Genomic DNA, 55,710 nt, shown 5'->3' with positions numbered 1-55,710 from the left:
ATTTCCGGAATCTGGCGGATCACCCAGGCGACGAAGGTGTTGCTGTTGGGGCCGGGCCAGGCAGTGTATTCCGTCGGGTATGGGTAGCGGTCAATCACCTCATCCAGTTGATCAATAATCCGCTCCGCCTGCTCACCGCGGATATCCGCAATCAACGTCGGCGGCGCGCCATACCATGCGCGATCCGGGTCGTCTGGCCGGGACTGGACAACGTAGTGACGCCAACCGGTGACTTCATGAACATAGTAGCCATCGGCGCCCGCCTCTTTGGTGCTGATCCAAGTGTGCAATGAGAAATAACCCCGCCAGTTATAGGCGCGGGCCCCGTAGACCTGAACCACGGCCGCATGCTCCTGCTCCGGTCGTGGAGCAATGCCCGCGCTGGAGCGGTCTGCCGTTCGCCAGCTCCCTGAGTCCTGGAGGCCGGCGCAGGCGGCCAGGAACAGCGGGCCGGCGAGCAGAAGTGACAGTGTCAGGGTTATGCCGATAAAACAGCGTTTGAAGATCTTCATCTTACTCCGTGAACGTTCAATGACGATGAGTATACGACAGAGCGATTTCTGAGTTCATTTGAGCCTTAAAGTTCCCATAGTAAGCAAAAGGCCATGCCATTTGATGGTCACGGTTTACTGGTATACGCTGAAAAAAACAGGCATTCGAAGCACTTGCCTTACACTCACAGTCTTTGGAGCAGGAGGCGTCATGTCCGACCATCATGTTTACAAGAAGGTGGAAGTGGTTGGCTCTTCGAAGAAAAGTATCGAGGATGCCATTGAGAATGCAATTGCCGAATGCAGCAAGAACCTTCGTAACATTGAATGGTTCGAGGTGCAGGAGACGCGCGGCCATGTGGTCGACGGAAAAGTCGGACACTATCAGGTTGTGCTGAAAATCGGTTTCAAGATAGAAGGGAGTTGATGTCCGATGACGCTATCCGCGGCCTCTGTGCGTCGTCGTAGTGGTCTTAGCGAAGCATGCGTCGTCTGATGGCGCCAACCAGCTGGTTCAGCAATTCGCGGGACTGGCCCTCGTAAAGCGTGTGAAACTTTTCTTTCTGCACCTCTCGTTCATGGCTGGTGTTCGACGACAGGGAATCCTTGCGCAGATCCATGAAGTGGCAGGCGGCCAGATGGGCTTTTATATGGTTGTCAATCAGTTGCGTAATGAGCCCATCGACGTCGTCATGGCAAAAGGGGCGTACGCGATTGAGGGTACTGCGCGCGTCCAGTGCTGCCTTGCGGGCTTCCAGACGTAGTTCGCCGGCGGGTTCATCGGACTCCACAGAACGCAGAAACATACCCAGCTTGTCGTGCAGTAGCCAGACCAGGGGCCAGATGGCCTCGTAGGCGGCCTTTTCAGCGGAGAACTGCTCACTGGCAATCGGGTTTCTTCCGGCTTCCGTGGAGTCGGCGCCATTGAACTGGGACACGCGTATTTCGTCCATGTCGTGCCACAGGCTTTCGACGCGCTGCTTCACGGTGTCACTCTGTTCAGCTGCGGCCCGCCTGGCGGCGGAGGCCGAAAACAGGGCGACAATTGCCACAACGAGTGCGGCAATTGCGATGAAGAACGTCAACTGTGTTGTCGCGAGAAAGTCGAAAAGGTAGTCCATGTCCATGGCTGCCTGCTCCGGTAAGTGTCTGCACGACCCCTGGCTCGCTACTGATTCTGCTCGGTTTGTCTGAATGGCAGCGCCTGCAGGGCATCTTCAGTATAGGCCATGACATGCTCCGCTTCTTCGCTGGTAAACCTTTCGATGGCGTCGCGAAAACCAGGGTGCATAACGCCATGCCAGGAATGGGTGATCACCGGCTCAAACCCCCGAACCAGTTTGTGTTCCCCCTGCGCGCCAGCATCGAAGCGTGCCAGCCCCAGCCGTATGGCCAGTTCAATGCCTTGATAGTAGCAGGTTTCAAAATGCAGGTGGTCGAATTCCTCCAGGCAACCCCAGTAGCGCCCGTAGAGCGTATCCTCGCCCGTCAGGAATAGGGCGCCGGCGATCATCTCATCCTCTTTTACCGCCATGATAAGGTGTAGGTGCTCCGCTTGGCGGTCTTTCAGCAGGCGGAAAAAGGCCTTGTTCAGGTACGGCCGCTGGCCCCGTTTCAGGTAGGTGGCCTGGTAAAACACGTGGAAGGCCGCGAGCACATTGTCCGGAATATCGTCTCCCGAAAACTGTCGGAATGAAATGCCCTGATCCGCAACCTGTCTCCTTTCCTTACGTATCGATTTGCGCTTGCGCGACGTCAGCCGGGCGAGAAAGTCCTCGAAAGTGTTGTAGCCGTGGTTGTGCCAGTGGAACTGGCAGCCGATACGGTGAAGCTGATTGCTCCTGTCCAGCAATGCCTGGTCCTGGCGGTCCGGGAAAAGCAGGTGCCAGGAGTGGGCGCCCAGGCGGGTGGTGGTGGCATCCAGCGCATCGTGGAGTCGCTCGGGGGTCATCCACTGGCGAAGGCCTTCCGAGAGCAACATCCGTGGCCCCTGGCAGGGTGTGAACGGAATGGCAATCAACAGCTTGGGATAGTAATCCATGCCATAGCGCTGATAGGCATCGGCCCAGGCCCAGTCGAACACGTATTCTCCCATGGAATGAGTTTTCAGGTAGGCCGGAGCCACTCCGGCAAGCTGGTTGTCCAGGTAGAACGCCAGATGGGCCGGCTGCCAGCCTGTCGCAGTGGTTGTACAGCCAGACTCTTCCAGTGCAAGCAAGAATTCGTGTTGAAGAAAGGGGTTATAACGGCCGACAAACCCGTTCCAGTCTTGCGGATGGATGTCATCAATCGACTGGACGGGGCGGATGGTCAGTTCTGCGGTACCGGGTTCTGGCATGGTCAGGGCTTCTCCGTGGTTTACCCAGTACCATACGTCAGAACCCGGTGTGTGATCACTGCTCGGAAGTACGGTTTTCCATGCCCTCGCAGCGCTTTTCCATTTTCTCCTGCCATTTTTCCATCTTGGCGCTGTGTTTTTCTCGCCTTTCCTCGTGGATCTCGTCCCAGATTTCGCGTTGTTCGTCGGTCAGTTTCAGGCGATCCGCCATGTCGTTGCGGTGCTCTTCCCATTTTGCCTGGCGTTTTTCGTTGTTGAACCAGCCTTTGCCCTCGCGCATATTCTCACACATCTCGGTTTTGTCGTGTTTGCCGCGGTGGTGTTCGCCGTGATCCGAGGCCATCGCCATCGGGCTGGTCAAAAGGGTTGCAGCGATCAACGCGCTGGCAATGCGGCCGGAAGTGATGTGTTTCATCGGGTGTTCTCCTGTGTTGTAAGTGAGCCTGCACCAGCAGGCCCGGTCTGAACTACAGGAACTATGCTAGCGAAGTATGGTGTCAGGCGGCGTCAGCGAACTGTAAAGGTTATGCAAAGGAAAATGATGCAAATCAGTGGGCTTGCGGGAGCGTGTTAGACTGCACTCAGTCACAATGGAGGATTGCCATGCAGAACCGGGTGCTGTTGGTTGAAGACGACGAGGAGTTGCGGGAACTGCTGTCCCGCTATCTGGCCAATCAGGGCTTCACCGTAAGAGAAGCAGCAAACGGTCAGGATGGATTGTCACTGGCACTGGGGCAGCATTGTGACCTGGTGGTGCTGGATATCATGTTGCCGGATATCAGTGGCCTGGAAGTGCTGCGTCAGTTAAGGGCAAAAACCCATCTCCCCGTTGTACTGCTGACCGCCCGTGGCGATGAGACGGATCGAATCGTGGGCTTTGAGGTTGGCGCGGATGACTACATACCCAAACCCTGCAATCCCCGGGAACTCATCGCCAGGCTACAGGCATTGCTGCGCCGTGTTGCCTGGGATCAGGAAGTGGGGATGGATGATTCAAGGGCATACGGCGATTTGCGGGTCGAGCCGGTTCATCGTCGAATCTATCAGAACGATGTGGCGCTCGATCTGACCGCGACCGAATACGAGGTATTGCAGGTTCTGCTGGCCCATGCTGGCAGTGTGGTACGTAAGACGGATCTCATGCAGTGGGCTCTGGGCCGTCGACTGGAAGCCTATGATCGCACCCTGGATATGCACATCAGCAATCTTCGGAAAAAGCTGGGGAACGATGACCCGCCCAGAATCGAAACTGTACGCGGGCTGGGCTATAGCTATCGGGTGCCAGTATGACCCGGCGGCTCAGGTTTCCCCTGTTCTGGCGGATCTTCCTGTCGATCTGGCTGGCTATGGCGGTCACAGTACTGATGAGCAATGTGGCAACCCGTGCCTTGATGGAGCGGGAACGAATAGCCATCGAGCGACAGGTCGGCCTGCGGGAATTGGCGCTGGAGGCTCTGGTGGTCAGGGAAAATGAAGGCCGAGGCGCTGCCTGGCGCTTCCTGAAGGAGCAGGGTAAGAGCCTGGATCTTCACCTGTTGTTGATAGACGCGGATCGCAACGACGGCGACCTGCCTTCCTCCATCCGCGAGCGGATGAAATCGGGTGGTTGGCACCGGCAGAAACCGGCGGTTATAGAGGTTGGTGAGGACCACCGCCTGGTGGCCTGGCCCCGCCTGGATGGTGAAGGCTGGCTTGATCCCAAGCTGTTCCGTCTCCTGGAATTGGGCCTGGCGTTCGTCATCATCACGCTCGCCTGTTGGTGGATTGCCCGCCTGGTGTCCCGCCCGCTGAAGCACATGGAATCCACCGCTCGTGCCATCGCTGAAGGTGATAATGCACTTCGGGTCAGCGATCGCATCGCGAGTCGACGGGATGAGGTGGGTGCTTTAGCGACAGCCTTCAACGCCATGACCCAGCAACTGTGCAGTTTGCTCGAGCGCCAGACACACTTGTTGCGTGATATATCCCACGACCTCCGAACTCCTCTGACGCGGCAACGGATTGCGATTGAGCTGGCCAGCGACGGTAGCGTGGATGCGGATCTATTGGCGTCGATCCTGCGGCAGAATGAACGTCTGGAAGCGATGACCTCCCAGATCCTGACACTGTACCGGGTCTCGGAGCAGGGAGGCGACATCGAGCGGGAAGCCGTGCAGCCAGTCGTGGTGATCAATGACGTCCTGAGGGATGCGGCGGACTATGCCGAGCACCGTGGAGTGGATTGCCAGCTTATGGTGGATGAGGGCTGCCGCAACACGTCGCTGTTAGGGGATCGCGGGCTCATTCAGCGGGCACTGGACAATGTCCTTCAGAATGCCCTGGATCATACGCCGCCGGGCAAAAAGGTGCATGTTGCGTTGCGCTGTGATCAACGGCAATTGCTGGTGGACATACGGGATGAAGGTCCAGGTGTGCCCGGGGAGGTTCTGCCCCATCTCTTTGAGCCCTTCTACAGGGCCGATAAGTCTCGCGGCGGCAAGGGGTGGGGGCTTGGCCTGGCCATTGCGAGGGACATTGTTGCCATCCATGATGGCCGGATAGAGGCGTTCAATGCCGAGCCGCACGGTTTGGTGGTGGTGTTGAGGTTTCCGCTCTTCACCGCTGACTGAGGGGTGGAAAAGGCTTGGTGTCGGCCTCATGATGGCTGTGTGTCAGGAACTGGTTGTATGCCCAAGGATTACCCGATACCCGCTGGCTTTCTGGAGCGGGAGACAGAGATCAAAAAGAGTCGATTTATTGCCCGGGTTGCGCCGGTATTGTCCCGGGATGAGGTTAAGGCCTGGCTCGAACAGGCCCGGAACGACCACCCGGATGCCCGTCATATCTGTTGGGCCTATCAGATAGGCCGGCCCGGCGCGGCCGCCGAAGCCGCCATGAACGACGATGGCGAACCATCAGGCACGGCCGGAAAGCCCATTCTCAGTGTGATTCAGCACAAGGATCTGGGAGACGTTCTGGTGATGGTGATACGGTACTTTGGCGGTATCAAACTCGGGGCCGGCGGCCTCGTCAGGGCCTATGCCGGAGCGACTGAAGCTGTCCTTTCGGAGGTTGACAGAGTGATCCAGCAACCCATGTCTCGAGTAACGGTGACTATGACCTTCGCAGATGAACAGCCACTCAGGCATTGGTGTGATCAAAACGGAGCGGAGATTGACAACGTTGGGTACAGCGCCGGTGTAACCGCTGACGTGAGCCTGGTGGAAGAGCGGAATGATGAATTCAAGGCGTTTTGCGATGCCCGGGGTATGGGTTACCGTTTTGAAAGTTAAGGAACCATTTGCGAAACGCTTCGTGTCGACTGTGCGTATACTTTAATAAATGAAGTATGGAAAGAGGCAACCAAGATTATGAAAGTTATCCTTGTGTCCCTGTTTTTGATGGCCCTGGCGGGCTGTGCCAGCAACGTAGTCACCGATTACGATTCCAACGCGGTCTTCGGTAACTACAGTTCCTGGGCATTTGCACCGAAGGGCAAGGACCAGTCTTTCACTTCGCTTGATGGTGGTCGTATAGAGAGTGCGGTTGAGCGAGAGCTGAACCGAAAAGCCATGCGTAAAGTGGAACAGAGCGAGGCGGACCTGCTTGTCACCTGGCAGGTGGTTGAGGAGGAACGTCTCGAGCGCAGCGGTGTTGGGCTCGGCTTCGGCTTTGGCAGCGGTAACTTTGGTTGGGGGCTGTCGTCGGCTCCGCCAGTGCGTGAAATTCAGGAAGGCAAGCTGGTGGTGGAGCTGGTCGATACGGAGACTGATCGTGTCGTCTGGCGCGCAGCGAGCCGGCGCTACCTGAATGAGAACCAGGCAACCGAGTCGCGGCGGGAGCTGATCGACGAGATTGTCGCGGACATGTTTGAAAAATACCCTCCCGGGGCGTGAGTGCCTCAACAGGGCTCTTAAACAACATGAGGACGTTATGAAGAATCGTTCTGGGGGACTGGTGTTCTCCACGGAACAGGGACGAATGTGCCCAGACTGTCGTCACCCCGTTGATGAATGCGTCTGCGGGGCACCGGCTCGTCCCGCCGGCGATGGCGTCGTGCGCGTCAGCAGGGAAACCAAGGGGCGCAAGGGAAAGGGTGTGACCTTGATTACCGGTATCCCGATGGATGACAAGGAACTGAAAGCGTTCGCGAAGGTGTTGAAAGCCCGATGCGGAACCGGTGGCACGGTGAAGGAGGGCACTGTGGAGATCCAGGGTGACCAGCGAGACCTGCTGGTGCCCCTTTTGAAGGAAAAAGGTTGGACGGTGAAGCGATCCGGTGGCTGAGTTTTGTATACTCTTGTGTATACTGTGAGTCGTTCTGAACTTGTTCAACCGGAGAAAATGGATGCACGTACTGGTACTGGGTGCGGGTGTTGTTGGTGTTACTAGCGCATGGTTCCTAAAGCAGCAGGGATATGACGTTACGGTTGTAGACCGGCAAAATCAGGCGGGCACCGAAACCAGTTATGCCAACGGCGGCCAGATATCGGTATCCCACGCCGAGCCCTGGGCCAATCCTTCTGCCCCCTTAAAGCTACTTAAATGGCTGGTCCGGTCCGATGCACCGCTGCTTTTTCGTCCCCGCCTGGACCCGGCCCAGTGGCGCTGGGCGATGGCTTTCCTGAAGCAGTGCACGGCTTCCCGGGCGGCTTATAACCTTCGGCAGATCGTCAATCTGGGGATCTACAGCCGCGCTCATTTACAAGCGTTGCGCCAGGATATCGGCATTGAATACGACCACCTCGAGAGAGGCATCCTGCATTTCTACACCAATCCTGAGGAATTCGAATCGGCCCTGAGGCCGGCCCGCATGATGCGAGAACTGGGGTGTGATCGTCAGGTGATTGACGCCAACAGGGCCGTCGAACTGGAACCCGCCCTGGCTCCGGTTAAAGGCCGGATTGCCGGCGCCACCTACACCTCGGAAGATGAATCCGGTGATGCCCGTCAATTCACCCGGTCCCTGGCGAAAAAGGCCGAGGAAGCCGGTGTGGAGTTCCTCTACAACAGCGAAATCCTGGGGTTCGAGAACACTCAGGATCGGGTACTCGGAGTCAACGTTATCCGCGAAGGCCGCCACCAGATCCTTCGTGCCGACAACTACGTGCTGTGCCTGGGTAGCTACAGCGCTACTCTCGCTCGAAAACTGGGCCTGACTCTGAATGTTTACCCCGCCAAAGGCTATTCCATCACCGTGCCGGTGAAGAGTGAGTCCGCTGCCTTCAACGTCAGCCTTACCGACGATGAATACAAGCTGGTGTACTCAAGACTGGGCGACCGCATACGAGTCGCAGGCACCGCGGAACTGAGCGGCTATAACCGGGCACTGAACCTGACCCGCTGCCGCGCGATCGTCCGGCGCACCGCAGAGTTGATGCCCGATGCGGGGCTCTGGGAAAGGGCCGAGTTCTGGGCCGGATTGCGCCCGGCGACCCCCTCCAATGTGCCCTACATCGGAAAGAGCCACTTCGGCAACCTCTACCTGAACACCGGCCACGGCACGTTGGGGTGGACACATTCCTGCGGTTCCGCGGCAGCTTTGGCAGACATTGTGGCCGGTCGCACCCCCGATGTGGATTTTGCGTTTACCGGGCTTTAGTGCTCCTGCAACTGATCCCGGATCAGTTTCTTGTTGATCTTGCCGACGCTCGTTTTCGGTATGTCGTCGACGAAATCAATCTGGCTCGGTATGGCCCACTTATTGATCTCACCGGAATCCACGAACTGCTTCAGGTGATTCTGGATATCGTCCAGTGAAGCTTCCTCTCCGGGCTTGAGGGTAACCAGTGCGTGGGGGCGTTCGCCCCACTTCTCGTCGGGCACGCCCACAACCGCTGCCCCGGCGACGGCTGGATGCTGACTGATCAGGTTTTCCAGATCCAGGGAGGACAGCCATTCGCCGCCGGTTTTAATCACATCTTTAATGCGGTCCTTGATCAGCAGTGTGTTGTCTGTCCCCAGGCTGGCCACGTCCCCCGTGTGCAGCCAGCCACCTTGCCAGAGCTCCTCGCCTTTCTCCGGCTCCTTGAAGTAACTCTGGGTCAGCCACGGTGCCCGGGCAACCACTTCGCCCTTGGCCTCGCCGTCATGGGGTACCGGTTTGCCCTCAGGATTCACGATTTCCAGCTCCACCATGGGCACCGCAATACCGGTCTTGATGCGTTTGGAGGTCTGCTGCTCCAGAGGCAGTTTCAGATCCTCCGCCGTCAGATGAGTGGTGCTGAGAAGCGGGCAGGTTTCCGACATGCCATATCCCGTGTACATGGACACGCCCAGTCTGGCCCCGGCGTCACACAGGCCGCGCGTAAGGGCGCTGCCACCGATCAGTACGTGCCAGTTGCTGAGGTCGGCCGTCTTGATGGATTCGGTTGCCATCATCATCTGCATGACCGTCGGCACGCAGTGGGAGAAGGTCACCTTGTGCTCCTTGAGGAGGTCGACCAGCAGTTCCGGTTCATAGCGTCCGGGGTAGACCTGTTTTATGCCCAACATGGTCGCCGCGTAAGGCACGCCCCAGGCGTGTACGTGGAACATGGGGGTCACGGGCATGTAAACGGACGAAGACCTCAGTAGCGGCATCTCATCATACGCGGACAAAGAGCCGGTCATTGCCAGTGTATGGAGAACGAGTTGGCGGTGACTGAAGAAAACACCCTTCGGATTCCCGGTGGTACCGGTGGTGTAGAAGGTGGTGGCGATGCTGTTCTCGTCGAAGTCCGGGAAGTCGAACGTTTTACCGGCTTTGGCAAGCAGGTGTTCGTATTCGCCGAGCGATGGCAGTGATGTGGTTTTGGCTTGTGCCTCGTCACTCAGTTGGATGTAGTGTTTGACCGTGTTGATCTCGTCTTTCACGCCTTCCAGGATGGGCAGGAAGTCATCGTGGACCATCACCACGTCGTCTTCAGCGTGATTCATGGTGTAGACAATCTGCTCCGGCGACAGGCGCACGTTCACCGTATGCAGCACGGCGCCAATCATCGGGATGGCAAAGAAGCATTCCAGGTACCGGGGCGTATCCCAGTCCATCACCGCGACGGTGTCACCCGGTTTAACACCCGCGTCGGTGAGGGCGTTGGCCAGTCGGTTAATACGCTCAACCAGGTCGGTATAGGTGTACTTGCTGCGGTTGGCGTAAACGATTTCCTGGTCGGGAGAGTACCGGGGGCCGGAAAGAAGCAGTTGTTTGATCAGCAGTGGGTATTGGTGGGCGTTGTCTGCCGGCTTCAGGATGCGGGTCTGTGCCATGATTCGGTGCCTCTCTCAATTGTTTAATTTATAACGAGAAGAGGGGTAAATCTGACACAGTTTCTGGCTTACGGAAACCTTTAGGCGATAAAAAAGCGCAGATCCGGTGCGGCAGAATTCAATTGGCCCACCGGTCCCGGTCTGCGCCCTCAAGAGGTTATTTGCGAGAGGTTATTCGTAAGTGCAGAGGTAGGCCGTGTCGATGTCAGTCCGGGCTTTGAAGCTGGCCTGTCCCGCCACTTCAAAAAACTCGCCGGAACCATAGGTCATCCATTCTTCCATGCCAGGCAGGAGAACGGTCAATACGCCACTGATCACCGTCATGGTTTCTTTCTTGCTGGTGCCAAACTCATACTCGCCCGGGCTGATCACCCCCACGGTCGCCGGAAGGCTGGAGGTCTGGAAGGCGATGGATTTGGCCTTACCGTCGAAATACTCGTTAACTTTCAGCATGGGATACGCTCCTCAAAATTGTGGGAGCCTACTATACGGGAATTTTGTGCAACTCCAATGACAAATTTGCCGTTACTGGTCCCAGGTATTTCCACGGGTGCTGTCGGTTGTGGGCACGCCAATATGCATTGCCGCCTTTGCCAGTATGTTGGCGCTCACCGGTGCGGTCAGGAAGAGGAACACGGTGATGAGCACTTCGGCAACGCCTACACCTTGTCCCTTGCTGCTGAAGTAGATGACGGAGCTCAGCACGATGGCGCCTACGCCCACGGTGGTCGCCTTCGTTGGGCCGTGCAGACGGGTGTAGAAGTCAGGTAGCCGGGCCAGTCCGATGGCGCCGACCAGGGTGAAAAAACCACCGATGAGCAGTAACAGTGCAATGGCGTATTCTGCAATGGGATTCATAACGGGAAACCTCTGGTCGCTGGGTGCTTGCCTAGGGTGTTATTCAATCACGCTGCCGCGCTTCAGGTACTTGGCCATCGCCACGGTACCAACGAAGCCCATCACGGCGATCAGCAGTGCAGATTCAAGGTACAGGCGTGTGCCCAGCGTTATTCCGAGCAGGACAATCAGCGCGATGGCGTTGATGTACAGGGTGTCCAGCGCCAGTACCCGATCCGGCGCATCCGGCCCTTTGATCAGTCGATAGACATTCAGTACCGTCGCCAGGACAACCATAGCGATGGTGATGTACAGCGCGATGGTAATCATTGAAACATCTCCTTCAGACGTGCCTCGTAGCGGGTGCGAATCGCGTTGATCACCTCGTCGTCGCTCTCGGCGTCAAGGGCGTGGATCAGCAGCAATGTTCTGTCGTCACTGACATCGGCGCTGACGGTTCCCGGTGTCAGGGAAATGGTGCTGGCCAGCATGGAAATGGCCAGGGGATGCGTCAACTCCAGGGGATAGGACACCAGTATCGGTTTGGGTTCGCGGCCGCTGAGTATCAGGCGGGCGACGGAAACGCTGGACACCAGGATATCGTAGAGGACAAGGACCAGATACGGCGGCAGCTTCCAGGGACGTGCGAAGAAGGGAGGGTCCGGCCAAAAGCCACGGGTCAATTGTGGAATCATCCAGGCCAGGACCAGCCCCATGACAACACTGGCGCCAGAAACGCCGTCACTCAGGAACTGCCAGACGGCAAACAGGATGAGGCTGAGGTATGGCTGCGGAAAGCTCAGGCGGTCAAGCATTACTTTTCCTCCCCAACCATGGGTTTGCTCAGGATGTCGGTGTAGGCGCTAGTGTCATGGAGCTGTGCCGCCGTATCTTCGGCGTAGCGGCTGATTGGCCCCGCCAGGATGACCATTACGATACTCAGCGAAATCAATGCGCTTGCAGACACAGACAGGGACGGTGTCAGCTTTTGAGGTTCTTCAATATGACCTTCCACGTTGCGCCAGAACACGATACTGCCTGCGCGGCTGTAGGCGATCAGCGTGAAAAAGCTACCAATCAGCAGTACGCTCCAAAGCCAGGCCACATCCGACTCGGTCACTGCCGACTTGAGAATCAGCAACTTGGCAAAAAAACCACTGAGGGGCGGCAGGCCTACGGCAGCCACGGCCCCCATCAGGAACAGCACACTCAGGAAGGTACGGTTGGCGATTCGCGGCGCGGTGACTATTTTGTCCTGGGCGCTGCCACGTTGACCATCAACGAGATCGGCCACCAGGAACAGGCCGCCGACCACCCAGGTGGTGTTGAGCAGGTAGAACAGTGCTGCGGAGGTGCCGGCTACCGTGCCAAATGAGATCGCGGCAAGCAGTGTTCCTACCGAGATAATGACCTGCCAGGCTACCAGCTTCCTCAGGCTTGCGGCACCCAGAGCCCCGATGACGCCCATGGTCAGAGTGATCAGTGCCAATGGGAAAAGCCAGTCCATACCCAGGCCCGCCAGCTCACCCGCCTGGCTGCCAAAGATCAGGGTAAAGACGCGGATAATGGCGTAGATACCCACCTTGGTCATGACCGCAAACAAGGCTGCGACCGGCGCCGTGGCGTTGGAATAGGCGCCGGGTAGCCAGAAGCACAGCGGCAAAATGGCGGCTTTGAGGCCAAAAACCACCAGCAACATCATGCCACCCGCTTTCACCAGGGGAAGGTTCTCTTCGGCCACCTGCGGAATCTTGACCGCCAGGTCCGCCATGTTGAGCGTTCCCGTGACGCTGTAAATCATGCCAACGGCGATCAGGAATACGGCAGAGCCCGCGAGATTCAGTACCACATAATGCAGTCCAGGAACGGTTCGGCTGGTGCCTTCGCCATGCATCAGTAAGCCATAGGAGGCAATCAGCAGGACCTCGAACGCAACAAAGAGGTTGAACAGGTCCCCGGTCAGAAAGGCGATGTTCAGGCCAAGTAGCTGGAAAAGGAACAGTCCGTGAAACTGACGGCTGCTTTCGTCGGTGCCGCCGATGGCATATATGTGACAGAACAGCGCCAGCACGGCGGTCATGACAAGCATCAGAGCCGCGAGCCTGTCCAGCACCAGTACGATACCGAACGGCGGTTGCCAGTTGCCAAAGGCATAGAGGCGATAGCTACCGTCGTCTGCGAGAACAAGAAGGACGATCGCGGCAACCAGCATCAGCACCGTGGTGGCAATGGCGAGCGTCCGCCTCAGGGCGATGGGAGCGTACCCCATAAAAGCCTGCAATATGCCGCCGATCAGCGGAATCAGTATGGGAGCAGTCAGCCAGTGGTTCATGTATTGGCGCCCTCCTGCTCTTGCGGAATGCGGTCCTGTTCTGGAACGCGGCCGTTGACATGGTCGTCATTGTCGTTGTCGGCAAGGCTGCGCAAGGACAGCACAACAACGAAGGCGGTCATGGCAAAACCGATCACAATGGCGGTCAGCACCAGTGCCTGGGGCAGGGGATCGGAATAGGTTTCCGCGCTGCCGATGATGGGCTGTCCACCTGTCACCAGCCGTCCGGACGAGAACAGGAACAGGTTAACGCCATAAGACAGCATGGTCAGGCCCAACACAACGGGAAAGGTGCGGGCTCTGAGCATCAGGTAAACCCCGGAGGCTGTCAAAGCCCCGATGACCACCGCGAATGCAAGCTCCATTATGAGCCCTCCTTATAGTTGGTACTGTTGATGGCCGAATGGGGCGACAGGCGACCGACGCTGGTCAGCGCCAGCAGTGTGGCGCCGATAACGGTCAGATAAACGCCGAGATCGAAGACCAGCGCCGAGGCTACCTCGAACTTTCCAACCACCGGCCAGTAGACGTAGTCGAACGTGGATGTGAGGAACGGATAGCCGAATGCGAAACTGCCTGCCCCGGCGATCAGTGCAAATAGCAGCCCCAAGCCGATGACGTTGTGGTAGCGGATTGAAATACGGCCCTGGGTCCAGGACATACCGCTGGCAATGTACTGCAGGATCAGCGCCACCGCCGTGATCAACCCGGCGATGAAGCCGCCACCCGGCATGTTGTGGCCGCGCAGGAATATATAGGCGGAGATCATCAGGGCCAGTGGCAGCATCGGCCTGGCAATCTGCTGCAGCATCATTGGGTAAGCGTCCCGCGTCCAGGCATGGCCCTGGCCGTCGCCCGGAGGTGGGGGCAGGTCGACATTGCGCAGCATCGCGTAAATGCCCAGTGCCGCAATGCCCAGAACCGTGATCTCACCGAGGGTATCGAAGCCACGGAAGTCCACAAGAATGACGTTGACCACATTGGTACCACCGCCGCCGGGTTTGCTGTTCTCGAGGAAAAACTCCGAAATCGACGTAAACGGCTGTGTCAGCATGGCCAGGGTAATGAGTGTCATCCCGATACCGGCCGCGCCAGCGATCAGAATATCCCTGATGCGACGGCCTTTCGGCGTCTCGATGGGTGTCCAGGACGGCATGTAGTACAGCGCCAGCATCAGCAGGACAATCGTCACCACTTCAACCGACAACTGCGTCATCGCCAGGTCGGGAGCTGAGAAGCGCGCAAAGCCGAGGGCAACAAGAAGACCGACGACGCTGAGCAGAACCAGCGCAAAGAACCGGTCACGATGCATCGCCGCCGTGCCCAGGGACGCAACCACCAGGATGGCAATCCCGATAAGCGTGGGCCAGTCCACCGGGCTAAGCCCATTACTGCCAATGGCAATCCCCAGGTCCCAGAGCGGGAGCACCGAGACGGCAATCACGCTGACGATCAGCAGCATGGCGTAGCGTTGCAGTGAACCGTTCTCGATGTAGGCGGTAACGGTGTGAGCAGTGTCCGAAATTCGGCTAACGATGGCTTCGAAGACCGCTTTTTCATCAATTTCCTTGAAACGGGCATGGAAATCGAAAAACCGCTGGCGCTGTGTATACATCAGCAGACCACCGAAGAAGGCTACGAAACTCATCAGCAGCGGCAGGTTAAAGCCGTGAATAACCGTCAGGTGATATTCTGGAACGTCTCCGCCCAGAGTGGCCGACGCTGCGGCATAGAGCAGTGGGCCGACAGAAAACGCCGGGAACATGCCCACCATCAAGCAAGCGAAGACCAGGATCTCAACGGGTATCTTCATGTACCTCGGTGGCTCATGGGGAGGAAAGATCGGCAGGTTGACAGGCCGACCGTTGAAAAACACGTCGTGGATGAACCGTGCCGAATAGGCAACGGCAAATATGCCGGCCAGTGTTGCAACAAGCGGCGGCAGGTACGCCCACAGGCCTGGAAGATTCAGTTCCAGGGCTTCGGCGAAGAACATCTCCTTGCTCAGGAAGCCATTGAGCAGAGGTACGCCCGCCATTGACGATGCCGCCACCATGGCCAGCGTGGCGGTGTGTGGCATGTAGCGCCAAAGACCGTTAATCCTGCGCATGTCCCGGGTGCCGGTCTCATGGTCAATAATGCCGGCGGCCATAAACAGGGACGCCTTGAATATTGCGTGGTTGATGACGTGAAACACCGCGGCGACGGCAGCCAGTTGGGTACCCATACCAAATAGCAGAGTAATAAGGCCAAGATGACTGACGGTTGAATGGGCCAGAAGGCCTTTGAGGTCATGCTTGAACATGGCGACATAGGCGCCAATCAGCAGCGTGGCCATGCCGGTAAAGCTGACCATGTAGAACCACTGTTCGGTGCCGGCGAGGGCCGGGTACAGCCGGGCCATCAGGAAGATGCCTGCTTTCACCATGGTGGCTGAATGCAGGTAGGCTGAAACAGGTGTTGGCGCCTGCATGGCGTGGGGTAGCCAGAAGTGGAACGGGAACTGTGCGGACTTGGTGAACGCACCCAGTAGTACCAGGGTCAGTGCCACCGGGTACATGCTGTGGTTCTTGATAAGATCCCCGGCGGCGAGCACGTCCTCCAGTTCATAGCTGCCGACGATGTTACCAATCAGCAGAATTCCGGCCAGCAGTGCCAGGCCGCCACCACCGGTGATGGCCAACGACATCCTTGCGCCGCGGCGGGCGTCTTTTTTATGGGTCCAGAAGCTGATCAACAGAAACGAAGTCAGACTGGTCAACTCCCAGAAAATCACCATTAGCAGGAGATTGCTCGACAACACAATGCCAAGCATGGAGCCTTTGAAACATAAGAGTAGCGCGTAGAACTTACCGACGTTCTCGTGCGGCTTCAGGTAGTAGCGGGCGTACAGGATGATCAGCAGCCCGATAATCAGAATCAGCAGCGTAAAAAGCAGCGACAGGCCGTCCAGGCGAAAGCTGAGAGACAGTCCGAGGGCCGGTAGCCACTCAGTGGTGTGCTGCACAATGCCGCCGTCGGCGAGGACTGCCCAGTGGGGGTATAGTGCCGCTAACCCAATGATGGCTGGGACACAGGAAATGACAGCAATTGCCGTGCGTCCGCCCTGGGCGAACAGTGGGGCCGCGAGGGCTCCCAGAAACGGCAGTAAAACGACCAGCGGTAGCGACATCGCAACCTCTTATTGGCTTTCTTCTTTATGGATGGAGAAGCAGGTGTTGCCTGAGTTTAGCCCCCGGTGTCCGTGCTTGCACGGGCAACCATTTGAATGGTGGCCAGAATATCAGCAGTGATGGGGTGGATCCGGGAAGTAGGGCAAGCTGCCGCGATGCTTCTTTGCATCAGCAGCGACCGGTGAAAAGCCGGGATGTGTATTAGCCAGGGACCTTGCGGTCGTCATGGTTGCTCCGATAATCAGTTACCCCGGCTGATGATACGTGGACGTCTACGCAGGTCAAGTACGCTGACCATTTATCCGCGTTCAGAAGTCGCGACGGTCCTGGAAGGGTTTGTCGGGAGAACCGGAGTTCCGGGCAACAGCAATGCGCTGGTTCGCCCGCCCGAGCACCTTTTTCTGCAGCTTTGTTTCCCAGTCCAGTGCGGTTTTGTCGGTGGCGTTCCAGCTGCGATTGAACAACAGCTTGCTGGCGGCGACGGCGTCTGGTGAGCGCTCGGCCAGCTCCCGGGCGAAGTTCATTGCCTCTGCCATTGGGTCGTTGCTGATGCGGCTGACCAGTCCCATGGCTTTTGCTTCTGTGCCGTCAAATCGTCGCGCGGTCATGGTCAATTCCTTGGCCAGATCAATGGGCACCAGTTCCCGCAGGGTTACCGTCAGGCTCATATCCGGGATCAGTCCCCATTTGCTCTCCATAATAGAGAACTCGCAGTCGGCGGTGGAAAACCGAAAATCGGCACCCAGCGCAATCTGGAAACCACCACCGAAACAGTAGCCATGGGTAACGGCAATCACCGGTGCCGGTACATCCCGCCATAGATAGCCAACATCCTGGGCGAGGTTGCTGATCCTGCGGCCAGGTTTGACCAGTAGTTTGAGGAAATTCACCGGATTCTTCGACACAGTCTTCACATCCAGCCCGGAGCAGAAGGCGTCTCCGGCACCGTTCAGGATGATGGCGCGCACGCTGCGATCTTTCTTCAGGGTTTTGGTCGCCCTGGTGATCGCCTCGAACATGGGCATATCCAGGCCGTTGTATTTCTCCGGCCGGTTCAGGGTCACAATGGCGATACCGTCCTCGATCGTGATCAATACCCGTTCAGAATCTCGTGCGCTCATAGTGTGGGTTCCATGTCATACGTTAGTCGTAGGCCGCTATGCTACCATGTTGCCTCCTGATGAAAACGTCCGCATGAGACGAACGGACGACCAGACGACCAGATAAAGAGAAATAACATGACCGTAGCCTATCCGAACCTGCTGAAGCCCCTCGACCTGGGTTTCACCGAGTTGAAAAACCGCGTGCTTATGGGCTCCATGCATACCGGCCTGGAAGACCGGTTCTGGAATATCCACAAGCTTGCCCGTTATTTTGCCGAGCGTGCGGAAGGTGGTGTGGGGTTGATGGTCACTGGGGGCTTTTCACCCAACTTTGTCGGCCAGCTTTCGCCCCTGGCGTCCACCATGAATCATCGCGGCACCGCCATGCTTCACCGTCATGTCACCAGTGAAGTTCATGACGCCGGCGGCAAGATCTGCCTGCAACTGCTTCATGCCGGTCGCTACGGCTACCAGCCTTTCAGTGTATCCGCCTCGGCCACCAAGGCGCCCATTACGCCGTTCAAGGCCCGTGCGCTCTCGACCAAGGGGGTCGATAAGCAGATCGATGACTTTGTCAGCGCTGCAAAACTGGCGAAACTGGCCCGTTATGACGGCGTTGAGGTGATGGGCTCAGAAGGCTACTTCATCAACCAGTTCCTGTGCGAGCGCACCAATAAACGCACCGACAAATGGGGCGGCCCGTTCGAGAATCGCATGCAGTTGCCGGTGGAGATTGTTCGCCGGATGCGGGAGGCGGTGGGCCCCGAGTTCATTATCATTTACCGCCTGTCGATGCTGGACCTTGTAGAAGGTGGGCAGACCTGGGATCAGGTGGTGCAACTGGGCAAAGCCATCGAAAAAGCCGGTGCCACCATTATCAATACCGGCATCGGCTGGCACGAAGCCCGGGTGCCAACGATCGTGACGTCGGTGCCGCGGGGCGGCTTTGCAGACGTAACTGCCAAATTTTATGGCGAAGTGGACATTCCGGTGTGCACCACCAACCGAATCAACACCCCGGAAAAAGGCGAGGAAATCCTCGCGGCGGGGAAGGCGGATATGGTGTCCATGGCACGGCCGTTGCTGGCGGATTCGGAATTTGTGCGCAAGGCAGAGCAGAACCGCAGCGACGAGATCAACACCTGTATTGCCTGCAATCAGGCCTGTCTGGATCACGTGTTCCAGCTCAAGCGGGCGTCCTGCCTGGTGAATCCACGCGCCTGCCACGAAACCGAACTGGTACTGACGGTGGCTCCGGTCAGCCGTCGCGTGGCGGTAGTCGGAGCCGGCCCTGCCGGTTTGGCGGCAGCGACGACGGCCGCCAAACGGGGGCACAAGGTGACGTTGTTCGAAGCGGACGACAAAATTGGCGGCCAGTTCAACTACGCCAAGCGCATTCCCGGCAAGGAAGAGTTCTATGAAACGCTGCGTTACTACCAGCGCCAGATCGAGATCCTGGGTGTTGAACTGAAACTCAATACCCGCGTGGATGCAGATGCGTTGGGAGAATTGGGCTTTGACGACGTGATCATCGCCACGGGCGTGAAACCGCGAACGCCAAGAATTGATGGCATCGACCACCCGAAGGTACTCGGTTATCTCGATGTCCTGCGCCACAACAAGCCCGTGGGCCAGTCGGTCGCGGTGATAGGTGCCGGTGGTATCGGCTTCGATGTCAGCGAGTTCCTCACCCATGAATTTGGTCATCACCCTGAGGGAGAGCAGGTTAGCATGGCAGACTGGCAGGCTGAGTGGGGCGTCGATCCGCAATTCGATGGGCCCGGAGGCCTGGCTGAGCGCAAGCCAACATCGTCACCCCGCAAGATCTACCTGATGCAGCGGAAAACCAGCAAAGTTGGCGGTGGTCTGGGCAAGACCTCTGGTTGGGTGCACCGCAACAGCCTCAAGCACCGTGACGTTGAGATGCTGAGAGGGTGTAGTTACGAGAAAATTGATGATGACGGGCTGCATATCACGCTGTCCGACAAGGATGGCAAAGTCACCGAAAGTAAGGTTCTGGATGTCGACAACGTCATCATATGCGCAGGTCAGGAGCCTTTCCGGGCGTTGTTCGATGATTTGGTCAATCGGGGTATTCAGACCCACCTGATCGGTGGTGCGGACGTGGCCGAAGAGCTGGACGCCAAACGTGCTATTCGGCAGGGAACTGAAGTGGCTGCCCGGATTTGACCGGGTGGACAATTTTGGTCATAAAGTGATCATTTTGATCATTTGTGACCAGTCTCGGCGTCAGTCATCGTTACGGTGACTGGCCCGGGTTACCGAATGGCTTTCAGAGCCTCGCTGATGGCGTCCGCCTCAGCGGATAATACCCGATAGCGGAGGCTATCGGCCTGCTGGCTGGCCTGAAGTAGCTGTTTCTGCTTCATGTCGTAAAGGCGACTGAGCAGGGCGCATTGCTGGTTTTTTTGCGGTGCGTTCATGGTATTACCCTCCACAGGAAGTAGCCTGTGTCAGTTATTTTTACGTTTTGCCTCGGCTTTTGGCCTTGTAGTGAAAACGAAGCATAACCCGGGCCAAAAGTGCGCCTGCTCGGGTTACCTCCCAAATCTCGCCCGATAAATACCGGGTGCCAGGCCGGTATGCTTCCTGAACAGGCGGCTGAATGAACTGACATCCTCGTAGCCCACCAGCCGCGTGACTTCCTCAACCGCCACCCGCGAGTTCTCCAGGTGCTTCCTGGCCGCCTCGATTCTCAAGAGTTGCAGGTAACCGGTGGGGGTATCCCCGGTAGCCGCTTTAAATCGACGAATCAGCGATCGCTCCGTTAAACCGGCGAATGTGGCAAGGTCTTGCAGCGTCACCGGCCTGGTATGGTTCACATCCAGCCAGTCCTGCAGTTTCAGAATTGCGGCGTCGGAATGATAGCGCCGGGCCTGAAGGGCCCCATAAGGCGCCTGACTGGTCCGTCCCGCATCAATCACAAATGCCTTCGCCAACTCCCGCGCCACCTTTGCCCCGGCATAACGCTCCACCAGGTACACCCCGAGATCCCACCACGCCATACCACCGCCGGCACAGGCAATGTGCCCATCCACCGTAATCAGCTTGTCCGGATGTAGAGCCACCCCCGGGAAACGCTGCCGGAACTGGTGACTGAACCCCCAATGCGTCGTCGCCTGCCGCCCCTCCAGCAACCCCGCCTCCGCCAGCAGAAACGCCCCCGTGCAGTTACTGGCCACCCGAACCTGCCCGGAAGGCGCCTCTCGAAAGTCACTGAGCCAGTTAATCAACCCGGAATTGGCTTCCAGAACCTGCGCAATCGGCGCGCCAATCGTGGGTACAATGACCAGGTCTGCCTGCGAATTACCGGTGGGAATGTCACGCCAGTCCCCATCGGCCATCAATGTTATCCCATTGATACACCGACAGGGCCGACCACCCTCGGTCAGCAATTGAGTGGTGAACTGCTGCTCCGGAGGCGTATCGTTGATGCGTGCCCAGGTTACCCCCGCCAGTCGAAACAGGTCGATAACCCCTGTAATCGCACTGGCAAGCGCCCCATCAAACCCAATAACAGAAACCGTTCGCATACCACCTCCAATTCAGAGCGCGGCCCAGGAAGACCCTCCCGGGACTGTCGGCAGCAAGGATGCTGCCGTCAAGCGTACACGGACGTATTCACAGCGTGTCCCGGGAGGGTCTTCCCGGTTGGTGCCCGTCTGCCGAGCACCACAAGCCGCGCATTCACAAAAGGAGACCTGGAATAAAAGTGGCAATTTTAACCATGATTATGTCATTAACGCCGGTTTCAACAAAAACAACCGTATGAGAGGCTATACGCCATAAACAGGAGACCCGAAATGACCGACACCCTGATTGACCGCCGCGACCTGGCGTTCCAACTCTACGAAGTACTCGACACCGAAAGCCTCAGCGAACGCGAGCGCTTCAGCGAACACAGCCGCGACACCTTCGACGCCGTCATCGAAACCGCCGACAAAATCGCCCGTGACAAATTCGCCACCCACAACAGCGCCGCTGACAAAGACGAGCCAAAATTCGTCGACGGCCAGGTGGAAATGCTGCCCCAGGTAAAAGAAGCTTTTGACGCCTACGCAGACGCCGGCTTCATTGCCGGGCGCTACGACTATGAACTGGGTGGCATGCAACTCCCCGAATCCGTCATGGCAGCGTGTAACGGCTTCTTCACCGCCGCCAACCCGGGCACTGCAGGCTACCCGTTCCTCACCACCGCTGCCGCCAACCTGATCCGCGTGTTCGGCAACGACCAACAGAAAAGCACCTTTCTGCCACATATGCTCAGCGGCCGCTTTACCGGCACCATGGCCCTGACCGAGCCCCATGCCGGCTCGTCACTGGCTGATATTCGCACCTCCGCCACACCGACCGACGAGGGCCACTACCTGATAAAAGGCGCCAAAATCTACATCTCCGGCGGCGAGCAGTCCCTTACCGAGAACATCGTTCACATGGTATTGGCGAAGGTCAAAGGCGCCCCGGCGGGCGTCAAGGGTATCTCCCTGTTTATTGTGCCGAAATTCATTGTGGATGAAGACGGCAACGCAACTGAACGCAACGGCGTGAACCTGGCGGGCCTCATCCACAAGCTGGGCTACCGTGGTACCACATCAACGGCACTCAGCTTTGGCGACGACGCACCCTGCCATGGCTATCTGGTGGGCGAGCCCCACCAGGGTCTGAAATACATGTTCCAGATGATGAATGAAGCCCGTGTGGGCGTTGGCTTCGGCGCCGCCGTGATTGGGTATCGTGGCTACATGCACAGCCTGGAGTACGCCAAGGACCGCCTGCAGGGCCGCAAGCCGTCAGAGAAGAACCCAGAGGCACCCCAGGTTCCCATCATTGAGCATGCCGATGTGCGGCGCATGCTGCTGGCCCAGAAAGCCTACAGTGAAGGTGGCCTGGCGCTGTGCCTTTACGGCGCTCGCCTGATGGACGACCAGCACACTCATCCGGACGAACAGAAGCGGATGGAAGCCGGCAAGTTGCTGGATCTGCTGACGCCTGTCATCAAGGCCTGGCCATCCGAATTCGGCCCAAAGGCCAATGATCTGGCCATCCAGGTCTATGGCGGTGCCGGTTACACCCGGGAATACCCGGTGGAGCAGTGCTGGCGGGACAACCGCCTGAACCCCATCCACGAAGGCACCAACGGCATCCAGGCGCTGGATCTGTTGGGCCGCAAAATCTGGCAGGACCAGAGCCACGGCTTGCAGTTATTGATGCAGGAGATGCAGGTGGACCTGGAAGCCGCCACCACCGATCGGTGCCAGCAATGGGCACTGTCCCTCAGTGAAACCCTACAGCAAGCGGTGAAAGTGACTCAGAGCCTGGGCAAATCCCTGATGTCGGAAGATCCCGACCGGGTGTTGGCCAATGCCTCCTGCTACCTGCACCTGTTCGGCCACATCATCGTATCCTGGATGTGGTTGCGCCAGGCCAACGCCGCCGCCAAGGCTCTCGGTTCCGCCAACAGCGACGAAGAACGGAGCTTCTATCAGGGCAAACTGCAGGCCGCCCAGTACTTCTTCCATTGGGAGTTGCCCACCGTGGCGCAGGATCTGGTACTGCTCCGCAACCAGGACGATACCTGCATGAACATGAAACCGGAGTGGTTCTGAAACTGGCGGACTGACCCAATCTGAACCAGACTGTAGGCAGGCTCCGGAACGCAGGCTTTAGTGTTCCGGAGCGCTTTCCTATCCTGCTGAACCCACAGGGAAGAATCTGCCATGACGTCGGGACACGCCTCCAACGCCTATCGCCCGGTACGCTGTGAAGTCCACAGTTTGCTCCGGGAGTATCTGACTTCCTCAAAGCTGGCCGAGATTGTCTATCGCGACGATGCCGGTCAGGTCTGCACGACCCACGATATTATCCGCGATCTCTTCAGCCGTGCTGGCCAGGAGTTTGTTTTCCTGGGGCGGGGGAATATGGTGCGCCTTGATCACGTGCTGACTCTGGATGGTAGAGCCGTGGCCGGAGCGAATTGATGACTACAGGTTATTGCTTTCCCTAACTTATTGTTGCTACTAACAAAAGCGTAATCACCAAGTAATTGTGCCAGCCCAGTCACGGCCGTAGACTTGTCGCTGTTGTTTTCACACTCCAATGAAAGGACACAGTTATGAACAAGCTGACACTGAGCGCACTGGCATTGTTGATGACGCTGGGCCTCGCAGCCTGCAGTCAGGATGACAATGAGGGCGTTGATCTCGAGGAAGCCGGCGACAACGTTGAGGAAATGGCGGATGACGCCGGCGATGCGGTCGAAGAGACCTACGAAGATGCCACCGGCCAGAATGACAGCGCTTGGGACGAAACCAAGGACGCTGCTGGAGATGCCGCCGAAGAAACTGGCGAAGCAATGGAAGAAACCGGTGAGGAGATGGGCGAAGCCGCCGAGGAAGCCGGCGACTCCATGCAATAAGTTTGCGTCTGTGGCCTGCCCTTGAGGGGCAGGCTTTTTTGCGCTGTAAGAAATTGTTAAAGAAACTGTCTTTTTACTGTCTGAAATCTGTCACCTAACCCATCGACACTGTTCTCTCGAAAACCAATAACCCACCCGAGAGAGAGCAGGACCATGGCAAAGCATGATCTGGATCCCAACTACCTGGATCCCAATTACGAGCCCGTTGTTAACCATTCAAGCAATACGCCCTTTCATCAGGTCCTTTCGGCCCGTATGCAGCGCCGTACCGTTATGAAAGGTTCCGTTGGCGCCGCGTTGGCCAGCGTTATGGGTTTGGGCCTGGCCGGCTGTGGCAGCGATGACGATGATGACAACGGTACCTCCACGGGGGGGAGCTCCGCCAATACGGAGCTTGGTTTCAAAGCGGTTGCCGTATCCACCGACAATGAAGTGGTTGTTCCCGGGGGCTACTCATCCGTGGCTTTCCTTCCCTGGGGTACCCCGATCACCGGTTCCTATCCCGAGTACAAGGCCGATGGTACCAATACCGGTGCCGACCAGGAACAGCAAATGGGCATGCACCACGACGGTGTTCACTTCTTCCCGATTGACCAGAAGGCCGGTGGCAACAGCTCAACGGAAGGCCTGTTGGTGATGAACCATGAGTACATCAATCAGTCTGCGCTCCATGCCAATGGGCCGACCAACGCCGGTGATAATGGTGGCGTGCGCCCCGCCGATGAGGTTCGCAAGGAAATTGCCGCCCATGGCGTGTCGGTTGTTCACATCAAGCGCGACACCAATGGCACCTGGGACATCGTCTTCGGCAGCCCCTTTAACCGTCGTATCACCGGCAACACCGAGATGGACATTCGCGGCCCGGTACGCGGTTACAGCAAGCTGGTGACAACCTACAGTCCCGACGCGACCGAAACCCGCGGCACCCTGAACAATTGTGCGATGGGCCCAACGCCCTGGGGCACCTATCTGGCCGCGGAAGAGAACTGGCACGGATATTTTGCCAATAGCGATGCGACACAACCCCGCGAGCAGACCCGGCATGGTGTTGGCAGCTCCAGCCGATACGACTGGGAGTTGGCAGACAGTGCGGCCGACCAATACGTACGGTTTAATGTGAGTACGACCGGAGCGGCTGCGACCGACGACTATCGCAACGAAGCCAACACCTATGGCTTCATGGTCGAGATTGATCCGTTTACGCCGGAAAGCAAGCCCCAGAAACGCACTGCGCTAGGACGCTTTGGACACGAGGGCGTCATCTTTGCGCCGGCGAAGGAAGGTGAGCCGGTGGTGTGTTACTCCGGTGACGATTCCCGTTTCGAGTATATCTACAAGTTTGTGTCTTCCCAGCCGTACTACGCTGCGACGGCCGGTGGCTACCTGCTGGATGAGGGTACCTTGTACGTGGCTCGTTTCAACGAGGATGGCTCTGGTGACTGGCTGGCGCTGGACCTGGACGACGCGGATTTCGCCAGCAAGGTTGCTGCGGCTGAAGGTGGAATGGTCGGCGATATCCAGTTCGACGGGTTCGAGAATCAGGCTGATGTTCTGCTGAATACGCGTCTCGCAGCCGATATCGCCGGTGCTACGACGATGGATCGCCCGGAATGGGGTGCCGTTGATCCCAACTCTGGTGAGGTCTACTTCACACTGACAAACAACTCGAACCGGGGCCAGCCAGGGTTCGACGACGTCAACGCCGCCAACCCGAACTCTCCCAATGCCACCGGCCACATCATTCGCTGGACCGAAGAAGGTAACGATCACACGGCTACCAGCTTTGACTGGGACATCTTTGTTTTTGCCGGCGAGCAGGGCACGGAAACCGTTGTTGATGGTGAAGCCGTCGTCTCCCTGAACGATGATAATATTTTCAACAGTCCGGATGGTCTCTGGTTCGATTACAACGGCCGCCTGTGGATCCAGACCGATGGCTCTGATGCTGATCCGTACTTCAACAACATGATGCTGGCCGCCAACCCGGAGACACGCGAAATCAAGCGTTTCTTCGTTGGTCCTCAGGGTTGTGAAGTGACTGGGGTTGTAAGCACACCGGACGTGAAGACCATGTTCGTTAACATTCAGCACCCGGACGGCAACTGGCCGAACGCGGCTGAGTCCCGTCCCCGCGACGCCACCGTTATTGTGACCAAAGATGATGGTGGTGTGATCGGCGCCTGATCGCCTGATCCTGATAAAGGCGCCGCAGACGCACGCCGACACCAGCCAGCCGCAACGCCGGATTCGTCCAACAGGACGTCTCCGGCGTTGCGGCTTTTTATTTCAGTTTTTCCTCAATCTGCCGAAAAACCAGTATTGGTCAACTAAAGTAGCAGTTGTAAGTAAAGGTCAATCCTTTACTCTCACGAGTCATCGTCAAAAAAGATGCATTCACTAATAATGAAAACAAAGAGGTGGATATGGGATTGCTCAGTCGGCCTGTTCTGGTTGTGGGGGTGTCGGTCGCCGTTGTCGTCGTCTTCGGGGCTTTCCTGGTGGCGCCGATGATGGGATTGGATAGCGCGTCGCTGGTGGCAGGCGTGGTTGTTGGCCTCGTCGTCGCCACTATGTATCTGGTTTTACGCGTGTTGGAACCGGTTGAACGTTCCATCAAACAACTCAACGCTGGTGAGCTGTCAGCGGATAGTCCCCTGGGCAAACAGTGTGCAAGCCTCCTAGCGGATGCCAAAGCCGGTCGGGCGCTGGTGGAAACACTGTCTGGCAGTGCCGACAAAAGTGCCATCTCTGCGGCCCAGGTGTCCTACGCGGCCGACCAACTAAAAACCCGCCTGGATCGTCAGGTCAGTGAAACCGCGCAGATGGCGGAGTACGCGGGGCAGATTACCGAGAGTGTGCGCGAATCTGCCCAGCAGGCCACAGACGCCGCAACCATGGCTCTGCAGAACCGTCAGGTGAGCGTTGAGGGCCGTGATGCGCTGACCTCCGCCATCAATAGCGTGCGAGCCGTGCACGAGCAGTCCAGCGAGAACCTCAGGTTAATCCAGGAACTGAACGAGAAATCCAACAAGATCCAGGGTGTCACCACCACCATCCAGGGCATCGCCGAACAAACCAACCTGCTTGCCTTGAACGCGGCAATTGAGGCCGCTCGTGCCGGCGACCAGGGGCGGGGCTTTGCGGTGGTTGCCGATGAGGTCAGGCAATTGGCCGGGCGAACCGCTCAGGCAACAGGCGAGGTGGCCGAAACGCTGCAGGAAATACGCTCCGACACCTCTCTGATTGTCTCGCGGATTGAGGACCTGGCCAAGAGCGTTGAATCCGGCCTGGTGTCGGTTGAAAGTGTGGGTGAACGTCTGGATCAGATTCGTGATCAGTCCGACCGTGTACAGCAACAAGTGGCGCGGATTGCCGAGATCGACCAGAACAACGAGCAGAGCCTGGAGCAGGTATCGTCGGCCATTGAAACGGTTCGGGATCAGATTACCGAGAGCGATACCAGCGTTGCGTCGCTTGCGCAGCAGGCAGCGACACTGATGGAGCTGGCGGAAGAGGCCAACGCGGCATTTGCGTTGAACAGCGATGAAAGCTATCACCGGTTCTTTTACGACCAGGCCCGGCAAGGTGCGGACCGGATTGGCAAGCTCTTTGAAAAGGCGGTTCGCGACGGACAGCTGGCGGAAAACGCCCTGTTTGATAAGAAAAGGACCCCCATTCCCAAGACCGAGCCGCAGAAGTATTCCAGCAGCTTTGACCGGTTCACTGATCAGCAACTGCCAACGGTGCAGGAAGCGGTGAAAGGGGCCCATCCGTCCATGGTCTTCGCAATTGCCGCCGCGCCGGATGGCTATGTGCCGACCCACAACCGTGATTTTGCCCACGCGCCAACGGGTGACCCGAAAGTGGATCTGGTCAAGAGCCGCAGCAAACGGCTGTTTAACGACCGCACCGGCGCCCGGTGTGGCAGTCACACCCAGAATATGCTGCTACAGACCTACCGCCGGGATACTGGCGAGGTCATGCATGACCTGTCAGTGCCGATCTATGTGAATGGCAAGCACTGGGGCGGTTTCCGCCTGGGTTACAAACCGGACAACCGCTAGGCACCGGCGGTTTCCGGCTCCTGTTGCTGTGATACACTGCGGGTGTGGAACCAAAGGAGAGTGACTTGTCCGAGCACGAATACATTCCCGCCAACGCAGATCCTGTAGCACGACGTGAAGAGCCTGGCCGCAACCTTGCGGTGCTGGTTTATATCCTGCAGGCGCTGTCGTTCTTTGTCGGGGGCATTACCGGCCTGGTGGGCGTGATCATCAATTACGTCAAGCTCGATGACGTAAAGGACACCTGGATAGAACCCCATTTCCGCTGGCAGATACGAACCTTCTGGATCGGGCTGTTATGGACAGTGATTGGCATTGTGACGACGCCACTGATCATTGGCTGGTTTGTGCTGCTGGGCATTTCCATCTGGATCATCTACCGCATTGTGAAAGGCGCCCTGGCGTTGAATGACGGAAAGCCCCCGGAACCTCAATGATCCTCGGTGACTTCCCTTAAACGGGTGGCGCTGATGGCGCCGGCCAGCCCCATAGCACCAAGCGTCAGTATCACCGCTACATCGGATATCATTGACACCAGGGCTGTCAGCCCGCCCGTTGCCAGCAACAGCACTCCAATAACGGTATTACTCACGGAGGTATAGTCGGTGCGCTTGTTGCCGCCGGCCATATCCACCAGATACGTTTTACGGCCCAGTCGAACCCCGGCATGCGCGATGCTCAACACGAAGAACCCGACGGGATAGAACCAGACGCTGGAGGTAGCCTCGCTCGCAAATAGAGCAGTCAGGCCCACCGCCAGGCAGGCGCCGCTGGCAACAATGGCACCGCGTATCATCACCCGACGGCTGGACTCGTCCGCCATCCAGCCCCAGACACTGGCGCTGATGGAACTGGCGAGGCTGCTCGCCAGCAGAAAGACACCCAGAAGCCACCCGGTGTCCGAGTTTTTCTGGGCGAGCACGACAAAGTAGGGCGACGCCAGCGCCGAGCACAGCAGTAGGGCACGGGTAATCACGAAGTGCCGGAAAGGCGCGTCGTCCCTGAGAAGGGACAGGCTTTTGAGTGCGTCACCCAGCGCATTACCGCCACCACCGGTTTCGCCCTCGTATTCATCAACGGAGGCGAACAGAAAGCCGGCAATGATCCAGAGGCAGGCAGCCAGCAAGAGCAGGAGGGTGTAGAACAGTACGCCAGGGTCACCCCGGTTCCAGAACAGCAAGGCCGTCAGGATAACCGTTGCGGTGCCGCCAATGGTGGAGGCCAGGCCAGACAGCCGTCCTCGTCGTTTCTTCGGGATGCATTTTCCCTGCACGTCCTTCATGGACACCGAGCAGAATCCCCGGGCCAGGGAAAACAGCACCAACGCACCCACCACGCCGGCGCCCGCAGCGTAGCCCTCCAGAAACCAGACGCTTGCTGCCATGCCCAGAACACTGGCCGCCTGGCCAAAGCTTCCCAGAGTCCAGAACCATTTGCGCACGGGCTTGCGCCGAACCCAGGCACCAATCACCATTTGTGGAATCATTGAGCCGGACTCCCGGATCGGGACCAGCCAGGCCACCAGGGCAGGCGCCCCGATTGCGCTCAAAAGCCAGGCCAGCACGGTCTTGGGACTGATCAGCAAGTCACCAAGCTTGGTCAGCACGTTGCTGCCAAGGATCAGGAAGAAGTTGCGTGGCACCTCGCGGCAGGCTTCCTCGGGGATGTCTGTGCAGACCCGGGCGTCTTCTTCGTTGGCAATCAGGCTGTAAACTTGGTCGAGGGTGTCCCTGTTTCTGGCGGGCAAGGTGCCGTCCTCCTGAGCAAATGGCTCATAAGGATACCAGCTAAGACGAGTCGCCTTAAGGCAGGAGGCCAGTGTTGTGGGTTATTCAGACCAGGTGGTGGTCCCACTGGACCGGCAGGTCGGCGATCTGCCGTGGCTGATTGTCCTGCCCCAGGCGCACTAATTTTCCGCGTCCGGAGGAGATCAGGAAATCGCCTCCTGCCAAAGCCTGGACACCGGCGCAGTCGGGGATGGATGCCCTGGCCAGCAGTTCGCCAGTGATGCCATTGAACACCACGGCGGTGCCACCCACCGGGGATGCGGCAGCGACAAGGTCGTTCTCGGGATGCGCAACAACGCTGGCGATGTAGTTGGCCAGCGCTGCCTGGGTATCCTCATCGAATCGGACTTCCTGAAGCTGCCCGCTTTTCAGCCGGGCGATGAGGGCGGGTGACTCGTGAAGCGGGCCCTGATACTGGTAGGCGACGTACACACGGCCGTTCGAACCGGTGCTGACGTGACGGGCACTTTGATGGTGATGGGCCGGGTTGAATCGCCCGATAATCCGACCGCTGTGACGGTTCATCAGGATCAGCGCGGGTGCCATGGTGTCGATGTTCAGCTTTAGGCGATCATAGTCCGGGTGGGTCAGTATGCCGCCCAGGCCAATCACCAGGGTTTCTCCGTCCGGGTGCAGTGTCAGTTCATGGGGGCCAATACCCTGAAGCTCAAAGGTATCCACCCGCTGATAGTCCTGCTCTGCATCATAGACGGCAATAATGCCTTGCCCCTGTTCGTAGCGGCTGGCGGTGACATAAAGCCAGCGGCCGTCGGGGGAGAACACTCCGTGGCCGACAAAGTGTTCCCCGGAGCCCGCTCGTACGCGATGTGTCCTGTCGCCACTGCGGGTGTCGAACCCGTAAAACGCCCAGCCGGGCCGGCGTTCGAAAAACAGAACTTGTGAGCCCCCCGGGCGTGCGCAGCCGCTGTGGCAACGGGTGTCGACCGGCGACTCCCACACGGGGTGGCCTTTGCGGTTGACGGCACTAATGCCGAACTTGCCCCCAGGCAGCCCCACGGCGCCGACGTACTGATCTGCCGCGTGGTCCACTTTCCGAGGCAGAAGGCTGCAGCCGGTCAGGGTGGCTGCCAGCCCTCCGGCCATACCTGCTTTCAGTAATTGTCTGCGGTTGATAGGTGCACCTACGGGTTGCCTGTTGCTGCTCATCAGTTCAGTCGCCGTCGCTGGAGTTGAAGCCGCGAATGACACCCAGTTCAACCGCTGCCTGATCATTGATCAGGGTGGTTAACTGGGAAACGTCAACGTAGAAGCCCTGGAGCAGGGAAAAGGCGTCGTCATTGGAAAGCAGCTCAGCCATGGGGCGATGGAGTTCCGGGAAGTGCTCCAGAACGTCCTTGAACTGGTTTTCGATTCGTGGACCCAGTTCCGGCTGGTCGCTTTCCTTGAGCAGCCGTGTCAGGCCTGGCAGGAAGGACTGCTCCAGGCCATGGATGGTTGCCTCTATGGTTCTCAGGCTGCTGCCGCTACGCCAGGCATCGGCGGCGTAGACGGAACGCTTGCCATTCCCACGAAGCCCCATGGGCTGAGCAAGCCGGCGATCTTCCAGAATCTCCAGGGCCGCCATGCCCGCCCGGATGGAGGTGTCGCGGTATTGTTCCGTGGCCAGGTAGTGCTCACGGAATGCCTGCCATTGATCACGGAGTTGCTTGCCATTGGCTTCGATATGGCCGGCGACCGCCCTCAGCAGGCCGCAGGTCTTTTCCGCGGGTAGCGCATTGTTGCTGGCGTTCAGTGCTTCGTCGTACAACAGGTACTCCAGCATTGGAAAACCCTGTACGGCCACGCCTGACTCGGTAATGACCTCACTCGATACCGGGGCCTCCGAGTCCAGCAGGTAACTGGCTTTACGGGCAATGAGGTTTTTCGGGTCGGGCCAGAACTGGAACTGCCAGGCAAGGTTATCGCTCTCGACCGGGCCAAAATCCACATAACGGACACGTTGCCAGGCCAGAAAGGCATTCAGCCAGGCTTGTTCAAGTGCATCGCGTGACGCCTGTTCCGGCGCGCTGCAGTAGTCGGCAGCGGCAGCGGACAAGTCGCCGGCTTCGGCCGCCAGAGATTGGTAACCCTTGAGAATACCCTGGTGCCATTGCTGTTCGGCGTTGTTGTTCGTTTCAGGCTGGCTGCCGGCCATACCGGAAATGGGAGCCAGTATCAGGGCGGCAATACCCACGGTTTTGGTTAGTGATTGCATGGCATGTCCTCAGAGAGAATTCAGGAAATCCAGAAGTGCCTCCCGGTCTTCGGCGGGCATCTGACGGTAATGTTCAGCAGACGGCTTGGCCTCGCCTCCGTGCCAGAGCACGGCTTCTTCGAGTGTTCGTGCCCGCCCGTCGTGGAGGAATCCGGACTGCGGATTAACCCGTTGAGCCAGGCCGATGCCCCAGAGCGGGGGTGTCCTCCATTCGTTGCCGTTGGCCAGGAATTCATCCCGTCCATCGGCAAGCTCAGGCCCCATGTCATGCAGGAGCAGATCAGTGTAAGGCCAGATGGTCTGATTGCTGAGGTCCGGGCGATCCGGGGCGGTGCCGGTAGTGTGCCTTGGTGTATGACAGCCGGCGCAGCCGGTTTCATTGAACAATTCCGCCCCTTGTTGAACGGACACACTGTCAAGGTCTCGGCGTGCGGGCACTGCCAGGCTTTTTGCATAGAAAGTCACGAAGTTGCTCACCTTGTCACTCACTTCCGGGCTGCCGCCGTTGGTGAAACGCCCACAGTTCTGCTCGGGCGTGCAATCGGTTGCCGGTTTGATGGTGGACGTCAGCCCCATATCTCCGGCAAACGCCCCCATACTTTGTTGATGAACGTTTGGTTCGGCAGCCTTCCAGCCGAATCGACCCGGCACGGTTTGCTGGCGGCTCAGGTCCCAGACTTGATTGAGTTTGCCGGACAGGCCGTCGTTGTCCGCATCCTCTGGGTCTGCCAGTGACTGCAGGTCTTCAAGCGGTATCGCTTCCAGAAGGCCCATGCCAATCATCGGTGGAGCAACCCGTGGAGATACCAGCAGGTCCTCTGGAAGAGGGCCGTAGTTAGGGTTCTCGATCCGGTAAGCCGGTTTTCGCAATTCCACTTCGGTGCCGTCCGAAAGTGTCTCAGTCACGGATTTCCATTCGATCACCAGATCGGCTTCAGGTTGGGCGGCAGGTAGGGCGGCGGTTTGCAACTGGCTGCCGTACACGGGAGCCGGTTTGAATCCGTGAGTCTTCAGGATATCCGCATCCCGCTCGGGATCGGCCGGTACGGCGAGGCGGAGGAACAGGGATATCGGCTTATCGTCAGCGCCCGGAGGATGTCCGCGCCCATCTTTTATGTGACAGCCCTGACAGGAGTTGGTGTTAAACAGTGGCCCCAGGCCATCGCGGGCATCCGTGCTGGCAGGAGCTTCGACCCAGGGGTTGCGGAAGAAGCTGTTGCCGACACTGAAGTCCAGACGCCTGGTCATGGACAGGTTAGCCTGGGGCAGGGAATAGGCATTGTGATCGAACTGATCCACGGTGCCTTCGCCCCCCGTCTTGACCGTCGCCTGAATCGGATAGGGTTCCTGGGCGATGGCCATGGCGAAGGCCGCTGCTACGGCCACTCCCGAAAACAAGGTCAGCAGTAGCAGGGGGCGTTGGCGCATGGTTTCTCTACAACGTTTCGTTACTTTTAATGGATCAGCTAATGGACCAGCTAATGGCTCAGCCGACGGGCCTGCGCTCGGGACGTCACCTTAGAAGGTATGGCCAGCGTCATCAGGCTTGAGTGAGTCAATGCCCAGTTCGCGGGCGGCCTGTTCAATGGAACCGGTTTGTGCCACCAGTGCCATAATCGCGCCATTCACGATCTTCGCGCCTTTCTCATTGCCTGGAGCGATCATCATATCGAATTTCATCGGCTCTGACTCTGCTTCGGCACTGGATTTCATGGTTTGCAGTGCGTCCATTGAGTCTTCGAACTGCTGGCTCAGTGTCTCATCCAGTTCCGGGTTGAGTTCGGCAACCATATCTGACAGTGACGGACCGGTCAGTTCAGAGCCGTCAATTCGGGTGTAGCTGCCGGAATAGATGTTGGCCACGCCCTGGCCATTGTAGTAATGGGAATTGTGGGTGTTGTCGCTGAAGCAGTCGTGCTCGTCCTCGTAGGAGTTGGCTTCGAGGGCGACCTTCATGCGCTCACCGGCCAGCTCACCCAGGGACAGGGAGCCCATGCCAAAAAACATCTTCTGGATGGCGGCGTCCGGTGCTTCGGCGAGCAACTGGGAGCGGTAGTTGTCTTCCTGCCCGGGTGCCCACTGTGCAACCATCCACTCGAGATCGGTGATCAACAGATCGGTCGCTGCATCCAGGTAGGCGGCGCGCCGGTCGCAATTGCCGTGGGTGCATTCCTCGCCCTGGGCATAGTCCGTAGCAGGGCGCTGTCCGGCACCGCGATCAAACCCGTGCAGGTCCTGGCCCCACAGCAGGAATTCAATGGCATGGTATCCGGTGGCCACGTTGGCCTCTGAACCTCCGATCTCGTTCAGTTCCGCCAGCAGCTCTGGTGTCAGGCTGGAAGCGTCGACCGTCGTGCCGCCAATATTGATTTCCGGGCTGGCAATAATGTTGGCCGTGGCGCCCTCGTTGCCCAGTTCGTACTGGTAGCCGTCTTCTTTAACGTAATCGATCAGGCCTTCGTCCAGCGGCCAGGCGTTCAGTTGTCCTTCCCAGTCATCAACCACGGCGTTGCCAAAGCGGAATACCTCGGTTTGCTGATAAGGCACTCGGGAAGCCAGCCAGGCCTGTTTCGCCTTTTGCAGATTTTCTTCGGTCGGGCTTTCCAGGAAGGTGTCTACTGTGCTGTCGAGGGACTGTGCGGCGGTCAGTGCGTCTTCAAAGTTTGCATGGGCCAGGTCGGCGTAGTGTTCCACTACATCGGATTTGGTGATGGCTTCTGCTGCCGCCGGCTCTTCGGTTGATGAGGATGTGGATGCGGTTTCTTCGCCGTTGCTACAGGCGGTCAGCAGCGTCGCAGAGATAGCGAGTGCCAGGGGAAAGCGTGATGCGTTTGAGAGCAGGGCCATTTCGATGTCCTATCGGTCGTTGTTAATCAAATAAAACGTATTATTATTCGCATTATAAGGTGAGCGTAGCCCGTTGCAACGACCGCGGCGAATGATTTTCAGTTCCTTTTAACCTGATCCGGGGTTGTGGGCCGCGAAGGTTCCCTGTGTGTCGGAAATGTTTGCCAACACTGCGCCTGCTATAGCCTAATGGTGCCCCTATCGTCAGGAGTCTGTAATGCTGAGTTACCTCCACGCTTTTCATGCCGGTAATTTTGCCGATGTTCACAAGCACGCAGCCTTAACGCTTGCGGTCAGGATGATGCAGGCAAAGCCGTCTGCCATTGCCTGCTTCGATACTCACGCCGGAAGCGCCAGCTACGATCTTGCGGGAGAAAGGGCGCTTAAAACCGGCGAAGCCGCCGCAGGGATCCAGAAAGTCTGGCCGCTTCGAGCCGAGTTACATTCCGACGACTGGCAGACGATCCTGGATGGGTTGGCCGCAGGGGAGGGAAAGGACGGACAATTGGCGAGCTATCCGGGGTCGCCGCGCTGGTTACTCCGTTACCTGCGGGAGCAGGACACGCTGACCGCCTTCGAGCTGCACCCCGCAGAAGGCGAAACCCTGGGCCAGTGGGCTGCCAGGCATTCCCGCGTCAGGGTCTTTCAGGAGGATGGGTTAAAGGGGTTGCTTCGCCATCTGCCGCCCAGGCAACCAAGGTTGCTGGTGCTGACGGACCCTTCCTACGAGATCAAAAGCGACTATGAAGAGGTAGCGCACACGTTGGCGCGAGCGTGGCAGAAATGCCGCCACGGAGTATATCTGATCTGGTACCCGATTCTGGCGGGTTCCCCTCACAAGCGGTTAAAGGATGCGGTGTCTGAAGGGGCCGTGCGCAAGGTGCTGTGCAGCGAAGTTGCGCTTAACCGGGCGCCGCAACGTGGCATGTCCGGGTCCGGAGTGCTGGTGGTAAACCCGCCCTGGGGGTTCGACACCCGGCTTGCAGAGATGATGGAGGCGGTATCCGGTGATCGCTGTCTGGGCCTGTCATCGAAAAGCGCGTGGCTGGTGCCGGAATAGCGCTATTGGGCCGTGGTATCAGCAGTTGGTGTTGCAGACTCTGTTGTGCTGACCATCGTCAGGAGTTGGTCCAGGATGGCCGCCCCGCGCTCACCAGCAATCCGAAAATAGGCCTCACGAGCCGGAAGGCTGGCCTCACGGAATCGGCTCCGCTCCTCCTCGTTAAGCTCAACCACACGGATATTGCTGATTTCCGTGATGGTATTGAGGCGACTTGCATTGAGCTCAGCCTGTACCTCATAAGCCAGCGGTGCGACTTCATCCATAGCGTCTTCGAGCCAGAGCTTCTGGTCTTCGGGAAGAGCGTCAAACCACGACGTATTGGAAACCACGGAGGTAACAAACTGGGCAGGTCTTGCAAACGTCATGACACCCTGGACTTCGTAAAACCCCATCTCTTCAATGGCGAAAACAGGGTTGGCCTGCCCGTCAATGCGGCGTAACTGAAGGTCGCTGTAGACCTGTGAAAAAGGAACCTGGCTGGTTGCGGCGCCATAGGTTCTATAAGTCTCTTCTGCGATGTCCGACGTCATGGTGCGGATAGTAAGTCCGTCGAAATCCGCGGGGCTCCGCAAGGGTTTATTGGCGGTCCAGACCATCCAGCCTTCCGGTACGAAACCATGAAGTTTGAGGCCCTGCTCGCTGTAGGGCTCGTGGAACAGTTGCTTCAATTCATCGCTGGCAAGCACGTCACGATTCACCTCTTCGTCATCAGACAACAGATAGTGGAGGGTGAACACGCCTACCTCGGGAATAACGTTGGCCAGGTGGCCAGGGGAGGCGAACGCGAGATGGACTGATCCTTCCCGGACCAGTTCCGTCAGTTGGAGTGACGTGCCGATAGAGCCATAGGGAAAAATGTCGACGAGAATATTGCCATCGGAGATACGTTCGATGCGGTCCTTGAATTCAAGGGCGTAACGGTGTTGCACGCTGCCTTCAATTTCCTCAAGGGCAAAGCGCCAGGTTACGGGGTAGGACGGCTTATCATCGTCGCCGCTCGACACCGGTGCCGGGCTGTCTGAACATCCTGCCAGGACAAGCATAACCGTCAAGAGCAATGGGGTTAGCCCGCGGCAGAATCTTCGCATGGTTTGTCTCCATTGGTCTCTACAAAATCATGCCGACAAGATACCACAATCAACGTTGATTATGGCCATTGCAACCTCGTTGGCAGAATCAAAAAGGCCCTGTTATTGCAGGGCCTGAAGCAACCAATGTGGGGAAACGGCTTACATCAGTGCATCAACACGGTTCCGAACCTGAGGCTCACTGTTGTAAGCGGTTGCGATGGAATTGTAGGTGGGGATATCCATGCCGGAATCCTCAATCACTGTCACCATCTCATCGTTGGCTTCCATCTGCAGTTCCTGGGCTTTTTTCTGGGAGTCAGCCGCTTCGATTTTTTCCATGTACTCATCACGGATATTGTTGATGCCTTCCTGGGCCTCAACGAATTGCTTCAGTTCCGAGTCGGTAAAGTTGGTTTTCTGGGTGCCGGCTGAGGCGGGATCACTGTATCCGCCGTTGGGGTTGGTTGCTTCCGGGCTTTGCTGGTTTTCCTGCGCCAGTGCGGGGCCCGCTGCCAGCAGTGCCAAGGATGCAGTCAGTGAGATAAGAAGTTTGTTCATGGCGTTCTCCTTTTGCGTTGAAGGGACTGCACGGTGTTATCGAATGCAGTCTGACGTTGAAAGGAATGCGATTCCTCGAACGTTGGTGTTGTCTAATCAAGCTCTGTGCCAGCTTTTTTATTTCTATAAAAATCAATAAAAACAGCATCTTGGTGGTTTTCTGACGTTACCTTCGCGTAATGTGCATTGTGGCTAAATGTCACATGTGGCATATCTGTGTGACACTTTGTCGGAGCGTATTATGAAAACGCCTGTTTCAAGAGCGCGGGACATGTTTCGCTCGCTGCGTCTGACCTTGGTGCTGAGCATGGTTGTACCGTTGATGATATTCAGCGGGGTTGCCATCTATGTGGGGCTCGGTGCGGTTGAGCGTAACCTGAATGACCGTTTGCGGGAGGATCTGGAGCTTGTGGCCCGGGCGGTCAGTGGTCCATTGTCCCAGGCCATGTCCGATGGTGATGAAATTGTCCTGGGGGAGTCGCTGAAATCCATCTTCCGTATCGGCCGTGTATTTGGCGCCTCAGTGTTCGATGAGGATGGGCAGCAGATCGCCAGCCTTGGCGTGGCGGATAGCGATGTTACACGGAGCGACAGTGCGGAGCGCGCGATAGCCAGTGGCAAGCTGGACGGTGCATTTCGTAGGGTTGATGGAATGTCGGTATTCTCGCAGTTCACGCCACTGATTGCCCCGGACGGTCGAATCCAGGGATTGCTTCAGGTCACCCGAAAACGTAGCGATTTCCATGAGTTGGTGGCATCGAGCCGAATCTGGGCGGTCAGTATCTGGTCGGCGGTGTCGTTGATGGTCATTCTGGTGGTTGTTCTGGGGCACTATGGTGCTGTTGGTCGCCATGTCAGCCGGTTGCTGGAGTTAATGGAGCGGATGGCACCCGGGCGTTGGCAAATTGATGGGCATCCTGCGGGGCCGAGGGAACTGAGGCAGGTCCATGAGGGGTTGCAGGACATGGGCGCCCGTATGGCGGCTGCGGAAAATGAAATCCGCGAGAGCGTTGAACGTGAGCGAGAGCTGTCAGAGCAGCTGAAGTACCAGGAGAAGGTCGCTATGATCGGGCGGGTTGCCGGTGGCGTTGCGCATGAGCTGGGTGCGCCGCTGAATGTCATCCAGGGTCGCGCCAATATCCTTGGGCGGGGCGAACTGGCGGACAGCGACCGACGACACCTGAGGGATATCGAACATCAGGTCGAACGAATGACACTGATTATTCAGCAGTTGCTCGATTGCTTCCGTCATGTGCCGGACTCCCGCCGGGAAACCGATCTGGCGGCCACCGTTCGCGAACTGACAGCGCGCGCCTGCGACGAGCCCAAGTGCCACGGTGTCGAGATTTGCACCGATATCCCAGACGTCAATGCTGGCGTCCTCGCCGAGCCAACCCGCCTCGAAATGGCCTGCCTGAACCTTGTCCGCAACGCGTGCCAGGCGGCTCAGTCACGGGTGATCGTGTCTGTTATCCCCCTCGACGGCTACTGGGAATTGCGGGTGGATGATGACGGCCCGGGTATCGATGATTCTCTGCGAGAGCGGATTTTCGAGCCTTTTTTCAGTACTCGTGCGGCGGGTGAAGGAACCGGGCTGGGGCTCGCAGTGGTCGGCAGTGTGATCAAGGAGCATGGTGGCCGGATTGAGGTTGGAAGAAGCACGGACGGCGGGTGCCGGATGTCAACGTTCTGGCCGGTGTATGAGAAACGCGTGGAGTCGACGGAGGCCCATCATGAAAGCTAGGCCCGCTTCGATCATGCTGGTGGAAGACGACGCCAGTTTGCGGACGCTTCTGTCAGAGGAGCTTGAGGTAGATGGTTATGCGGTACGCAGCGCGGCAACCGTTGAGGAAGGCTGCAGTGGCTTGCGGGAGTGGCGTCCCGACCTGATCGTGTCGGACCTTCGATTGCCGGATGGCGACGGCCTGGCAATACTGCGACAACTGCAGGCGGAAAGCCACTCGGTTCCCTTTATCATCATCACAGCGTTCGGCACGGTGGATCAGGCGGTCGAGGCGCTTAAGGCCGGTGCCGATGACTTTCTCACCAAGCCGCTGTCCACCGACCATCTTCGCCTGAAGATCAAACGCCTGCTGGCTCATGCGGCAATGACCAGCGAACTCGCGCGTTACAAATCGCAGAATGAAAGTGACAGTGCGCTGGGGCTGGTGGGCGAGAGCCGGGCAATGGAGCAGTTGAGGAACGAAATACGGCAGGTAGCCCGTAGCCAGGCGGCCGTCCTTGTGAGTGGCGAGAGTGGCACTGGCAAGGAACTGGTCGCCAGGGCCATTCATGACGAGAGTGACCGTCGGCAAGGGCCGTTTATACCGGTCAACTGTGCGGGTATTCCCCATGAACTGATGGAAAGCGAATTCTTTGGCCATGAGGCCGGTGCCTTTACCGGCGCAAAATCCGCTCGCAGGGGGCTGTTTGCCGAAGCGGACGGAGGTACGCTGCTGCTGGACGAGATCGGCGAGATGCCGCTTGCCCTCCAGGCGAAGTTGTTGCGTGTGCTGCAGGAAGGCACGATCAAACCGGTGGGTTCTGACCACGAAGAGGCCGTCAATGTGCGAATCATTGCGGCTACTCATCAGGACCTGGTCAGAGCCGTGGAGCAGGGCGGCTTCCGTGAGGACCTATACTATCGCCTGGAAACCCTGACCCTGATGGTGCCGCCACTAAGGGAGCGGGATGACGATGTGGACCTGCTTGCCATGCACTTCCTGCGGGATTCCGCCCGGCGTCACCAGCGCGGATTCCTGCAGTTGGGCGAAGTGGCTGCGCGAATGTTGGCGGATTACCCGTTTCCCGGCAACGTCCGGGAGCTGGCCAGCGCGATCGAGCGGGCAGTGACCTTCTGCGACGGTGATGTGGTGTTGCCGGAACATCTGCCGGCCCGCATTCGCAAGCGCCAGACAGAGTCCGCCGAAGGCCGGCCGGTGTTGCCGTCCGGAAACCTCGCGGATTGGCCCACACTGGAACAGGTTCAACAGGACTATGTGGTGCGCGTTATCGATGCGGTGGAAGGCAATAAACGTCGAGCGGCCCAGATACTCGGGGTGAACCGTCGTACGCTCTATCGTTGGCTTGATGCGGAGAAGGACACCACCCATGACTAACCAGAAACAGGCAATGCTTTACGGCCTGGGAACCGTATTGCTCTGGTCAACGGTGGCTACCGCGTTCAAGTTATCATTGCGGGAACTGACCCCGGTCCAGATGCTGGTGGTTGCCTGTTCCGCGTCGGTAATCGTAATGGCGCTTATTCTGGTTGCACAACGACGGTGGTACCTGGTTTTTGAACTGTCGCGCCGCCAATACCTGCAGTCTTTCGGCATGGGGCTTATCAATCCCTGCCTGTACTACTTCCTGTTGTTCGGAGCGTTTGACCGGCTGCCTGCACAGGAAGCGCAACCGCTGAACTACACATGGGCGCTGGTGCTGGCCTATCTGTCGGTGCCCTTCCTGGGGCAACGATTGCGACGTGCCGATATCCTTGCCGGGTTGATTTGTTACAGCGGGGTTGTCGTCATCGCAACCCGTGGCGATGTGCTTTCGCTAACGTTTTCCGACCCTCTGGGTGTTGGTCTGGCCATCGGTAGCACCCTGGTCTGGGCGTCCTACTGGATTATCGCGACTCGGGATACCCGGGATCCGGTGGTCGGCCTATTCCTGAATTTTCTCTGCGGTCTTCCGGTGATCGTGGTGATTTGCGGGATGACGGATGGATTCGATTTCAGCCCCACAACAGGGCTGTTTGCGGCCACCTACGTGGGTGTGTTCGAGATGGGTATTGCCTTTGTGCTCTGGTCCTACGCCATGAAGAAGGCGGAGAACACCGCCAGGGTCAGCAACCTTATCTTTATCTCACCGTTCCTGTCGCTGGTGTTCATCTACTTCATCCTCGGCGAGATCATTCTGCCATCCACCTATGTCGGCCTGGTTCTGATCGTTGCGGGACTGTGGATTCAGCAACGTAAAACCCGGGAGACAATGGCGAGGGCTTCATCGGCATGAGCCAGTGGTTCATCTACATGGTACGGACCGCCAAAGGAGCTCTTTACACCGGGATCACAACCGATGTGGCGCGGCGCTTTTCCGAACACCAGGCGGGTGCTCCAAAAGGGGCGCGCAGCCTGCGGGGTAAAGGTCCCCTTGAGCTCGTATTTTCCGTCGAGACAGCGGACAGAGCGACAGCTTCGAAACTTGAATGGCAGATCAAACAATGGCCGCGCAGGCAGAAGGAAGCGCTGATTCGTGGGGATGTTATCCTCCCGGTCAGCTCGAGAGATGCTGGCGTATGAACGCCCCTGCGGTTTGAAGGGCTTCAGTGGCACGGTCCAGTTGCCCTGCGTGGACCTGGAAAACGTGCCAGAGACCGTTATAGATTTCGAGATGTGTATCGACACTGTCACGGTTGGCCGCGTCCGCCAGGCGCCGGGCATCGTTCAGCAGGATTTCCTGGCTGCCCACCTGTATCAGCAACGGCGGCAGGCCGGAAAGGTCGCCATACACAGGTGAAATTAAGGGCTCGGACGTTGGTGTGCTGCCGCAATACAGACGCGAGGATTTGTCAATCCACGGTTTCTGCAGGACCGGCTCACATTCAGGCGAGTAAAGATGCTGGTTGGAAAGATCGGTCCAGGGCGACAGCACCATCAGCGAGGAGGGCAAGGGCAGGCCTTTGTCGCGCAGGCGCATGGCCAGGGCTATGGCGAGTCCGCCGCCGGCTGAGTCGCCCGCCAGGCATAGGGTTGCAGGCGGATGCCCTTCGTCCAGCAAAGCGCGGTAAACCATTTCGGCATCGTCCAGTGCCGCCGGGAAGGGGTTCTCCGGCGCCAGTCGGTAGTCGGGTGTAACCACCATCGCGCCACTGAATTTCGACAGGTGGCCGGTTATTCCCTTGTGCGTTTTTGGCGAGCCGATGATGTAACCACCGCCATGGAAATACAGTATGACCCCGTGAGGATTGTCGCTGTGACAGGCCCGGGTGATAGAAAGCCCTTCTGCCTGGATATCTTCAAACCGGGTACCACGTGGCGGAATCGATGTCAGGTAGGCCTTGCTGATCAACCGGCGTTGCAAGGCAACGGGAATGGCGGGATGCAGTAGGGGGCGAACGAGTCGGTTCATGGTCTGGCGCAGGCCGGCTTCCAGGGCGGTTTGTATCATCGGCAACTCCAGGGTTGTGGTGTGCTAATCTAAGCACCAAGCTTAATGCAGACACACTGCTATTTTCATACCTATTCATGACAGGCGTTTAACTCTACGTGTACTGGAAAACAGATACCATAGAAATTCCGAACTGGGACAGGGCGTCGTTACTTGAGCGAATGTCGCCCTTCGAGCCTGAAAGCCAGGAAGAACTCAGCGAGGATATGGTGGCCTACTGCCGGTTCTACGGCCTCGATCTCTGGGTGGAACACCCGGAGGTCAGCTATCGCCAGGGTTATGTGATGGCGGACCGGCACCAGGTGATGGTCCACTATTTTCGCCTTCCCGATCAGCGCAGGCCCCGGGGCACGGTGTTTATCCTGCACGGCTACTTTGACCATGTAGGGCTGTACAGCCAGTTGATCGACCGTTGCCTGGGTGCGGGTTTTGATGTGCTCGCCTATGACCAGCCCGGTCATGGGCTTTCCAGTGGCACGCCGGCGGCGATTGGCAGCTTTCTCGAGTATCAGGCCGTGCTGACGGATGTCATGGCCAGCGTAAGGCGTCACGTGCGTGGGCCCTGGTATGCGGTCGGGCAGAGTACGGGCGGGGCTATCCTGATTGACTACCTGCTGACCAACCATCACGACCGGGAAACCTCGGATTTCCGTAGGGTGGTACTGCTGGCACCATTGATCAGGCCGATGGGTTGGCTGGGTGCCAAGGTTCTGCACAGCCTGGTGAAGCCGTTTATATCGCGGTGGCGACGGGCGTTCGGGGCCAACAGTGGAAATTCGCGTTTCCTGAAATTTCTCAGGGACTACGATCCGCTCCAGGCCAGGGCCGTACATGTGGACTGGGTTTCGGCATTACGGCAGTGGGTACCGCATATTGAGTCCGCCCGCCCGGTCGATTTTCCGATTACTGTGGTGCAGGGGGAGAAGGACCTGACGGTAGACTGGCAGCACAATCTGCGGATTATCCGCAATAAATTTTCCTCCGTGGAGGAACTCCGGATACCGGATGGGCGTCATCATCTAGTAAACGAAGCCCAGGATTTACAGGCAACCGTATTCAATACCATTGTGGATACGTTTGAAAACGACCATGACGGGTCTCTGTCTGAGGCCAGTTAAGGAAAGCCAACGGCGGCACCGTGCCGCGAACAGTCATACCTTGGAAAGACTTTGGAGAATGCCGTGAAGAAAACGATTGTAGCTTTTGCCGTCGCCACCGTGGGTCTTGGCGGCTGTATGACATACGATCCTTACACCGGTGAGGAAAAAACCTCTAGCGCCACGAAAGGCAGCATTATTGGGGCCATCGGTGGTGCCGCTGTCGGCGCTGCAACCTCCAGCAGCAGCGACCGTGGCAAAGGCGCACTGATTGGTGCCGCATCCGGTGCGGCCATCGGCGGTGGTATCGGTTATTATATGGACAAGCAGGAAGCGCAATTGCGCCGCAAACTCGAGGGTTCCGGTGTTCGCGTTGTACGCAATGGTGACGAAATTGAACTGGTCATGCCGGGCAACATCACCTTCGACGTCAACCAGTCCTCCATCAAGCCGTCGTTCAGCAACACGCTGGAATCCGTGGCGCTGGTGCTGAAGGAGTTCGACAAGACCATTATTCAGATCGAAGGCCATACCGACAGTACCGGCTCCCGGGACTACAACCAGTTGCTGAGTGAGCGCCGTGCCGGCTCAGTCAGGGACTTCCTGTTGAATCAGGGTATCGAACCCAAGCGGACCCGCGCGACAGGTTATGGTCCGCGCTACCCGATTGCCTCGAACGATACCGAAAGTGGACGCGAGCAAAATCGCCGCGTTGAGCTGACACTGGTGCCTATGCAGTAACAAAAAAAGCCCGGTGCCGCACTGTCAGTGGCACCGGGCTTTCGTTGTGGTAAGGATGGCAGCCCTTAGTTCTTCCCGCCGGGAAGCCACTCGTCAATCCTTGCCTTCAGGTCCCGCAACTGGTCTTCCCCTGAATCCCGGATTTCCGAAATCTTCTTGCGCGCTTCCTCGACGTGTTCTTCCAGCGCCTGAATGCGCTCGGAGAAATCTTTCTGGATTTCAGCCTCTGCCTGGTCGTCCTGGGCTTTTGCCATTCTTTCTTCAGCATCGGCCTGCAGGCTCTGGATCTGTTTGCTCCAGTACTCGGTCTGGGTTTCCAGCTTTTTCTGCAATGACTCCTTCAGTGACATGAGATGCTCCTTGGAGTGAATGTTGGATGTAATGTTAAAGCGTTCACTTCCATCATGGCTGCATCTGATGACATCTCAAGGTCAAACGTCGTAAAAGCGGATTAATAAGAGGTCATGTGAGGGAGTTGGCCCGTTTGGCCATAAAAGCCGGGACCTGTTGGTCCCGGCTTTTATGGTGCTGAAATACGGTCTGGATCAGAACAGCACGCGGCAGCGGATGGTGCCTTTGACTTTCAGCAGTTTCTCGAGTGCCAGCTCGCCGTATTCCTTGTCGACGTCGATCACCACGTAACCAATGTCTTCCTTGGTTTGCAGGTACTGGCCACAGATGTTGATGCCGTTTTCTGAGAACACCTGGTTGATTTCCGACATCACGCCCGGCACGTTCTCGTGGATGTGCAGCAGGCGGTGCTGGTTCGGATGCGAAGGCAGGGCCACTTCCGGGAAGTTCACGGAAGAGACAGACGTGCCGTTGTCGCTGTACATGGCCAGCTTTTCCGCCACTTCGCGGCCAATGTTTTCCTGGGCCTCGATGGTGGAGCCACCGACGTGCGGCGTCAGGATCACGTTGTCGAACTCGCGCAGTGGGGAGATGAACTCTTCATTGTTGGACTTGGGTTCAACGGGGAAGACATCAATGGCGGCGCCCAGGAGCTTGCCGCTGCCCAAGGCATCGGCCAGGGCGTCAATGTCTACCACAGTGCCCCGGGAGGCGTTCATCAGGATGCTGCCCGGCTTCATCTGGGCAAACTGTTCGGCCTTGAACATGTACTTGGTGGACGGCGTTTCCGGTACGTGCAGGCTGACCACGTCGCAGGTGTTGAGCAGTTCCTGCAGGGTGCCTACCTGAGTGGCGTTGCCGATGGACAGTTTGGACACCACGTCGTAGAAGTACACGTCCATGCCCAGGCCCTCGGCCAGCACACTGAACTGGGTGCCGATGTTGCCGTAACCGATGATGCCGAGCTTCTTGCCGCGGATTTCATAGCTGTCCTTGGCGGACTTCAGCCACTCGCCACGGTGAGCCTTGGCGTTTTTCTCAGGTACGCCGCGTAGCAAGAGAATCGCCTGGGCCAGAACCAGCTCCGCCACACTGCGGGTGTTGGAGAAAGGCGCGTTGAAAACGGCGATGCCGCGACGGGTCGCCGCCTGAAGATCAACCTGGTTGGTGCCAATGCAGAAACAGCCCACCGCTACCAGCTTCTGGGCAGCGTCGAACACCTTCTCGGTCAGCTGGGTGCGTGAGCGGATACCCACGAAATGAGCGTCGGCGATTTTCTCCACCAGCTCGTCTTCGGCCAGCGAATGAGTCAGGAATTCGATGTTGGTATAGCCTGCGGCGTTCAGGGTATCAATGGCGGATTGATGCACGCCTTCCAGCAGCAGGATGCGGATTTTGCTCTTTTCAAGAGACGTATTTGACATGGGCTTGCTTCCGAACCTTTCGTCACATGAAATGACCCGTGAGGACCGCTGTTGGCGGGCGGGCTCACAGAACAGGGGCGGTATGATACCATAAACGCAGATTTTCACAGCGCGTCGGACCACCTGAATCAACTCTGCCCACCGACGCCCTGATTAACCCTTTGCGAGACCGGACTATCCATGAATCCTGAACAGATCGTTGCCTCCCTGAAAGCCCTGATGGAAGAGGGCCAGACCCCTGGAAAAGTGCTGACCGACGCGGCCGACCTGGACAATTACGGCAAGGACTGGACGAAGATCTATCCCCCCAAGCCGATGGCCATCGTGCTGCCCAAGACGACGGAGCAGGTGCAGGCGCTGGTGAGGTTTGCCAACGAGAACCAGGTGGCGCTGGTACCTTCCGGCGGGCGCACAGGCCTGAGTGCAGGAGCCGTGGCGGCCAATGGCGAGGTTGTGGTGGCGTTTGACAACATGAACCAGATCCTGGATTTCAGCGCCAGCGACCGTACCGTGAAGTGCCAGGCCGGTGTAGTAACGGAACAGTTGCAGAATTATGCGGAAGACAACGATCTGTACTACCCGGTGGATTTTGCTTCGGCCGGCTCCAGCCAACTTGGCGGCAATCTCTCCACCAATGCCGGTGGCATCAAGGTGATTCGCTACGGTATGAGCCGGGACTGGGTCGCAGGCCTGAAAGTGGTGACTGGTAAAGGGGATATCCTGGACCTGAACAAAGACCTGGCGAAAAACAACACCGGGTACGACCTGCGCCATCTGTTCATCGGTGCGGAGGGCACCCTCGGGTTCATTACCGAGGCCACCATGAAGCTGTCCCGCAAGCCGGATAACCTGACGGTACTGGTACTGGGCCTGAACGACCTCACCAATACCATGGATGTACTGCAGACCTTCCAGAAACAGATCGACCTGACCGCCTACGAATTCTTCTCCCATCAGGCCATGGGGCATGTTCTTGCCCACGGCCAGGTCCAGGCGCCTTTTGAAACCGAAGCACCGTATTACGCACTGCTGGAATTTGAAGCGGTGTCTGACCAGGTGATGGACGACGCCATGGCGTTGTTTGAGCAGTGCGTGGAGAACGGCTGGGTGCTGGACGGCGTTATCAGCCAAAGCGAAACCCAGGCCCAGAACCTGTGGCAACTGCGGGAGCGTATTTCCGAGTCCATTGCCCCGCGTACGCCGTATAAAAACGATATATCCGTAGTGGTGTCCAAGGTGCCAGGGTTCCTGCAGGAAATCGATGCGGTGGTCACCGAGCACTACCCGGATTTCGAGATCATCTGGTTTGGTCATATCGGCGATGGCAACCTGCACCTGAATATCCTCAAACCGGAAGACATGGCGAAAGAGGATTTCTTTGAGAAATGCCAGCAGGTGAACAAATGGGTCTTCGAGATTGTCGAACGCTACCAGGGCAGTGTGTCTGCCGAACATGGTGTCGGCATGACCAAGAAACCGTATTTGGAGTACACGCGCAGCGCCGCTGAAATTGCCTATCTGAGGGGCATCAAGCAGGTCTTTGATCCCAAGGGTGTGATGAACCCCGGCAAGATCTTCGACTAAAGGCGTTCAGGTGATGCGGGTGGTGGCTCCCGGGAGCGACCTGAATGGTAGAGCAGCTTTCCCAGCGTGAAGGCGACTGTTTTCTCCTGACCCCCAACCGGTCCATGAGCTGGCGTGGCAATATTCGCATTTGGCTTGCGGCTGTGTTCCTTTCCCTGATAATTGCCACCGGCATGCTCCTGGCGGGAGCGTGGCCGGTATTACCGTTCGCCGGCCTTGAGTTGACCGCATTGGCGGCGGCGTTTTATTACACCTCCCGCCGGTGCCAGAGGCGCGAGGTGCTGACCTTCGCACCGGAGCTGATCCGCCTGGAAAAAGGCCTGACCCGCAAGGAACAGGAATGGGAGCTGCCCCGGCGCCATACCCGTGTATGGCAGGACATGCCACGCCATCCCTGGACTCCCCCGAAGCTTCATCTGCAGTTCCGGGGCGAGGAAATTTCCCTCGCACCCTTCCTCAATATCGATGACACCGAGGAACTGGTTGCTATCCTGGAGAGGCATGGGCTGAGAGTGGAAAAACGGCGCAGGCCGGAGAAGCTCCTGTTCTGACTACACCCATCTGATAATCAAAGTGTTGCTGTATGAAAGATCATATCGTTGTGCTCACCGGCGCCGGCATGAGCGCCGAAAGCGGACTTTCCACCTTCCGCGACAATGGCGGCCTGTGGGAGAAACACAGTGTTTATGACGTGGCGACGCCCGAAGCCTTTGCCCGAAACCAGGAGCTGGTGCTGCGCTTCTACAACGAACGTCGCCGGCAACTCGAATCGGCACAGCCCAACGATGCTCATTGCCTGTTGGCGGAGCTGGAGCAACATTATCGGATCACCATCATCACCCAGAACGTGGACAACCTGCACGAGCGCGGCGGCTCCAGTAACGTTATCCATTTGCACGGTGAGTTGACCAAGGCTCGTAGCTCGAAGCATCCCGAGCTTGTCTACGATATCGGATTCGGGGATATCCAACCGGGAGACACCTGCGAGCGCGGATCCCAGCTTAGGCCGCACATCGTATGGTTCGGCGAGGAAGTACCGATGATTGAGGCCGCGGCAGAGATCGTGCCCACGGCGGACCATCTACTGATTGTGGGCACCTCCCTGCAGGTCTATCCCGCGGCTGGACTGGTTGATCTGGTGGATTTCGATGTGCCGGTAACGGTCATTGATCCTGGTGAACCGGCCAGCCTTTCGAGGGCGAGGGTGATTCGCAAGGGCGCCAGCGAGGGCGTTGCTGAGTGGGTGAGGGAACTGGGGTTATAACGCCAGATATTCCTCGAGTTCCTCCCGAAACGCCGCCTGCACCCCCAATCGCTTCATCATCCAGTAATGACCGGCGATCATGCGGTCGATAAAGATACTCTCTACCGGCGGTTTGAAGTAATCCAGGTACTTGAACACCGTGGTGGTCTTGGCAGCGACGTCCTTGTGGAGTTCGGACTCGGCAAAGTCGTAGGGCGCGTCGCTGTCGAAGGGCTGGATCAGTATGTCTCGCCACATGGCGTAGTAGGCTTCGTCCACCGCCGGCTGCGATTCCACGCGGGCGCCAAGGGCGATCAGGTGGCGATCCAGGGCGGCGTAATCCTCTTCCAGGGCAGAGACGAGGGCGTTGCGATAGGCCTCGACGATTTCCGGCTTCAGCTTTTTCACGCAACCAAAGTCATACAGGATGATGGTGCCATCCGGCCGGTAAGCGAAGTTGCCGGCGTGAGGGTCACCATGGATGCACTGGTAGCGGAAAAGTTGGTCCGCCATCATGGTGAAGATGCGATGCCCGATCAGATTGATGGTGTCCTGATCATACCTTGCGGGGGTTACCTGGCTGATGTGGTCACCTTCCACCAGTTCCATGGTCAGCACTCGCCGGGAGGAGTGGCTGGCGAACACGGTCGGGATCTTGATCCAGTCGTCGTTGGTATGGAACACCTGGAATGCCTCCAGGTTACGGGCCTCGTTCTCGTAATCCAGTTCCTCTTTGAGCCGCACCCGGATTTCGCCGAACAGTTGATCGACGTGCTCTTTCGGCATCTTCAGCAGCCCGCCCAGTTTCAGGGCCATGCGTAGTTGCTTCAGGTCGCTGTCGCAGGATTCGTCCACACCGGGGTATTGAACCTTGACGATCACATCGGTGCCGTCATGCAGGCGGGCTCGGTGAACCTGACCGATGGACGCCGCCGCGTAGGGTTTTTCCTGCAGGTATTCAAACAGTTCTGACACCGGTTTGCCCAGTTCGCTCTCCACCTGAACGACAATGACGTCAAACGGCATGGGCGGAGCTTCTTTCTGAAGCCGCTCAAGGGCGTCCGAGAATTCCCGGGGCAGGAAATCCTGGGTCTGGGAGGCAATCTGTCCGACCTTCATGACCGCGCCCTTGAGCTCACCTAGCGTGTCGACAATCTGGTCCGCCATGCGGGTATAGCTCTCAGAGCGTGCGCCCTCGTTGTCTTCCTCGCTGCGGAATATCCGACGAGCGCGCTGGCCGGCGTATTGTCCGGCCACGGACGCCGTCATGCCTGCCAGTCTGAAGAATCGTCCGCTGCGTGTGGTAACCGGTTTCTTTGCCATGCTTGTTAGTCGTCCTGAAAAGCCGATGGACCTGAGGGCGGGATTGCCATTTCCCATGACCAGCCTAGAGCACGGTGGTCTCAACAAACAAGGCGTCTTCCAGTTCCAGCGACAATATCTGGCCGGATTCCAGCGGCCCAACGCCTTTTGGCGTGCCGGTTAGAACCACATCACCGGGCATCAGGGTGAATTGGGTGCTCATGTGGGCGATCAGTGGCACGATGGGATTCAGCATATCCCGGGTATCGCCGGTTTGCTGGCGTTCGCGGTTGATGTCCAGGGTAAAGGTGAGATGGTCGCGGCGCAGGCGGTCGATGCACACGAACGGCGACAGTGGACAGGCACCGTCAAAGGCCTTGGCGCGCTCCCAGGGCTGGCCTTTCTCTTTAAGCCGGGATTGCACGTCTCGCAGCGTCAGGTCCAGCGCCAACCCGTAGCCGAGGATTGCGGCCTCGGCATCGCTGGCGGAGGCATTGGTCAGTGGGCGGCCAATCAGTACGGCCAACTCGGTTTCAAAATGAACCGCGCCCTGGTTGCGTGGGAAGTCCAAGGGGCGGGTGATGTGCACCGCCGATGTTGCCGGCTTTATGAACAGCAGGGGTTCATCCGGAACGGGGTTGTTCAGCTCCCGGGCATGTTCCGCGTAATTGCGGCCGATACAGACAATCTTGCCCAGCGGCAGGTGAACCGGTGTTCCATCTTTCCAGTGATGTTGATAATCAGGCATGGCCGCTCCCGTAGTGCATTTCTAGAAGGGAGCAAAGCGCTCCCTAGTCGCCCTCAAACGAGCAAACAGTATAAACCTTCAGCCCTTCTTCCTGCAGCTTGCGTGAGCCGCCGAGGTCGGGGAGGTCAATCATGGCAGCCACTTCGACAATGTCGGCGCCGATTCGACGGATGAGCCGCGAGGCGGCCAGCATGGTACCGCCTGTGGCGATCAGGTCGTCCACCAGCACCACGTTGTCGCCGGGCTTGAAGGCGTCCTTGTGAAGTTCCACCGAGGCGGTGCCGTACTCCAGCTCGTAGTCTTCCACCAGGGTATCGAACGGCAGTTTGCCTTTCTTGCGGATCAGTACCAGCGAGGCGTTCAGCTCATAGGCCAGGGCCGAGCCGATGATAAAACCACGGGCATCGACGGCGGCTACGGCATCAATATCGTGGCCGTGGTAGCGGTGAACGAAGGCATCAATCAGCTTGCGGAACGCGGTGCGGTCCTGGAGCACGGTGGTGATGTCGCGGAAGGCGACGCCTGGCTTGGGCCAGTCTGGCACGGTGCGGATGGCTTTCTTGATGCTTTCGGAAAAGTAGTCCATGGCGTGTCCAAGCGCTGAAAACGCAGCTTAGGCTGCGTCCAGAAAGATGAATTTCAGGATGAAAACGATGGCGATGATAACCACGCTGGGGTTCAGGTCCGACCAGCGGCCGCTCAAGGCCTTCAGGATGGCATAGGTGACGAAGCCCAGGGCAATGCCATTGGCGATAGAAAAGGTCAGCGGCATCATCAGTGCCGTTACCACCGCCGGTGCGGCTTCGGTAACGTCGTCCCACTCAATCAGTTTCAGGCCGCTGGCCATCAGCACCGCGACATAAAGAAGCGCCGGAGCAGTGGCGTAGGCCGGAATAATGCTGGCAATGGGCGAGAGCAGCAGACAAGCCATGAAAAGAGCTGCTACTACGACGGCGGTGAGGCCCGTTCGACCGCCGGCGGAGATGCCGGCGGTGGATTCAATGTAGCTGGTGGTCGTGGAGGTGCCCAGGGCGGCGCCGGACATGGTGGCCACGGAATCGGACATCAACGCACGGCCCAACCGTGGCAGTTTGCCGTCTTTGTCCAGCAGGCCACCGCGCTGGGCGGCGCCGATGAGGGTGCCGGAGGTGTCAAACAGGTCCACGAACAGAAAGGCGAAAATCACGCTGATCATGCCAATATTCAGTGCGCCTGCGAGGTCCAACTGCATGAAGGTCGGCGCCAGGCTTGGGGGCGCGGACGCAAAACCGTCGTACTCCACCATGCCCAGCCCCATGGCTGCTGCTGTCACGGCAATGATGCCGATCATCACCGCACCGGTGATCTTGCGGAAGGACAGAGCGCAGATCAGTACGAAACCGCCGAAGAACAACAGGCTCTCGGCCACTTTCACGTCACCCAGGCCAACCAGGGTGGCGGGGTTATCCACCACGATGCCGGCATTTTTCAGCGCGATCAGCGCCAGAAAGAAGCCAATGCCGGCGGAGATGCCGAAACGCAGGGACATGGGAATGCTGTTGATGATCCATTCCCGGATTTTGAAGATGCTCAGCAGGAAGAAGATAAAGCCGGATATAAAAACAGCGCCCAGCGCCACCTGCCAGCTATAGCCCATGCCGCCGACAACGGTGAACGAGAAGAACGCGTTCAGGCCCATGCCCGGCGCCAGTGCGATCGGGTAGTTGGCCCAGAGCCCCATGATCAGGGTGCCGATTGTGGCTGCGAGGCAGGTCGCTACGAACACTGCGCCGAAGTCCATGCCGGTAGCGGAGAGGATGCTGGGGTTGACCACGATGATGTACGCCATGGTCAGGAAGGTGGTAAAGCCCGCAAGTACTTCTTTGCGAACGGTGGTGCCATGAGCCTGGAGCTTGAATAGTCGTTCTAGCATGACGGATGCCTGCCTCACAGGGTGCTGAATGGGGATTGAATGAACCGGTTTCAGGAATTGGGTGAAAAAACCGCAATGTTACCGGCTGGAGGCGAGAACGCCAAGGGACGATTGATCATCGGTAGGTTCACTGCACCGGTCGCCTGTCCCGCTGGAGGCGGATGTCGAAGCGCACAGCCAGCAGTCGGATGATGAAAATAAACAGTACACCGATGCTCAGGGACAGGGATTCGTTCTCCAGTAACCATTGGCATGCAAAGTACAGCCAGCAACCGGCAAAGGAAATGGAGGCGTAGATCTGGTCCTTGCGGAAAATCAACGGTACCTCATTGCAGAATGTGTCGCGCAGGGCACCCCCAAAGGTGCCCGTCATAACTCCCAGCAAAGAAGCAATGAACCAGGAATGGCCCAGGTCCAGAGCCAGCTGTGCGCCGAGGATTGTGAAAACACCCAGGCCGAGGGCATCAGGAAGCAGGATACGCGATTCGCGGATACGCTCGACACGGTGCCAGTAGCTGAACACAACGGCCATACAGAGGATCAGGATAGGCTGCTCCTGATGCTTGATCCAGTACAGCGGGTGATTGTCCATGATCAGGTCCCTAAGGGTTCCTCCACCCAGCGCGGTCACGAAGCCGATGGTGAAAACGCCCACCGGGTCCATATTCTTGGATCGGGCGATCAACATGCCGGAGATTGCAAAGGCAATCACGCCGGTCATTTCCAGTACGTAAATTATGTCAAACATCTCAGGCCTTAAGCTGCGTATTGCGAGCGCTGTGATCCGTTGTCGCTTGTTGAAGCGTATTTGAGACTTATCTTGAAGCTGTTACGAGTATGGAGCAATGACTATGTCACTGATTCGTCTGGCCTATGCCAGTGAGGCCACTTTTTTGGCTCAGCCTGTCGATAAGGGCGTTGAGCCCAATGTTGCCCGAATTCTAATGGCTTCCCGAAGCAACAACACCAAAAATGACATTGTCGGCGGCCTTTACTATGGGGATGACCGGTTTTTCCAGTACCTGGAAGGCGAGGAAGGGGCGGTACGAGCGCTCTATGACAGAATCGCAGGGGATTCGAGACATCGCAATGTAATCACTCTGCTTGAAGAACCTCTGGAGGCGCGCACGTTCGCCAACTGGTCCATGAAATATGTCCCCTTGTCGTCCGATGTGAAGGGCTTTCTGAATCGCCATGGCATGAAAAGGTTCCGCCCATCGGACTTCACCCGCGATCAGTGTGAGGAGATGATCAAGCTGATTCGGGACTCCAGCCAGGAAGGACGCGTGGTCAGCCACGACGTCGCCGGCAGTGCCCGGCCAACTCCCGCGGTACTACCAAAAGGCGTTGGTGTCGGCCTCGCGGTGGCCGCGATTGGGGTAGTTGGCGCGATGATCTATGCCAGTACGATGCTCTAGTGAGGGGGGTGCTCAGAATAAGTCCTGCTAATCCGGCGAGATTAGATTTCTTTATTTGCTTCATGACGCGACTCTGTTTAGGTTGATAACCATCCATCGACGTTGTCCTCTATCGACCGTCCAACTATCGACTACCCTGAAACGGAGTCACGAACATGAGAGCGATCCTCTGCAAGGAGTATGGCCCGGCGGAGACGCTGGTGATTGAAGACGTCACCAGTCCCGTTGTGAAGGGTCATGGAGTCAAGGTGCGGGTTAAGGCCGCTGGCCTGAACTTCCCGGATACCCTGATCATTGAAGGTAAGTACCAGCTCAAGCCCACCATGCCGTTTTCTCCCGGTGGAGAGATGTCTGGTGAGGTGATTGAAGTCGGCGAGAAAGTCACCCGCTTCAAATCGGGCGACCGGGTTGCGGGCCTCACCGGCTACGGTGCCTTTGCTGAAGAAGTGGTTGTCCCGGAACAGAACATTCTGCCCATTCCTGAGTCCATGTCTGATGAGAAAGCGGCTGCTTTTTCCATGGTCTATGGCACGTCGTATTACGCACTCAAGCAACGCGCGAACATCCAGCCGGGGGAAACTCTGTTGGTGTTGGGTGCCAGCGGTGGTGTTGGCCTGGCAACCGTTGAACTGGGTAAAGCCATGGGTGCCCATGTGATTGCGGCGGCCAGCACGGCAGAGAAGCTGGCGGTGGCGAAAGAGGCCGGTGCCGACGAGCTGATCAACTACACCGAAGAGCCGTTGAAGGATGCGGTTAAACGCCTGACCAACAGCAAGGGCGTGGATGTGATCTACGACCCGGTCGGCGGTGACTTCACGGAACAGGCGTTGCGCGCCATGGCCTGGAATGGTCGTCATCTGATCATTGGCTTTGCCGCTGGCGATATTCCGAAGATTCCGGCGAACCTGACGCTGCTGAAGGGCTGTTCGGTGGTTGGTGTCTTCTGGGGCAGCTTCACCCAGCGTGAACCGCAGAACAGCGCCCAGAACATGATGGAGCTGCTGAAGCTGTTCTCTGAGGGCAAGATTAATCCTAGGATCAGCGAAGTCTATGACTTCGAGGACTATGAGAAGGCTCTCGGGGCGCTGACCGGTCGGACTGCTACCGGGAAGGTTGTTTTGAAGGTTGGTTCCTGAGGTTTGACCCTAGCCTGTTTGGCTTGGTTCTTGGTCGGGGC

At 57.9% G+C, this 55,710-nt stretch carries 56 protein-coding genes (1 of these 56 only partly in view); 26 read left to right on the top strand and 30 right to left on the bottom strand.

Features of this window, described 5'->3' with window-relative positions; all coding sequences use genetic code 11:
• The coding region annotated (locus MDG893_RS14170) for a DUF3750 domain-containing protein (protein WP_007154495.1) crosses the window boundary (this coding region is incomplete at its 3' end): on the bottom strand, positions 1-512 show 512 of its 695 nt. 183 nt of the annotated region lie to the left of the window's left edge.
• Positions 513-702: 190 nt separating this feature from the next.
• Here MDG893_RS14170 and MDG893_RS14165 point away from each other — a divergent pair.
• A complete protein-coding gene (locus MDG893_RS14165) occupies positions 703-918 on the top strand; it encodes a dodecin (RefSeq protein ID WP_007154494.1) in 216 nt (71 codons plus the stop codon).
• A gap of 46 nt (positions 919-964) precedes the next feature.
• Here the strand turns inward: MDG893_RS14165 and MDG893_RS14160 are convergent, their stop codons facing one another.
• Genes MDG893_RS14160 through MDG893_RS14150 form a run of 3 tightly spaced genes read right to left on the bottom strand, consistent with a single transcriptional unit; the run spans position 965 to position 3,244 of the window.
• A complete protein-coding gene (locus tag MDG893_RS14160; RefSeq protein WP_007154493.1) occupies positions 965-1,618 on the bottom strand; it encodes a hypothetical protein in 654 nt (217 codons plus the stop codon).
• Between the two features lie 41 nt (positions 1,619-1,659).
• Positions 1,660-2,829: a GNAT family N-acetyltransferase gene (locus MDG893_RS14155; protein WP_007154492.1), complete on the bottom strand. Its 1,170-nt coding sequence runs from the start codon at positions 2,827-2,829 to the stop codon at positions 1,660-1,662.
• Positions 2,830-2,884: 55 nt separating this feature from the next.
• On the bottom strand, positions 2,885-3,244 hold the full coding sequence (locus MDG893_RS14150) for a hypothetical protein (protein ID WP_007154491.1): 360 nt from the start codon (positions 3,242-3,244) through the stop codon (positions 2,885-2,887).
• Between the two features lie 188 nt (positions 3,245-3,432).
• Here MDG893_RS14150 and MDG893_RS14145 point away from each other — a divergent pair, with 188 nt between their 5' ends.
• From MDG893_RS14145 to MDG893_RS14120, 6 genes are all read left to right on the top strand, one after another.
• Positions 3,433-4,119 carry a response regulator transcription factor gene (locus MDG893_RS14145; RefSeq protein WP_007154490.1) on the top strand — a complete coding sequence of 229 codons (687 nt, stop codon included), beginning with the start codon at positions 3,433-3,435 and terminating at the stop codon, positions 4,117-4,119.
• The gene (locus MDG893_RS14140; protein ID WP_007154489.1) at positions 4,116-5,438 is read left to right on the top strand and encodes a HAMP domain-containing sensor histidine kinase; all 1,323 of its coding nucleotides are present in this window, start codon (positions 4,116-4,118) and stop codon (positions 5,436-5,438) included. Before MDG893_RS14145 ends, MDG893_RS14140 begins: the two co-directional genes overlap by 4 nt.
• 57 nt (positions 5,439-5,495) lie before the next feature.
• On the top strand, positions 5,496-6,101 hold the full coding sequence (locus MDG893_RS14135) for a YigZ family protein (protein WP_007154488.1): 606 nt from the start codon (positions 5,496-5,498) through the stop codon (positions 6,099-6,101).
• A gap of 78 nt (positions 6,102-6,179) precedes the next feature.
• A complete protein-coding gene (locus MDG893_RS14130) occupies positions 6,180-6,704 on the top strand; it encodes a DUF4136 domain-containing protein (protein ID WP_007154487.1) in 525 nt (174 codons plus the stop codon).
• A 37-nt stretch (positions 6,705-6,741) separates the two neighbouring features.
• Positions 6,742-7,095, top strand: coding sequence for a translation initiation factor Sui1 (locus MDG893_RS14125; RefSeq protein ID WP_040474631.1), 354 nt, complete (start codon positions 6,742-6,744; stop codon positions 7,093-7,095).
• A gap of 61 nt (positions 7,096-7,156) precedes the next feature.
• On the top strand, positions 7,157-8,410 hold the full coding sequence (locus MDG893_RS14120) for a D-amino acid dehydrogenase (protein WP_007154485.1): 1,254 nt from the start codon (positions 7,157-7,159) through the stop codon (positions 8,408-8,410).
• Here the strand turns inward: MDG893_RS14120 and MDG893_RS14115 are convergent.
• From MDG893_RS14115 to MDG893_RS14075, 9 genes are all read right to left on the bottom strand, one after another.
• On the bottom strand, positions 8,407-10,056 hold the full coding sequence (locus MDG893_RS14115; protein WP_007154484.1) for a fatty acid--CoA ligase: 1,650 nt from the start codon (positions 10,054-10,056) through the stop codon (positions 8,407-8,409). The genes MDG893_RS14120 and MDG893_RS14115 overlap by 4 nt on opposite strands.
• Before the next feature lie 171 nt (positions 10,057-10,227).
• Positions 10,228-10,509 (bottom strand): pyrimidine/purine nucleoside phosphorylase, encoded by a 282-nt coding sequence (gene ppnP / locus MDG893_RS14110; protein WP_007154483.1) that lies wholly within the window; start codon positions 10,507-10,509, stop codon positions 10,228-10,230.
• 72 nt (positions 10,510-10,581) lie between these two features.
• Positions 10,582-10,914, bottom strand: a complete 333-nt coding sequence (locus tag MDG893_RS14105; RefSeq protein ID WP_007154482.1) for a Na+/H+ antiporter subunit G — start codon at positions 10,912-10,914, stop codon at positions 10,582-10,584.
• 39 nt (positions 10,915-10,953) lie between these two features.
• Positions 10,954-11,223: a K+/H+ antiporter subunit F gene (locus MDG893_RS14100; protein WP_007154481.1), complete on the bottom strand. Its 270-nt coding sequence runs from the start codon at positions 11,221-11,223 to the stop codon at positions 10,954-10,956.
• Positions 11,220-11,708, bottom strand: coding sequence for a Na+/H+ antiporter subunit E (locus MDG893_RS14095; protein WP_007154480.1), 489 nt, complete (start codon positions 11,706-11,708; stop codon positions 11,220-11,222). Before MDG893_RS14095 ends, MDG893_RS14100 begins: the two co-directional genes overlap by 4 nt.
• Positions 11,708-13,225, bottom strand: a complete 1,518-nt coding sequence (locus MDG893_RS14090) for a monovalent cation/H+ antiporter subunit D (protein WP_007154479.1) — start codon at positions 13,223-13,225, stop codon at positions 11,708-11,710. The genes MDG893_RS14095 and MDG893_RS14090 overlap by 1 nt, the downstream gene beginning before the upstream one ends.
• Complete coding sequence (locus tag MDG893_RS14085; protein WP_007154478.1) at positions 13,222-13,590, bottom strand: Na+/H+ antiporter subunit C; 369 nt, start codon at positions 13,588-13,590, stop codon at positions 13,222-13,224. Before MDG893_RS14085 ends, MDG893_RS14090 begins: the two co-directional genes overlap by 4 nt.
• Entirely contained in the window at positions 13,590-16,397 is a 2,808-nt protein-coding gene (locus tag MDG893_RS14080; protein WP_007154477.1) for a monovalent cation/H+ antiporter subunit A, read from the bottom strand. Before MDG893_RS14080 ends, MDG893_RS14085 begins: the two co-directional genes overlap by 1 nt.
• Before the next feature lie 309 nt (positions 16,398-16,706).
• A complete protein-coding gene (locus MDG893_RS14075; protein WP_007154476.1) occupies positions 16,707-17,519 on the bottom strand; it encodes a crotonase/enoyl-CoA hydratase family protein in 813 nt (270 codons plus the stop codon).
• A 117-nt stretch (positions 17,520-17,636) separates the two neighbouring features.
• On the opposite strand from MDG893_RS14075, the gene MDG893_RS14070 reads away from it, so the two are divergent.
• Complete coding sequence (locus tag MDG893_RS14070; RefSeq protein WP_007154475.1) at positions 17,637-19,691, top strand: NADPH-dependent 2,4-dienoyl-CoA reductase; 2,055 nt, start codon at positions 17,637-17,639, stop codon at positions 19,689-19,691.
• Between the two features lie 89 nt (positions 19,692-19,780).
• Here the strand turns inward: MDG893_RS14070 and MDG893_RS21080 are convergent, their stop codons facing one another.
• Positions 19,781-19,945, bottom strand: coding sequence for a hypothetical protein (locus MDG893_RS21080; protein WP_007154474.1), 165 nt, complete (start codon positions 19,943-19,945; stop codon positions 19,781-19,783).
• Between the two features lie 114 nt (positions 19,946-20,059).
• Complete coding sequence (locus MDG893_RS14065) at positions 20,060-21,055, bottom strand: GlxA family transcriptional regulator (RefSeq protein WP_007154473.1); 996 nt, start codon at positions 21,053-21,055, stop codon at positions 20,060-20,062.
• Between the two features lie 270 nt (positions 21,056-21,325).
• Between MDG893_RS14065 and MDG893_RS14060 the strand changes: the two genes are divergently transcribed.
• The 6 genes from MDG893_RS14060 to MDG893_RS14035 all read left to right on the top strand — a co-directional run bounded on the left by MDG893_RS14060 (position 21,326) and on the right by MDG893_RS14035 (position 28,438).
• Positions 21,326-23,128 carry an acyl-CoA dehydrogenase gene (locus MDG893_RS14060; RefSeq protein ID WP_007154472.1) on the top strand — a complete coding sequence of 601 codons (1,803 nt, stop codon included), beginning with the start codon at positions 21,326-21,328 and terminating at the stop codon, positions 23,126-23,128.
• Between the two features lie 111 nt (positions 23,129-23,239).
• Positions 23,240-23,500, top strand: a complete 261-nt coding sequence (locus MDG893_RS14055) for a hypothetical protein (protein WP_007154471.1) — start codon at positions 23,240-23,242, stop codon at positions 23,498-23,500.
• 134 nt (positions 23,501-23,634) lie between these two features.
• Positions 23,635-23,937 carry a hypothetical protein gene (locus MDG893_RS14050; protein ID WP_007154470.1) on the top strand — a complete coding sequence of 101 codons (303 nt, stop codon included), beginning with the start codon at positions 23,635-23,637 and terminating at the stop codon, positions 23,935-23,937.
• Between the two features lie 153 nt (positions 23,938-24,090).
• The gene (locus tag MDG893_RS14045; protein ID WP_007154469.1) at positions 24,091-26,121 is read left to right on the top strand and encodes a PhoX family protein; all 2,031 of its coding nucleotides are present in this window, start codon (positions 24,091-24,093) and stop codon (positions 26,119-26,121) included.
• A gap of 239 nt (positions 26,122-26,360) precedes the next feature.
• The gene (locus tag MDG893_RS14040) at positions 26,361-28,001 is read left to right on the top strand and encodes a methyl-accepting chemotaxis protein (protein WP_007154468.1); all 1,641 of its coding nucleotides are present in this window, start codon (positions 26,361-26,363) and stop codon (positions 27,999-28,001) included.
• Between the two features lie 65 nt (positions 28,002-28,066).
• Positions 28,067-28,438, top strand: coding sequence for a DUF4870 family protein (locus MDG893_RS14035; RefSeq protein WP_007154467.1), 372 nt, complete (start codon positions 28,067-28,069; stop codon positions 28,436-28,438).
• On the opposite strand, the gene MDG893_RS14030 is transcribed toward MDG893_RS14035, so the two are convergent.
• The 5 genes from MDG893_RS14030 to MDG893_RS14010 form a co-directional block, all read right to left on the bottom strand.
• The gene (locus tag MDG893_RS14030) at positions 28,432-29,748 is read right to left on the bottom strand and encodes an MFS transporter (RefSeq protein WP_007154466.1); all 1,317 of its coding nucleotides are present in this window, start codon (positions 29,746-29,748) and stop codon (positions 28,432-28,434) included. The two genes, MDG893_RS14035 and MDG893_RS14030, sit on opposite strands and share 7 nt — an antisense overlap.
• A gap of 85 nt (positions 29,749-29,833) precedes the next feature.
• Positions 29,834-30,955 (bottom strand): DUF1513 domain-containing protein, encoded by a 1,122-nt coding sequence (locus tag MDG893_RS14025; RefSeq protein WP_040474630.1) that lies wholly within the window; start codon positions 30,953-30,955, stop codon positions 29,834-29,836.
• A gap of 4 nt (positions 30,956-30,959) precedes the next feature.
• Positions 30,960-32,003, bottom strand: a complete 1,044-nt coding sequence (locus tag MDG893_RS14020; RefSeq protein ID WP_007154463.1) for an imelysin family protein — start codon at positions 32,001-32,003, stop codon at positions 30,960-30,962.
• A gap of 9 nt (positions 32,004-32,012) precedes the next feature.
• Positions 32,013-33,431 (bottom strand): di-heme oxidoreductase family protein, encoded by a 1,419-nt coding sequence (locus tag MDG893_RS14015; RefSeq protein WP_007154462.1) that lies wholly within the window; start codon positions 33,429-33,431, stop codon positions 32,013-32,015.
• A gap of 90 nt (positions 33,432-33,521) precedes the next feature.
• Positions 33,522-34,850: an imelysin family protein gene (locus tag MDG893_RS14010; protein ID WP_007154461.1), complete on the bottom strand. Its 1,329-nt coding sequence runs from the start codon at positions 34,848-34,850 to the stop codon at positions 33,522-33,524.
• A 217-nt stretch (positions 34,851-35,067) separates the two neighbouring features.
• Between MDG893_RS14010 and MDG893_RS14005 the strand changes: the two genes are divergently transcribed.
• Positions 35,068-35,910, top strand: a complete 843-nt coding sequence (locus tag MDG893_RS14005) for a 23S rRNA (adenine(2030)-N(6))-methyltransferase RlmJ (protein WP_007154460.1) — start codon at positions 35,068-35,070, stop codon at positions 35,908-35,910.
• A 2-nt stretch (positions 35,911-35,912) separates the two neighbouring features.
• On the opposite strand, the gene MDG893_RS14000 is transcribed toward MDG893_RS14005, so the two are convergent.
• Together MDG893_RS14000 and MDG893_RS13995 are read right to left on the bottom strand one after the other, a co-directional pair.
• Entirely contained in the window at positions 35,913-37,001 is a 1,089-nt protein-coding gene (locus MDG893_RS14000) for a TRAP transporter substrate-binding protein (RefSeq protein ID WP_040474629.1), read from the bottom strand.
• Between the two features lie 141 nt (positions 37,002-37,142).
• The gene (locus tag MDG893_RS13995) at positions 37,143-37,541 is read right to left on the bottom strand and encodes a DUF4168 domain-containing protein (RefSeq protein WP_007154458.1); all 399 of its coding nucleotides are present in this window, start codon (positions 37,539-37,541) and stop codon (positions 37,143-37,145) included.
• Positions 37,542-37,782: 241 nt separating this feature from the next.
• Here MDG893_RS13995 and MDG893_RS13990 point away from each other — a divergent pair, with 241 nt between their 5' ends.
• The 4 genes from MDG893_RS13990 to MDG893_RS13975 are packed head-to-tail and all read left to right on the top strand — an operon-like array spanning position 37,783 to position 41,845.
• Entirely contained in the window at positions 37,783-39,285 is a 1,503-nt protein-coding gene (locus MDG893_RS13990; RefSeq protein WP_157132846.1) for an ATP-binding protein, read from the top strand.
• On the top strand, positions 39,275-40,660 hold the full coding sequence (locus MDG893_RS13985; protein ID WP_040474628.1) for a sigma-54-dependent transcriptional regulator: 1,386 nt from the start codon (positions 39,275-39,277) through the stop codon (positions 40,658-40,660). Before MDG893_RS13990 ends, MDG893_RS13985 begins: the two co-directional genes overlap by 11 nt.
• On the top strand, positions 40,653-41,558 hold the full coding sequence (locus MDG893_RS13980; RefSeq protein ID WP_007154455.1) for a DMT family transporter: 906 nt from the start codon (positions 40,653-40,655) through the stop codon (positions 41,556-41,558). Before MDG893_RS13985 ends, MDG893_RS13980 begins: the two co-directional genes overlap by 8 nt.
• Positions 41,555-41,845, top strand: coding sequence for a GIY-YIG nuclease family protein (locus tag MDG893_RS13975; RefSeq protein ID WP_007154454.1), 291 nt, complete (start codon positions 41,555-41,557; stop codon positions 41,843-41,845). The genes MDG893_RS13980 and MDG893_RS13975 overlap by 4 nt, the downstream gene beginning before the upstream one ends.
• Here MDG893_RS13975 and MDG893_RS13970 read toward each other — a convergent pair.
• A complete protein-coding gene (locus MDG893_RS13970; RefSeq protein ID WP_007154453.1) occupies positions 41,820-42,713 on the bottom strand; it encodes an alpha/beta hydrolase in 894 nt (297 codons plus the stop codon). The genes MDG893_RS13975 and MDG893_RS13970 overlap by 26 nt on opposite strands.
• Positions 42,714-42,811: 98 nt before the next feature.
• On the opposite strand from MDG893_RS13970, the gene MDG893_RS13965 reads away from it, so the two are divergent.
• The gene (locus MDG893_RS13965) at positions 42,812-43,831 is read left to right on the top strand and encodes an alpha/beta hydrolase (RefSeq protein WP_040474627.1); all 1,020 of its coding nucleotides are present in this window, start codon (positions 42,812-42,814) and stop codon (positions 43,829-43,831) included.
• A gap of 63 nt (positions 43,832-43,894) precedes the next feature.
• Complete coding sequence (locus MDG893_RS13960) at positions 43,895-44,551, top strand: YiaD family glycine zipper/OmpA-like lipoprotein (protein WP_040474632.1); 657 nt, start codon at positions 43,895-43,897, stop codon at positions 44,549-44,551.
• Positions 44,552-44,616: 65 nt separating this feature from the next.
• Here MDG893_RS13960 and MDG893_RS13955 read toward each other — a convergent pair whose 3' ends face one another.
• Both MDG893_RS13955 and serA read right to left on the bottom strand, forming a co-directional pair.
• Positions 44,617-44,901, bottom strand: coding sequence for a hypothetical protein (locus tag MDG893_RS13955; protein WP_007154450.1), 285 nt, complete (start codon positions 44,899-44,901; stop codon positions 44,617-44,619).
• A 195-nt stretch (positions 44,902-45,096) separates the two neighbouring features.
• A complete protein-coding gene (gene serA / locus MDG893_RS13950) occupies positions 45,097-46,326 on the bottom strand; it encodes a phosphoglycerate dehydrogenase (RefSeq protein WP_007154449.1) in 1,230 nt (409 codons plus the stop codon).
• 180 nt (positions 46,327-46,506) lie between these two features.
• Between serA and MDG893_RS13945 the strand changes: the two genes are divergently transcribed.
• From MDG893_RS13945 to MDG893_RS13935, 3 genes are read left to right on the top strand one after another with little or no spacing between them, the layout of a single operon-like run.
• Positions 46,507-47,910: an FAD-binding oxidoreductase gene (locus tag MDG893_RS13945; RefSeq protein ID WP_007154448.1), complete on the top strand. Its 1,404-nt coding sequence runs from the start codon at positions 46,507-46,509 to the stop codon at positions 47,908-47,910.
• 44 nt (positions 47,911-47,954) lie between these two features.
• Positions 47,955-48,461 carry a DUF2244 domain-containing protein gene (locus tag MDG893_RS13940; protein WP_007154447.1) on the top strand — a complete coding sequence of 169 codons (507 nt, stop codon included), beginning with the start codon at positions 47,955-47,957 and terminating at the stop codon, positions 48,459-48,461.
• Positions 48,462-48,493: 32 nt separating this feature from the next.
• Positions 48,494-49,174, top strand: coding sequence for an SIR2 family NAD-dependent protein deacylase (locus MDG893_RS13935; protein ID WP_007154446.1), 681 nt, complete (start codon positions 48,494-48,496; stop codon positions 49,172-49,174).
• Here the strand turns inward: MDG893_RS13935 and MDG893_RS13930 are convergent.
• The 5 genes from MDG893_RS13930 to MDG893_RS13910 all read right to left on the bottom strand — a co-directional run bounded on the left by MDG893_RS13930 (position 49,169) and on the right by MDG893_RS13910 (position 53,863).
• Entirely contained in the window at positions 49,169-50,476 is a 1,308-nt protein-coding gene (locus MDG893_RS13930; protein ID WP_007154445.1) for an ABC1 kinase family protein, read from the bottom strand. The genes MDG893_RS13935 and MDG893_RS13930 overlap by 6 nt on opposite strands.
• A gap of 64 nt (positions 50,477-50,540) precedes the next feature.
• Positions 50,541-51,203, bottom strand: coding sequence for a fumarylacetoacetate hydrolase family protein (locus MDG893_RS13925; RefSeq protein ID WP_007154444.1), 663 nt, complete (start codon positions 51,201-51,203; stop codon positions 50,541-50,543).
• Between the two features lie 43 nt (positions 51,204-51,246).
• A complete protein-coding gene (locus MDG893_RS13920; RefSeq protein ID WP_007154443.1) occupies positions 51,247-51,789 on the bottom strand; it encodes an adenine phosphoribosyltransferase in 543 nt (180 codons plus the stop codon).
• Positions 51,790-51,816: 27 nt separating this feature from the next.
• On the bottom strand, positions 51,817-53,115 hold the full coding sequence (locus MDG893_RS13915) for an NCS2 family permease (protein WP_007154442.1): 1,299 nt from the start codon (positions 53,113-53,115) through the stop codon (positions 51,817-51,819).
• Between the two features lie 127 nt (positions 53,116-53,242).
• On the bottom strand, positions 53,243-53,863 hold the full coding sequence (locus MDG893_RS13910) for a trimeric intracellular cation channel family protein (RefSeq protein WP_007154441.1): 621 nt from the start codon (positions 53,861-53,863) through the stop codon (positions 53,243-53,245).
• Positions 53,864-53,966: 103 nt separating this feature from the next.
• Between MDG893_RS13910 and MDG893_RS13905 the strand changes: the two genes are divergently transcribed.
• Complete coding sequence (locus MDG893_RS13905) at positions 53,967-54,533, top strand: BLUF domain-containing protein (protein ID WP_007154440.1); 567 nt, start codon at positions 53,967-53,969, stop codon at positions 54,531-54,533.
• Positions 54,534-54,688: 155 nt separating this feature from the next.
• The gene (locus MDG893_RS13900; protein ID WP_007154439.1) at positions 54,689-55,669 is read left to right on the top strand and encodes an NADPH:quinone oxidoreductase family protein; all 981 of its coding nucleotides are present in this window, start codon (positions 54,689-54,691) and stop codon (positions 55,667-55,669) included.
• Positions 55,670-55,710 lie beyond the last annotated feature (41 nt).

Origin of the sequence: Marinobacter algicola DG893, from assembly GCF_000170835.1 — a bacterium.
GTDB classification, from domain to species: domain Bacteria; phylum Pseudomonadota; class Gammaproteobacteria; order Pseudomonadales; family Oleiphilaceae; genus Marinobacter; species Marinobacter algicola.
Note: the sequence above shows the minus strand (reverse complement) of the source record. Positions and strands in the feature narration are given on the sequence as shown.

Bases quoted from the DNA above. Each gene is read 5' to 3' on its own strand.
- MDG893_RS14165 (WP_007154494.1), top strand. From the start codon at position 703: ATGTCCGACCATCATGTTTACAAGAAGGTGGAAGTGGTTGGCTCTTCG.
- MDG893_RS14160 (WP_007154493.1), bottom strand. From the start codon at position 1,618: ATGGACATGGACTACCTTTTCGACTTTCTCGCGACAACACAGTTGACG.
- MDG893_RS14155 (WP_007154492.1), bottom strand. From the start codon at position 2,829: ATGCCAGAACCCGGTACCGCAGAACTGACCATCCGCCCCGTCCAGTCG.
- MDG893_RS14150 (WP_007154491.1), bottom strand. From the start codon at position 3,244: ATGAAACACATCACTTCCGGCCGCATTGCCAGCGCGTTGATCGCTGCA.
- MDG893_RS14145 (WP_007154490.1), top strand. From the start codon at position 3,433: ATGCAGAACCGGGTGCTGTTGGTTGAAGACGACGAGGAGTTGCGGGAA.
- MDG893_RS14140 (WP_007154489.1), top strand. From the start codon at position 4,116: ATGACCCGGCGGCTCAGGTTTCCCCTGTTCTGGCGGATCTTCCTGTCG.
- MDG893_RS14135 (WP_007154488.1), top strand. From the start codon at position 5,496: ATGCCCAAGGATTACCCGATACCCGCTGGCTTTCTGGAGCGGGAGACA.
- MDG893_RS14130 (WP_007154487.1), top strand. From the start codon at position 6,180: ATGAAAGTTATCCTTGTGTCCCTGTTTTTGATGGCCCTGGCGGGCTGT.
- MDG893_RS14125 (WP_040474631.1), top strand. From the start codon at position 6,742: ATGAAGAATCGTTCTGGGGGACTGGTGTTCTCCACGGAACAGGGACGA.
- MDG893_RS14120 (WP_007154485.1), top strand. From the start codon at position 7,157: ATGCACGTACTGGTACTGGGTGCGGGTGTTGTTGGTGTTACTAGCGCA.
- MDG893_RS14115 (WP_007154484.1), bottom strand. From the start codon at position 10,056: ATGGCACAGACCCGCATCCTGAAGCCGGCAGACAACGCCCACCAATAC.
- ppnP (WP_007154483.1), bottom strand. From the start codon at position 10,509: ATGCTGAAAGTTAACGAGTATTTCGACGGTAAGGCCAAATCCATCGCC.
- MDG893_RS14105 (WP_007154482.1), bottom strand. From the start codon at position 10,914: ATGAATCCCATTGCAGAATACGCCATTGCACTGTTACTGCTCATCGGT.
- MDG893_RS14100 (WP_007154481.1), bottom strand. From the start codon at position 11,223: ATGATTACCATCGCGCTGTACATCACCATCGCTATGGTTGTCCTGGCG.
- MDG893_RS14095 (WP_007154480.1), bottom strand. From the start codon at position 11,708: ATGCTTGACCGCCTGAGCTTTCCGCAGCCATACCTCAGCCTCATCCTG.
- MDG893_RS14090 (WP_007154479.1), bottom strand. From the start codon at position 13,225: ATGAACCACTGGCTGACTGCTCCCATACTGATTCCGCTGATCGGCGGC.
- MDG893_RS14085 (WP_007154478.1), bottom strand. From the start codon at position 13,590: ATGGAGCTTGCATTCGCGGTGGTCATCGGGGCTTTGACAGCCTCCGGG.
- MDG893_RS14080 (WP_007154477.1), bottom strand. From the start codon at position 16,397: ATGTCGCTACCGCTGGTCGTTTTACTGCCGTTTCTGGGAGCCCTCGCG.
- MDG893_RS14075 (WP_007154476.1), bottom strand. From the start codon at position 17,519: ATGAGCGCACGAGATTCTGAACGGGTATTGATCACGATCGAGGACGGT.
- MDG893_RS14070 (WP_007154475.1), top strand. From the start codon at position 17,637: ATGACCGTAGCCTATCCGAACCTGCTGAAGCCCCTCGACCTGGGTTTC.
- MDG893_RS21080 (WP_007154474.1), bottom strand. From the start codon at position 19,945: ATGAACGCACCGCAAAAAAACCAGCAATGCGCCCTGCTCAGTCGCCTT.
- MDG893_RS14065 (WP_007154473.1), bottom strand. From the start codon at position 21,055: ATGCGAACGGTTTCTGTTATTGGGTTTGATGGGGCGCTTGCCAGTGCG.
- MDG893_RS14060 (WP_007154472.1), top strand. From the start codon at position 21,326: ATGACCGACACCCTGATTGACCGCCGCGACCTGGCGTTCCAACTCTAC.
- MDG893_RS14055 (WP_007154471.1), top strand. From the start codon at position 23,240: ATGACGTCGGGACACGCCTCCAACGCCTATCGCCCGGTACGCTGTGAA.
- MDG893_RS14050 (WP_007154470.1), top strand. From the start codon at position 23,635: ATGAACAAGCTGACACTGAGCGCACTGGCATTGTTGATGACGCTGGGC.
- MDG893_RS14045 (WP_007154469.1), top strand. From the start codon at position 24,091: ATGGCAAAGCATGATCTGGATCCCAACTACCTGGATCCCAATTACGAG.
- MDG893_RS14040 (WP_007154468.1), top strand. From the start codon at position 26,361: ATGGGATTGCTCAGTCGGCCTGTTCTGGTTGTGGGGGTGTCGGTCGCC.
- MDG893_RS14025 (WP_040474630.1), bottom strand. From the start codon at position 30,955: ATGAGCAGCAACAGGCAACCCGTAGGTGCACCTATCAACCGCAGACAA.
- MDG893_RS14020 (WP_007154463.1), bottom strand. From the start codon at position 32,003: ATGCAATCACTAACCAAAACCGTGGGTATTGCCGCCCTGATACTGGCT.
- MDG893_RS14015 (WP_007154462.1), bottom strand. From the start codon at position 33,431: ATGCGCCAACGCCCCCTGCTACTGCTGACCTTGTTTTCGGGAGTGGCC.
- MDG893_RS14010 (WP_007154461.1), bottom strand. From the start codon at position 34,850: ATGGCCCTGCTCTCAAACGCATCACGCTTTCCCCTGGCACTCGCTATC.
- MDG893_RS14005 (WP_007154460.1), top strand. From the start codon at position 35,068: ATGCTGAGTTACCTCCACGCTTTTCATGCCGGTAATTTTGCCGATGTT.
- MDG893_RS14000 (WP_040474629.1), bottom strand. From the start codon at position 37,001: ATGCGAAGATTCTGCCGCGGGCTAACCCCATTGCTCTTGACGGTTATG.
- MDG893_RS13995 (WP_007154458.1), bottom strand. From the start codon at position 37,541: ATGAACAAACTTCTTATCTCACTGACTGCATCCTTGGCACTGCTGGCA.
- MDG893_RS13990 (WP_157132846.1), top strand. From the start codon at position 37,783: ATGAAAACGCCTGTTTCAAGAGCGCGGGACATGTTTCGCTCGCTGCGT.
- MDG893_RS13985 (WP_040474628.1), top strand. From the start codon at position 39,275: ATGAAAGCTAGGCCCGCTTCGATCATGCTGGTGGAAGACGACGCCAGT.
- MDG893_RS13980 (WP_007154455.1), top strand. From the start codon at position 40,653: ATGACTAACCAGAAACAGGCAATGCTTTACGGCCTGGGAACCGTATTG.
- MDG893_RS13975 (WP_007154454.1), top strand. From the start codon at position 41,555: ATGAGCCAGTGGTTCATCTACATGGTACGGACCGCCAAAGGAGCTCTT.
- MDG893_RS13970 (WP_007154453.1), bottom strand. From the start codon at position 42,713: ATGATACAAACCGCCCTGGAAGCCGGCCTGCGCCAGACCATGAACCGA.
- MDG893_RS13955 (WP_007154450.1), bottom strand. From the start codon at position 44,901: ATGTCACTGAAGGAGTCATTGCAGAAAAAGCTGGAAACCCAGACCGAG.
- serA (WP_007154449.1), bottom strand. From the start codon at position 46,326: ATGTCAAATACGTCTCTTGAAAAGAGCAAAATCCGCATCCTGCTGCTG.
- MDG893_RS13945 (WP_007154448.1), top strand. From the start codon at position 46,507: ATGAATCCTGAACAGATCGTTGCCTCCCTGAAAGCCCTGATGGAAGAG.
- MDG893_RS13940 (WP_007154447.1), top strand. From the start codon at position 47,955: ATGGTAGAGCAGCTTTCCCAGCGTGAAGGCGACTGTTTTCTCCTGACC.
- MDG893_RS13935 (WP_007154446.1), top strand. From the start codon at position 48,494: ATGAAAGATCATATCGTTGTGCTCACCGGCGCCGGCATGAGCGCCGAA.
- MDG893_RS13930 (WP_007154445.1), bottom strand. From the start codon at position 50,476: ATGGCAAAGAAACCGGTTACCACACGCAGCGGACGATTCTTCAGACTG.
- MDG893_RS13925 (WP_007154444.1), bottom strand. From the start codon at position 51,203: ATGCCTGATTATCAACATCACTGGAAAGATGGAACACCGGTTCACCTG.
- MDG893_RS13920 (WP_007154443.1), bottom strand. From the start codon at position 51,789: ATGGACTACTTTTCCGAAAGCATCAAGAAAGCCATCCGCACCGTGCCA.
- MDG893_RS13915 (WP_007154442.1), bottom strand. From the start codon at position 53,115: ATGCTAGAACGACTATTCAAGCTCCAGGCTCATGGCACCACCGTTCGC.
- MDG893_RS13910 (WP_007154441.1), bottom strand. From the start codon at position 53,863: ATGTTTGACATAATTTACGTACTGGAAATGACCGGCGTGATTGCCTTT.
- MDG893_RS13905 (WP_007154440.1), top strand. From the start codon at position 53,967: ATGTCACTGATTCGTCTGGCCTATGCCAGTGAGGCCACTTTTTTGGCT.
- MDG893_RS13900 (WP_007154439.1), top strand. From the start codon at position 54,689: ATGAGAGCGATCCTCTGCAAGGAGTATGGCCCGGCGGAGACGCTGGTG.